Origin of the sequence: Bartonella rattaustraliani AUST/NH4 (genome assembly GCF_000312565.1) — a bacterium.
GTDB classification, from domain to species: domain Bacteria; phylum Pseudomonadota; class Alphaproteobacteria; order Rhizobiales; family Rhizobiaceae; genus Bartonella; species Bartonella rattaustraliani.
Genome location: NZ_CALW02000061.1, coordinates 1 through 57,671, shown reverse-complemented (window position 1 = coordinate 57,671; position 57,671 = coordinate 1). Strand labels below are relative to the sequence as shown.

40 protein-coding genes, 2 tRNA genes and 2 pseudogenes (1 of these 44 running past the window's edge) are annotated in these 57,671 nt (G+C 39.0%); 22 read left to right on the top strand and 22 right to left on the bottom strand.

All coding sequences use genetic code 11. From position 1 onward, the window contains the following. Nucleotides 1–259, bottom strand: the 5' portion of a protein-coding gene (locus BN67_RS08620; protein WP_019223707.1) for a hypothetical protein. It extends 32 nt beyond the left edge of the window; only the first 259 of its 291 coding nucleotides appear in the window; its start codon is at nt 257–259; its stop codon lies off the left edge, out of view. Nucleotides 260–499: 240 nt separating this feature from the next. Between BN67_RS08620 and BN67_RS15000 the strand changes: the two genes are divergently transcribed. The 6 genes from BN67_RS15000 (at nt 500) to BN67_RS12895 (ending at nt 3,927) form a co-directional block, all read left to right on the top strand. Beyond that, entirely contained in the window at nt 500–703 is a 204-nt protein-coding gene (locus tag BN67_RS15000; RefSeq protein WP_026088247.1) for a hypothetical protein, read from the top strand. Further along, a complete protein-coding gene (locus BN67_RS08610; protein WP_026088246.1) occupies nt 687–1,115 on the top strand; it encodes an ABC transporter transmembrane domain-containing protein in 429 nt (142 codons plus the stop codon). The genes BN67_RS15000 and BN67_RS08610 overlap by 17 nt, the downstream gene beginning before the upstream one ends. A 325-nt stretch (nt 1,116–1,440) precedes the next feature. Further along, nucleotides 1,441–2,130: an ATP-binding cassette domain-containing protein gene (locus tag BN67_RS12905; RefSeq protein ID WP_244427051.1), complete on the top strand. Its 690-nt coding sequence runs from the start codon at nt 1,441–1,443 to the stop codon at nt 2,128–2,130. A gap of 24 nt (nt 2,131–2,154) precedes the next feature. Continuing rightward, entirely contained in the window at nt 2,155–3,003 is an 849-nt protein-coding gene (locus tag BN67_RS14995) for a putative HlyD family type I secretion protein (protein ID WP_244427050.1), read from the top strand. Beyond that, entirely contained in the window at nt 2,978–3,166 is a 189-nt protein-coding gene (locus tag BN67_RS14990; RefSeq protein ID WP_244427049.1) for an HlyD family efflux transporter periplasmic adaptor subunit, read from the top strand. Before BN67_RS14995 ends, BN67_RS14990 begins: the two co-directional genes overlap by 26 nt. 401 nt (nt 3,167–3,567) lie before the next feature. Next, nucleotides 3,568–3,927 (top strand): toxin-activating lysine-acyltransferase, encoded by a 360-nt coding sequence (locus BN67_RS12895; RefSeq protein ID WP_341871721.1) that lies wholly within the window; start codon nt 3,568–3,570, stop codon nt 3,925–3,927. A gap of 236 nt (nt 3,928–4,163) precedes the next feature. Here the strand turns inward: BN67_RS12895 and BN67_RS08585 are convergent. Then, nucleotides 4,164–4,238, bottom strand: a tRNA-Gln gene (locus tag BN67_RS08585). A gap of 911 nt (nt 4,239–5,149) precedes the next feature. On the opposite strand from BN67_RS08585, the gene BN67_RS08580 reads away from it, so the two are divergent. The 5 genes from BN67_RS08580 to parE all read left to right on the top strand — a co-directional run bounded on the left by BN67_RS08580 (nt 5,150) and on the right by parE (nt 11,865). Then, nucleotides 5,150–6,130 (top strand): MFS transporter, encoded by a 981-nt coding sequence (locus tag BN67_RS08580; RefSeq protein ID WP_019223706.1) that lies wholly within the window; start codon nt 5,150–5,152, stop codon nt 6,128–6,130. A gap of 1,185 nt (nt 6,131–7,315) precedes the next feature. After that, a complete protein-coding gene (locus BN67_RS08570) occupies nt 7,316–7,963 on the top strand; it encodes a LemA family protein (RefSeq protein WP_019223704.1) in 648 nt (215 codons plus the stop codon). After that, on the top strand, nt 7,963–8,814 hold the full coding sequence (locus BN67_RS08565; RefSeq protein ID WP_026088245.1) for a TPM domain-containing protein: 852 nt from the start codon (nt 7,963–7,965) through the stop codon (nt 8,812–8,814). The genes BN67_RS08570 and BN67_RS08565 overlap by 1 nt, the downstream gene beginning before the upstream one ends. Nucleotides 8,815–8,975: 161 nt before the next feature. Then, nucleotides 8,976–9,701 carry a lipoyl(octanoyl) transferase LipB gene (gene lipB / locus BN67_RS08560; protein WP_026088244.1) on the top strand — a complete coding sequence of 242 codons (726 nt, stop codon included), beginning with the start codon at nt 8,976–8,978 and terminating at the stop codon, nt 9,699–9,701. An 88-nt stretch (nt 9,702–9,789) separates the two neighbouring features. Then, nucleotides 9,790–11,865, top strand: a complete 2,076-nt coding sequence (gene parE, locus BN67_RS08555; RefSeq protein WP_019223701.1) for a DNA topoisomerase IV subunit B — start codon at nt 9,790–9,792, stop codon at nt 11,863–11,865. Between the two features lie 17 nt (nt 11,866–11,882). Here parE and recJ read toward each other — a convergent pair whose 3' ends face one another. Continuing rightward, nucleotides 11,883–13,664 carry a single-stranded-DNA-specific exonuclease RecJ gene (recJ, locus tag BN67_RS08550; RefSeq protein ID WP_019223700.1) on the bottom strand — a complete coding sequence of 594 codons (1,782 nt, stop codon included), beginning with the start codon at nt 13,662–13,664 and terminating at the stop codon, nt 11,883–11,885. Between the two features lie 290 nt (nt 13,665–13,954). Between recJ and rplM the strand changes: the two genes are divergently transcribed. Together rplM and rpsI are read left to right on the top strand one after the other, a co-directional pair. Beyond that, nucleotides 13,955–14,419: a 50S ribosomal protein L13 gene (gene rplM / locus BN67_RS08545; RefSeq protein ID WP_019223699.1), complete on the top strand. Its 465-nt coding sequence runs from the start codon at nt 13,955–13,957 to the stop codon at nt 14,417–14,419. A 2-nt stretch (nt 14,420–14,421) separates the two neighbouring features. Further along, nucleotides 14,422–14,907 carry a 30S ribosomal protein S9 gene (gene rpsI / locus BN67_RS08540; RefSeq protein WP_019223698.1) on the top strand — a complete coding sequence of 162 codons (486 nt, stop codon included), beginning with the start codon at nt 14,422–14,424 and terminating at the stop codon, nt 14,905–14,907. A 370-nt stretch (nt 14,908–15,277) separates the two neighbouring features. On the opposite strand, the gene BN67_RS08535 is transcribed toward rpsI, so the two are convergent. From BN67_RS08535 to BN67_RS08485, 11 genes are all read right to left on the bottom strand, one after another. Further along, complete coding sequence (locus tag BN67_RS08535; protein ID WP_026088243.1) at nt 15,278–15,643, bottom strand: response regulator; 366 nt, start codon at nt 15,641–15,643, stop codon at nt 15,278–15,280. A 283-nt stretch (nt 15,644–15,926) separates the two neighbouring features. After that, nucleotides 15,927–18,665, bottom strand: coding sequence for an autotransporter outer membrane beta-barrel domain-containing protein (locus BN67_RS08530; RefSeq protein ID WP_192813136.1), 2,739 nt, complete (start codon nt 18,663–18,665; stop codon nt 15,927–15,929). 542 nt (nt 18,666–19,207) lie between these two features. Further along, a complete protein-coding gene (locus BN67_RS14280) occupies nt 19,208–19,366 on the bottom strand; it encodes a hypothetical protein (RefSeq protein WP_019223694.1) in 159 nt (52 codons plus the stop codon). A 142-nt stretch (nt 19,367–19,508) separates the two neighbouring features. Further along, nucleotides 19,509–19,973, bottom strand: a complete 465-nt coding sequence (locus BN67_RS08520; protein WP_019223693.1) for a hypothetical protein — start codon at nt 19,971–19,973, stop codon at nt 19,509–19,511. A 174-nt stretch (nt 19,974–20,147) separates the two neighbouring features. Next, nucleotides 20,148–20,552: a hypothetical protein gene (locus BN67_RS08515; protein ID WP_019223692.1), complete on the bottom strand. Its 405-nt coding sequence runs from the start codon at nt 20,550–20,552 to the stop codon at nt 20,148–20,150. After that, nucleotides 20,549–28,624 carry a hemagglutinin repeat-containing protein gene (locus tag BN67_RS08510; protein ID WP_019223691.1) on the bottom strand — a complete coding sequence of 2,692 codons (8,076 nt, stop codon included), beginning with the start codon at nt 28,622–28,624 and terminating at the stop codon, nt 20,549–20,551. Before BN67_RS08510 ends, BN67_RS08515 begins: the two co-directional genes overlap by 4 nt. Nucleotides 28,625–28,648: 24 nt before the next feature. Then, nucleotides 28,649–30,451: a ShlB/FhaC/HecB family hemolysin secretion/activation protein gene (locus tag BN67_RS08505; RefSeq protein ID WP_026088241.1), complete on the bottom strand. Its 1,803-nt coding sequence runs from the start codon at nt 30,449–30,451 to the stop codon at nt 28,649–28,651. A gap of 1,085 nt (nt 30,452–31,536) precedes the next feature. Further along, nucleotides 31,537–32,958, bottom strand: a complete 1,422-nt coding sequence (locus tag BN67_RS08500) for an amino acid permease (protein ID WP_019223689.1) — start codon at nt 32,956–32,958, stop codon at nt 31,537–31,539. 475 nt (nt 32,959–33,433) lie between these two features. Then, on the bottom strand, nt 33,434–33,793 hold the full coding sequence (locus BN67_RS08495) for a hypothetical protein (RefSeq protein ID WP_019223688.1): 360 nt from the start codon (nt 33,791–33,793) through the stop codon (nt 33,434–33,436). A 428-nt stretch (nt 33,794–34,221) separates the two neighbouring features. Next, nucleotides 34,222–35,760 carry a histidine ammonia-lyase gene (hutH, locus tag BN67_RS08490; protein WP_019223687.1) on the bottom strand — a complete coding sequence of 513 codons (1,539 nt, stop codon included), beginning with the start codon at nt 35,758–35,760 and terminating at the stop codon, nt 34,222–34,224. A 1,002-nt stretch (nt 35,761–36,762) separates the two neighbouring features. Then, nucleotides 36,763–36,839, bottom strand: a tRNA-Arg gene (locus BN67_RS08485). A 256-nt stretch (nt 36,840–37,095) separates the two neighbouring features. Between BN67_RS08485 and BN67_RS08480 the strand changes: the two genes are divergently transcribed. Then, nucleotides 37,096–37,869, top strand: a complete 774-nt coding sequence (locus BN67_RS08480) for an NAD kinase (RefSeq protein WP_019223686.1) — start codon at nt 37,096–37,098, stop codon at nt 37,867–37,869. 148 nt (nt 37,870–38,017) lie between these two features. Further along, nucleotides 38,018–39,436: a DEAD/DEAH box helicase gene (locus BN67_RS08475; RefSeq protein WP_026088239.1), complete on the top strand. Its 1,419-nt coding sequence runs from the start codon at nt 38,018–38,020 to the stop codon at nt 39,434–39,436. A gap of 36 nt (nt 39,437–39,472) precedes the next feature. On the opposite strand, the gene gltX (BN67_RS08470) is transcribed toward BN67_RS08475, so the two are convergent. The 7 genes and pseudogenes from gltX (BN67_RS08470) to BN67_RS12890 form a co-directional block, all read right to left on the bottom strand. Then, nucleotides 39,473–40,852, bottom strand: a complete 1,380-nt coding sequence (gene gltX, locus BN67_RS08470) for a glutamate--tRNA ligase (RefSeq protein ID WP_019223684.1) — start codon at nt 40,850–40,852, stop codon at nt 39,473–39,475. A 9-nt stretch (nt 40,853–40,861) separates the two neighbouring features. Further along, nucleotides 40,862–42,523, bottom strand: coding sequence for an NAD+ synthase (locus BN67_RS08465; RefSeq protein WP_019223683.1), 1,662 nt, complete (start codon nt 42,521–42,523; stop codon nt 40,862–40,864). Nucleotides 42,524–42,639: 116 nt separating this feature from the next. Continuing rightward, complete coding sequence (locus tag BN67_RS08460; RefSeq protein ID WP_019223682.1) at nt 42,640–44,019, bottom strand: class II 3-deoxy-7-phosphoheptulonate synthase; 1,380 nt, start codon at nt 44,017–44,019, stop codon at nt 42,640–42,642. 72 nt (nt 44,020–44,091) lie between these two features. Further along, on the bottom strand, nt 44,092–45,483 hold the full coding sequence (gor, locus tag BN67_RS08455; RefSeq protein ID WP_019223681.1) for a glutathione-disulfide reductase: 1,392 nt from the start codon (nt 45,481–45,483) through the stop codon (nt 44,092–44,094). A 188-nt stretch (nt 45,484–45,671) separates the two neighbouring features. Next, on the bottom strand, nt 45,672–46,229 hold the full coding sequence (locus BN67_RS08450; RefSeq protein ID WP_019223680.1) for a DUF2059 domain-containing protein: 558 nt from the start codon (nt 46,227–46,229) through the stop codon (nt 45,672–45,674). Between the two features lie 127 nt (nt 46,230–46,356). Next, nucleotides 46,357–47,055: a ribose-5-phosphate isomerase RpiA gene (gene rpiA, locus BN67_RS08445; RefSeq protein ID WP_019223679.1), complete on the bottom strand. Its 699-nt coding sequence runs from the start codon at nt 47,053–47,055 to the stop codon at nt 46,357–46,359. Between the two features lie 459 nt (nt 47,056–47,514). Continuing rightward, a pseudogene (locus BN67_RS12890) lies at nt 47,515–49,783 on the bottom strand (ComEC/Rec2 family competence protein). A gap of 114 nt (nt 49,784–49,897) precedes the next feature. Between BN67_RS12890 and gltX (BN67_RS08430) the strand changes: the two are divergent. The 3 genes from gltX (BN67_RS08430) to BN67_RS08420 all read left to right on the top strand — a co-directional run bounded on the left by gltX (BN67_RS08430) (nt 49,898) and on the right by BN67_RS08420 (nt 53,366). Beyond that, nucleotides 49,898–51,325 carry a glutamate--tRNA ligase gene (gene gltX / locus BN67_RS08430; protein WP_019223676.1) on the top strand — a complete coding sequence of 476 codons (1,428 nt, stop codon included), beginning with the start codon at nt 49,898–49,900 and terminating at the stop codon, nt 51,323–51,325. A 254-nt stretch (nt 51,326–51,579) separates the two neighbouring features. Beyond that, nucleotides 51,580–52,875 carry a citrate synthase gene (gene gltA / locus BN67_RS08425; RefSeq protein ID WP_019223675.1) on the top strand — a complete coding sequence of 432 codons (1,296 nt, stop codon included), beginning with the start codon at nt 51,580–51,582 and terminating at the stop codon, nt 52,873–52,875. Nucleotides 52,876–53,090: 215 nt separating this feature from the next. After that, a complete protein-coding gene (locus BN67_RS08420) occupies nt 53,091–53,366 on the top strand; it encodes a hypothetical protein (RefSeq protein ID WP_019223674.1) in 276 nt (91 codons plus the stop codon). A gap of 711 nt (nt 53,367–54,077) precedes the next feature. Here BN67_RS08420 and BN67_RS08405 read toward each other — a convergent pair. After that, a complete protein-coding gene (locus BN67_RS08405; RefSeq protein WP_026088238.1) occupies nt 54,078–54,572 on the bottom strand; it encodes a hypothetical protein in 495 nt (164 codons plus the stop codon). Between the two features lie 253 nt (nt 54,573–54,825). Here BN67_RS08405 and BN67_RS08400 point away from each other — a divergent pair, with 253 nt between their 5' ends. The 4 genes and pseudogenes from BN67_RS08400 to BN67_RS11990 form a co-directional block, all read left to right on the top strand. After that, nucleotides 54,826–55,992, top strand: coding sequence for a tyrosine-type recombinase/integrase (locus tag BN67_RS08400; RefSeq protein WP_019223670.1), 1,167 nt, complete (start codon nt 54,826–54,828; stop codon nt 55,990–55,992). A 209-nt stretch (nt 55,993–56,201) separates the two neighbouring features. Next, nucleotides 56,202–56,402: a helix-turn-helix transcriptional regulator gene (locus BN67_RS08395; protein WP_019223669.1), complete on the top strand. Its 201-nt coding sequence runs from the start codon at nt 56,202–56,204 to the stop codon at nt 56,400–56,402. Nucleotides 56,403–56,502: 100 nt separating this feature from the next. Further along, the gene (locus BN67_RS08390) at nt 56,503–57,411 is read left to right on the top strand and encodes a DUF7146 domain-containing protein (protein ID WP_019223668.1); all 909 of its coding nucleotides are present in this window, start codon (nt 56,503–56,505) and stop codon (nt 57,409–57,411) included. Further along, nucleotides 57,398–57,671 (top strand): annotated as a pseudogene (locus BN67_RS11990) (YfjI family protein); the annotation flags it as partial. The gene BN67_RS08390 and the pseudogene BN67_RS11990, both read left to right, overlap by 14 nt.

Below are 57,671 nucleotides of genomic sequence, written 5' to 3'. Positions count from 1 at the left end.
TACCTGTAGCAAATCCTACTGCAGAACCAACTCCTCCTCCTAATGATATACCTCCCACAGCGCCTGCTGGTCCTCTAGTTGACCACCCCATAAGTCCACCAATTACCACTCCCATATCATGTCCCCTATGTCCCATTGAAAATCCTGCAGAGAGATAATCTCCAACAGTACACCCAGATCGCGATCCACTGTTTGAAAAATTCATTGATGTAAAATTAGACCAACTATTAGATATGCTAGACCCAAATGAACCAAACATATAATCTTCTTTAAAAAAAACGTATCAGATCGATACAGTTAAAATAGTTAGCATGCTGTTTAGACAAGCGTAAAATATAATTTTAAAAATAACAATAAAAATACTCCATAAATAATAAATACATTTTTTATATTATTAATATTAAAATGTATATTTAAATTAAAGCATAATGCTATTTACAATATTGTTAAAATATGAGATACAAAGTCCTCTTTCTTTTAAACAAAATCATAAATTCATATGAATCATTCACAAGAAAAACCAGTATCCTTCTCTTGGTTTACAAGTACAACAAAGAAATATATTTATTATCTTCTTGAACTCAGTTGTGTTGCTATTGTTTTGCGTTTACTGGGCTTGGTAACCCTTTTTATTTTTCAAGCAATTATTGATCGTATTCTCCCTTTCCAGCGCATTGAAAGTCTCTATGCTACGTTGTCTTGATGGTTGCTATCATGTGTTTAGTACAGCTCTTAGCACTCTATCGGGTTACCTAGGCGCTTATTTAGCCAATCGGCTTACATTAGAATTTGGGCAGCGCATTTACAACCATCTCTTAAGTCTCTCTTTGCCTGTGTTACGTCATTGGCAAATGGGGGAATTGTTTTCACATATTATAGAGGTTGATACAATTCGCGGTTTTTTAACGGGAACCATTGCAAAAACCGTCCTAAACGTTCTCTTTGCCATTATTTATCTTGCTGCACTCTTTTCCATTAATCCGAAACTTACCTTTATTGTCCTTATCATTTTACCTTTGCAAATGGGCTCTTTGGCGTCGGTTGGTCCCTTTTTGCGCCGCCAATTACGCCGTGCTTTTCACCCTGCAAGCCGCCCATCAATCACGCCTTATTGAAAGTTTTACCAATCTTGAAGCCATCAAGACACATGTAAAAGAACCAGCGCATACGATACGTATGCAAGAAACTTTAGCCCGTAGTCTAGATCAGAGCCTCACAACCAGTAAATTTCATCTCTTAAATGAAGCTTTAAACCATATTTTTGGTGACCTTTTCACCATTTTTATCATTTTTTTTGGTGCTCAAGCAGCGCTGCAAAACTAAATTACGCTAGGGCAACTTATTGCCTTTCATCTTCTTGCTGGCAATGTTTCTGGCCCTATCTTAAGCCTTACTTCTTTATGGGAAGAATGGCAGCACCTCAAAATCTCTCGTCTTCGTTTGGGTGATATTCTTAACGCACTTTCAGAATGGGAAAAGGAAAAGCCACCCCTTCATCTCACCACCACGCCCCATCTTGAAGCTAAAGATATCTGTTTTTCTTATGGAGAAACACCTATTATCAATCATCTTGATGTCTGTTTACAACCTGGTAAGCCTATTATATTGCTTGGTCCTTCAGGATGTGAAAAATCAACCTTTGCCAAGCTTCTCTGTGCTCTCTATCACCCATCAAGCGGGCAAATATTGCTTAACAATCAATCTTTACAAAATTTTGATATCCGTAGTGTGCGTAAAACAATCGCATATTTTCCCCAAAGCCCTTGCCTTTTTTCCGGAACCATTCTTGAGAATATGCTTCTTGCCAAACCAGATGCTACAGAGGATGAAATCAACGCTGCCCTTCATGCGAGTGCTTGTCATGATTTGATCTCTCAATTGCCTCAAGGGCTTCATACCCAAGTAGGTGAACAAGAAAGCTTTTTATCAGGTGATCAACGCCAACGCTTAGCATTGGCTTGTTTTTTTCTCATCGAACCACAACTTCTTATCTTGGATGAACCTACTTCCGCATTGGATGATACAATCAGTACTCAAATTGTCGAACATTTATATAAACTTTTGCAAAATCGTATTGTTCTCGTTATTACTCTAAACGCAATCTTTTTCCCAAGCATGCAACCGTATTAAATTTCTCTGACCTGGAGGCAAAAAATGGCAGATAAGGCTCCTCATTTGCGCCCTTTATCGCCAACCCTTCATATGGTGCTTGCTGTTTTTGTCGCCTTATTTCTCTTTATTGTTATTGGTAGCTTTATCTCAAAAACGGAGATTGTTGCACGAGGACAAGAGGCGGTTATTCCCACCTCCTATGTTCAACTCGTCCAAGCGCAAAATACAGGACGCATTGAAAAAATTCTTGTAAAAGAAGGACAGTTCGTTCATCAAGGTGATCTCCTTATCCAATTAGATCCCCGTGAAGCCTTAAATGAGCGTGCACGCGTCCAAGCCGATATCGCACAGCAAAACCTTCAAGCGCAAATTGCCGCTGCTATTTTAGCTGCCTTGAGCGCACGAGATCCTTTGGATAAAGATTTTGTAACCAAAGGACTGGCATATCTGAAAATCTCTTCCTCCAGCAACAAAACAACGAAAATGGAGGGGGAAAAACTCATCCGCGCACCTCTTCAATCGTTACAAGATAAAATAAAAACACTGAAAGCTCAAGCCGACCGCGTTGCACGCAGCGGTGCTGTTCTATATGCGCAATTGGACAAATTACAAGATGATCAACAATTAAGCCAAGAAAAACTCAAAGCTGCCAAAAGCCTGATGGAAACAAAAGTCATCAGCAACTCTCTTTATTTAGAACGTCTCCATGACTTTAAAAATGTAGAACATGAAATTTTAGTCAATAAAAAACGCTTGGAAGAAAATAATGCTGAAATAGAAGCACTCCACCAACAAAGACAAAGTCTCATTTCCGATGAAATCGCCCACTATCGGCAACTTTCTCTGCAAGGCTTAAAAGCTAAACTTGACACCAGGCCAATATCGTCTTGACCACTTATCACTTTATGCACCTATTGATGGACGCATCGACGATTTAAGTATCCACACTTTGGGTGGCTTCGTAGAAGCAGGTAAAACACTCATGCGTATTGTCCCAGGCTCAGGGGGGCTCATTGTTGAAGCGTTTTTTGATAATCGAGATATTGGTTTTTAGAAAAAGGCCAACGTGCTTACATAAAATTTTCTGCCTTTCCACCTGAACGTTACGGTGTTGTCTACTGTACAGTTATGAATGTAGGTGCAACCGCTCGCCATAAGCAAGAAATTAATGGTGCTTATGCTGTTTTAATCAAAATCGACTAAGATCACATTACTTTTAATCATCAAAAGCTTAAATTTATCCCTGGTATGACCGTGACAGCTGATGTCATTACTTCAAAACGGCACCTCATTTCTTATTTCTTTGAACCTATCACAAAAATTTTAGAACAATCTTTAAAGGAAAGATAATGTCTGTGAATGAAAATCCAGCAACATCTCTCATAGATCCAATGGCAGCTTTGGGAGCTATGGTCGTTTTAATGCTTCAATCCCCCCCTACATCGCCGCTGGAGAATCTGGGATATTGAACGAAACTTAGGACCAGCTTTACAGACAGGACAATACAAGCTCTATAAAAATGAGCGTGGAGAATTTTGCGCTTTTACCACTTGGGCTTTTTTAGATGAAAAAAATCATCAATCTATGTTTGAAAAGGGAGAACTTTTGTCCAATGCTAATTGGCAGGGGGGAAAGTACATGTGGTTCATTGATTATGTAGCACCCTATGGTCATGCTTCTCGTATTGTACGCGATATGCAACGAAATACATTTCCTGATCAGCGTTATTGTTATGCTGTACACCGTAATGAAGACGGTGGAATACGAAAAATCACCCGTTGGTGTTGCTATAGAGCACAAAAACCATCTGAATAACTTTTATACACTAAGTGAGCATCAATCATTCACCCCCCCTCTTATAAAGAGAAATCTCTAAAAATGACTATTCTCTACTATAGCTATGATAAAAAAAATCCCCAGGACATTTAGAGCTAACCTGCTACAAATGGATATTTCTCAGCTTACCAAATTTGATATGAATAGCAACAGATCGTTTCAACCTACTCTCCAGTTACTTTGATTGCTCCACCTTACATTGGTTTCACCAGAGTTGGCTGGGGTACCTGGATTCGAACCAGGGAATGCCGGTACCAAAAACCGGTGCCTTACCGCTTGGCTATACCCCAAAAGAAAAACGTCTCACGTTCGCTTTTGCACCTTATAGCGATTCCTACGATTGTACGCAACATCTGAAAATTAAAGCTTTTACTTTTTTATCATAAATTTTGAAACCTTATTCGCGTTGCCCCCATAAAAAGTTTATCATAAAAGTGCGCATTTGCTTACAGCTTTCACATAACAAAAGCTCTTCACCCATTAGTTTACATTTATCTCTAGCTGTTGACCTTTCAAAAATTGATCCCAAATTTTGGCATCAAAATTGACCTTATTTCTTCTCAAGATGTTCATAAACAATATCCATGCAAAGCCTCTCTGGGCTTTTTAAATAACCTAGGAAAAGAAAAAGACTTTATGTGTTGAGAGTTTTGATCTTCTGAACCACACATTCTTTATTTTTGGTTCTTCAGAGTATAATAAATTATCTTCCTGCCACTTACAAACTGAGCTGATAGTACTCAACAAATATCATAAGACTATCAGAGGAGAATTCCACTTTTAGCCAATATGTGCACTCTCTATCAGAATGAGATCATAGGATGTGTTGCTCCTCGGCGCCTAAAAAATCACATTATGATCGAAGCTTATGAGTAGGATAAAGATTTTGGCTTTTCCATCATTGAACATCTCCAACCCATTTTACAAAACTGGGGTGAGCTGCTGATTTCTTTTAAATAAATGATTTTTCCTGAAAGTTACTAAAGATGAATGATGAACGCGTTTCTTACCACTTACTCCTTATGCAACGCGGTTTTTTGGACTTATTTTTGTCGATATCCATAAGCCGACACGCCTCAGGTCTTTTGCCCTTTGCTTTAATCTCCCTCTTCATGTAAGAGAATCATTATCTATCTGCGGGAATTATTTCTTTTTGCTTCATGATTACGGTATCTGCAACGGCACCACGGCGTGGGGTCTGATGGACCAATATGGGGCACAGCGCATTTTAACCCTTTCCTCTTTTCTCTCCGTAAGTTTCCTTGTGACTGCCTTCACGATCATTCATTATGGGCAGTTGATCGGAGCCTTATATGTCATTATCGGCTCAGGGCTGTCAGCACTTAATAATATTATTTTACGTTCTATTTGGTCAAAAATAACAAAAGACGAAACCACCCGTAAAGCACTACACAATTTAGATTCAACCCTAGAAGAACTTATTTACATCTTTACGCCACTAATTGTTTCAAGCCTTTGGGCTTTTTTAGGACCTGACTCGGCAATTTTACTTGCCGCTTCTTCAATAGCGCTTGGAACATTTCTTCATATTTTTTACTTTGCTCATTATGCTGGAGAGCATGTTAATTCTATCTTGGATGAAAAAGTTGGTCCAAACACAACAAAGAGAGATAAAGCTACGAGCAAAAGACGCTCAATTATTTTCACGAAGTCAGGCATAGGTTTAATACTACCGATGTTTGGCTTTGCTCTCGCTATGGGTATGAGCAAAATTATCTATGTCGCTTGGTCAAGCACTTATTATACCAGCTCTTTGGTTGGACTACTCTCAGCGTTAACTTCTATGGGCGGATTAATTGGTGGGCTTCTTTATGGAAAAATTAAACTTTCTGATCAAATAACAACAAAGCTTTACTTTATCCTGCCAATGTTTTTTGGTGTCTGCATGATACCCATGGCGCTAACAAGCTCACTCATCATTGTATTGATTGTCTCTCTCATGGTTGGTTTAGCAATTACCCCTCTCTTTGTCGCAGCCTATATGCGCGTGCCGCATAGTTTTCATAAAAAGTATTATAATGAAGCTAATGCTTTAATTGGATCAACATATAATATAGGTTCAGGAATTGGCTCGATTCTTGTGAGCTGTCTTGCAGAATATGGTACAATTGCCCTTCTCTTCATTTGTGCAAGCCTATCGACCTTCATCATTCCAATGTGACCTGAAGACAACATTTTTGAGCTTGAATAGACAACACTTTCACGCAAGCATCACCTTACCGATCCAAAACAGAACGTAAATTATTGACACACGCCAGCATATACCTCGCATTTTCGGAAAAAGCCGCGCAGACAGATTAGAAAATTTGGACAAAAACCGCTCATCGCTGCGTGAGAGCAATTTGATTTGATATATCTGGTGCCGAGCATGATTTGAGCATGCAGCTTTCAGATTATGAACTTGGCGTATTACCGGAATTCTCTATTCCGTAGCACAAAATAAACATGCCACCTCACCTCTTTTAAGCCAATAGCTCCTTATCAAAATTACCAGAACAAAAAATAGTGCTTTATAATAACATGATTGCATCGTCCTGATATAAAGCTAAAAAGAGAACAGTTTTTTCTACTGAACAAATGCTTACAAATTTATATTCTATGTACAATACAAAAAAATAAATCTACAATGCCACGCAATAATTTTTCATTTATATATCTTTTTTAATTGCACTAAATTAAATGTCTTCATTGTAAACTTAAGGCATACCGGTGATTATTATGATTAAAGATTATTATTAATTTTCTCACCAAAATACCCCAGTGAAAAAACAACTAAACAATCATAATGATCACAAACATAGCACTGAAAAACAGATAGGCACACGCATTCCCATATTTGTAATTTTCCTACAAGCACTTTTCCAAAATCATCATAATCTATAATGATATTAAACGGTATACTTTTTAAAGGGTAAAATCTCCCTTTTTCATTACAAACTTTACTGTAGATGTATCTCTTAAAAAATGATGTATGTCCGTTCCACGAAGTAACGAAATAATAAACCTCTTGGCTCACAGCTAGAGCCCTAAGCGATAAAATCACCTGCCCATATTATGAGCGCTTTAGCCAGCTTATCAAGATGCAGCTTAATATTGTTTAGACCTCTATCATTGTGATTAATATTATTCATCTCTTTTATTAATATTGTTTATATTTCATAAGTTAGCATTTATAATATCATTATTATTATTTTAATATTAAACAATTATTTTAAATAAAATAAACACTCTAAAACAAACAAAAATATCAATTTTTTTATAAAATGTTTGTTTACAAAATTGAAAATACTTTTCACTGAAAAGATAAATCCTATATAGTACATAAAAATTCTATGGAGATATCTTTATGTTAAATATGCGAACTGCTTCCGTTACACTTACCTATCATCCTATGACTCAGATATTAAAGCGATTATCTGTCGCTCTCTTTTTAGCATTTTTAGTACCATTTTTAAGTGGCTGTGGGTTTAATACAATACCAACGAGTGAAGAAAAAGCACATGCCTCATGGAGTGAAGTGCTCAATCAATATCAACGCCGTGCGGATCTCATTCCTAATCTCGTAGAAATTGTTAAAGCCTATGCATCCCATGAACAAGATGTTTTTACAAATGTTATTGAAGCACGAGCCAAAGCAACACAAATTAACATCAACGCTGATATCTTAAATAACCCACAAATGATGCAGCAATATCTTAACAATCAAGCCAATTTATCCAGCGCACTTTCGCGTCTTATGGCTGTTGTTGAAAATTACCCTGATCTTAAAGCAAACCAGAATTTTCTTGCCCTTCAATCACAATTAGAAGGAACAGAAAACCGTATCTCTGTTGCGCGTCGCGATTATATTGAGGCAGTGCGTGTCTATAATACTGCACTCAAAACAATACCAACAATGATTTGGGCAAAGTTATGGTTCCGTGATGCTAAACCTATGCCAACATTTACGATAGATAGCGAAAAACAACAAACACCAAAAGTCAATTTTAATTAATGAATCCATGTCGATATTTTATGCAACGCTTTGTTTTTCCATACTTAAGAGCTTTTTTAAGCGCTCTATTTTTTCTCATCGTCTTGGAAAATATCGCTTGCTCTCAGACCCAATTTCCGCCCTTAACTGGCTATGTTAACGATATAGCGCATTTACTTGATAATGCCACAAAAGAGCATCTAACAGAAAAGCTAGCTGGACTTGACGAAAAAACTGGAGATCAAATTGTTATTGTAACTCTCCCTACTCTTGCAGGAAATGATATAGAAACATACAGCAATTCTCTTTTCCGCACATGGAAATTGGGGCAAGAAAAAATCAATAACGGTGTCTTACTTGTTATTGCACCAAATGAGCGCGAAGTTCGCATTGAAGTGGGTTATGGCTTGGAAGGAGTGTTAACAGACGCTCTTTCCGCCGTTATTATTAATAGCTTTATTCTTCCCAATTTTCGTGAAGGAAATTACCAAAAAGGGATTGTTGAAGCAATTCATGCCATTACCAAAGTCATAACGGAAAACGATTCCGATTTTTCTTTTCGAATCAAAGAGAAAGCTAAAGCTATTGAAAAACAACGTAAACTGGCTGAAAAAGAAGAAATGATCATTAATACAATAATGTTTTTCATTCTTTTTATCATGTTTGGTTTACCTATTTTTGCAATGATTTTTGGTAAAAAAATTGCTCCACAAAAATACCTCTGGATGGGTATCATCTTCACACCTTGGTTTTTAAATTTAAATGCTGTCGGCAGACGCTCCGGTGGAATCTTTGGTAACCATTCAAGAGGTGGAGGCTTTAGAGGTGGTGGAGGTTCATCAGGAGGTGGTGGGGCAACAGGAAGATGGTGAATAAATGCAGATTGTTGCGTATAGTAGACTTTTTTGAAATAAAATTCTTTGTCGTATTATTTCAATCTTAATAAACAACTTTGTATCTTACTCTGAAATTCTTTTACACATGACAACATAAATTCAAACACCAACATAAATATTTTTAATGGCCATTTAAATTGAAACATATAGATCGAAATCATTTAGCCAATCAATTTAAAACAATTCCTGGGGACCCACCAGTTGAATGGAAAGTAAGTGATAACTTAGTCGAATATCCTGAGGCACTCTGTTACATGCAAGAGCGTGTAGAAAGCATTCTTGCAAAAACTGCAAATGAACAAGTTTGGCTCCTTGAACACCCTCCCCTTTATACAGCTGGAACAAGTGCGAATAAAAAAGATCTTTTAGCGCCTCACTTATTTCCTGTTTATGAAGCAGGCCGTGGTGGTGAATTTACATATCATGGTCCAGGGCAACGCATTGCCTATATTATGCTCGATCTTAAACGCAGAACACAAGACATTCGTGCTTTTATTAGTGCATTAGAAGAATGGATTATACAGATGCTTGCAAAGTTTAATATTAAAGGAGAGCGTCGAGAAGATCGTGTTGGCGTCTGGGTTAAAAGATTTGATGACCAATCGAGACAAAACACTCTCTCTTTAGAAGATAAAATCGCAGCAATTGGCATTCGTGTGCGAAAATGGGTAAGTTTTCATGGAGTTGCCATCAATGTTTCTCCTAATTTGGCACATTATGCAGGGATTGTTCCTTGTGGTATTGCAAATCACGGTGTAACGAGCTTGCTTGATCTAGGTTTTCCCATAACAATGCATGATGTGGATATCGCTTTGAAACAAGCATTTGAACAAATTTTTGGTCCAACAATTGATGTTTCCTAAGGAACATTGATTTTTAAATAAAAAACAGGCATAAAATCCATTCTTATTTTAAGAGTTTGTTTTCAATGAGGGTAGATAATTAAACGCTATGAGCGATAATGATAAAGACCTTTTGAGTATTTTAAATAATGCCCAATCTCGGGTGAATATACAGTCTCGGATAAATATAAAAGAAAAAAAAACACCACTCCCAATAAAATCAGAAAGTGCCGATTCGAAAAAAGATACACAAGAAGATAATTATAGCGCCCTATCCATTCGAGTCCTTGAAGGCTTAGAGCCCGTACGTTTGCGTCCTGGAATGTATATCGGTGGAACGGATAGTAAAGCACTTCATCACCTTTTTGCCGAAATTATTGACAATGCGATGGATGAAGCTGTCGCTGGTTATGCAGATTTCATTGATGTATCATTGGATGAAAACGGTTATTTAACAGTGACAGATAATGGACGCGGTATCCCTGTCGAAAATCATCCTCAGATGCCTGACAAATCTACTCTTGAAGTCATTCTGACACAACTCCATTCAGGTGGAAAATTTGATGGAAAAGCTTATCAAACTGCTGGTGGGTTACATGGAGTAGGAATTTCTGTTGTCAACGCCCTTTCTGATGATATGGAAGTCGAAGTAGCACGAGGACGAAAACTATATCGACAACGCTTCTCACGTGGTATTCCTCAGTCTGGATTAGAAGATTTAGGTGATGTTTATAACCGTCGTGGTACACGCGTTCGTTTTCACCCTGATAGTGAAATTTTTGGCGAAAAAGCTGCTTTTGATCCAGAAAAAATTTACCAGATGACACGCTCTAAAGCCTATCTCTTTGGTGGTGTAAAAATTCGCTGGAATTGCGATCCTGTCATCCTTGAGGGCACAAAAAATATTCCCGAAAAAGCTGTTTTTCACTTCCCTGATGGGCTTAAAGATTATTTACTCTCCTCACTCAAAGATGAATATCGAGTAACATCGGAAGTTTTTTCTGGTAAAATAAAACACTATAATGGCCATGGCTCTGTTGAATGGGCCATCGCCTGGCATGGTGGTGATGCCAGTGTACAAACTTACTGTAATACTATCCCCACTGGAGAAGGTGGCACCCATGAAATGGGACTGCGTCAAGCGCTTTTGCGCGGATTAAAATCTTACGCTGAGTTAATAGGAAATAAACGTGCTTCTATCATTACATCCGATGATGTGATGATTTCAACGGCTGCAATACTTTCAGTCTTCATCAAAAATCCTGAATTTGTTGGACAAACAAAAGATCGATTAGCAACAATCGAAGCGCAGCGTATCGTTGAAAATGCAATACGTGATCCTTTTGATCATTGGCTCACCAACTCTCCACAAGAAGCAACAAAACTTCTTGATTGGGTTATTGAACGTGCTGAAGAACGTGTTAAACGACGCCAAGAGAGAGAAATAAACCGAAAAACAGCTGTACGTAAGTTACGTCTGCCTGGAAAACTCGCAGACTGTAGCCAAAACTGTGCTGCTGGTGCTGAATTGTTCATTGTTGAAGGTGACTCTGCTGGTGGTTCTGCTAAACAAGCACGAAACCGAGCAAACCAAGCCATTTTACCTCTTCGTGGAAAAATTTTAAATGTCGCCAGTGCGGCACACGAAAAAATGAACTCAAGCCAAACAATTGCAGATCTTATACTTACGCTTGGATGTGGCACACGTTCTAAATATCGTGAAAAAGATCTTAGATATGAGCGTATTATCATTATGACCGATGCAGACGTTGATGGTGCTCATATCGCCTCACTGCTCATTACCTTCTTCTTTCAAGAAATGCCAGATCTTATTCGTCAAGGACATTTATATCTTGCTGTACCTCCCCTTTATAGGATATCACAAGGAGGAAAAGTTGCTTACGCACGTGATGATGCCCATAAGGATGAATTACTAAAAACTGAATTTACCGGAAAAACGAAAATCGAAATTGGACGTTTTAAAGGGCTTGGTGAAATGCGTGCTGAACAGCTTAAAGAAACGACGATGCATCCTCAAAAACGTACATTGCTACGCGTTTCTATTGAGGCAATGGAAATGCAAGAAACTAAAAATACCGTAGAAAGTCTCATGGGTACAAAACCAGAAGCGCGGTTTCGTTTTATACAAGAAAACTCTGCTTTTGCATCTCACCTCGATATCTAAGTTTTGAAAAATCTCTCTCAGACCACCGCTGCTGCATCGAGCACATGCAACTGCGGATTAATTGTCCCATTCCAATAATTCAAACTAAGATTTCCAGCCAAATGGATCATTTCACCCCTATTTTTAGAAAGAAAATCACCAAGCGATGTCCCCACAGAACGGAACGCTATTCCTTGTAGCTTTTTTCCTTCAAGATTTGATATAACAAGGCGAAGATGCCCTTTTCCAACCTCGCACACATGCGTTAATCGATGAGAGGGAAGAACAAAAACAGGTGTTGTATTCCCTGAGCCAAATGGCCCTGCTTTTTCAATCATATCAAAAAGCGTTTTATTAACACCAGAGGCAGAAAGACAACCATCTATATGCAAAGACTTTTTAGCACGCAACTGTGAAACCATCAAAGAGACTTTTTCCTCCAACCATTCTCGAAAAGTTTCAATTTTTGTTGACTGAATTGTTATTCCTGCTGCCATACTGTGTCCCCCACCCTTTTCTAATAAATTTAATGCAACAGCTTCACGAACAAGTGCTCCTAAATCTATGCCACTTATTGAGCGTCCTGATCCTATGCCACTCCCTTCTTCTTTCAAAGCAATAGCAAAAACCGGACAAAAAAAACGTTCTTTTAAACGCGATGCGAGAATACCAATAATTCCTGGATGCCATTCTTGATGCGCAATCACAAGTGACAGTGGTTTGTCTTGATCCCGATAAAGAAAATCAATAGACGATTCTGCTTGCGCTAATTGAATATTCTCCATTTCTTGGCGCTCTTGGTTAAGTTGATCCAATTGTTGTGCTATTCTGTCAGCTTCATCTTTATCTTCACAGCTGAGCAAACGTGCTCCTAAAGCCTGGTCGCCAATACGTCCTCCCGCATTAATTCTAGGGCCTAATAAAAAACCTAAATGAAAACTATTAAGTGGTTCCCCTATACGCGCCATCTTTGTTAAAGCCATTATGCCAGGATTATGCATAGAACGGGCAACTTGAAGGCCTTTCATCACAAAAGCACGATTCACACCGTGTAATGGTACAACATCACATATGGTCGCCAATGCAACAAGATCGAGCATGCTTAGAAGGTCGGGAAATTCTCTAAACTTCTTTGTTCGCAATAAATGATTAACCCAAGCTAGCGTGACAAAGACAACACCTGCAGCACATAAGTGCCCTTGTCCAGAAAAATCATCAGGGCGATTAGGATTGACAAGAGCAACAGCTTCTTGATGTATCTCAGACATTTGATGATGATCTAAAACAACAGCATCAGCACCTGCAAGTCTCGCGGCTTTTATGGCATCTGGGCTGTTGGCGCCACAATCAACCGTGATAATCAAATGGGCCCCTTCTTGCACGAGCATTCTCATTGCCTGTTCGTTGGGGCCATATCCTTCAATGATACGATCAGGAATATAAATTTTGACTTGAAGACCAAAATAACGCAGAAAACGCGTTACCAGGGCAGATGAACAAGCACCATCCACATCATAATCACCAAAAACAGCCACCTTTTCTTGCTTCAAAATAGCCTCAACAATGCGCTCTGCTGCACATTGCATATCTCTAAAACTTTCTGGATTAGGCATGAGCGCGCGCAATGTTGGATTCATAAAAGCAACAGCTTCAGATTCATCGACATCTCTTGCCGAAAGAACGCGTGCCAAGGGATCTGGAAAACCAAATTTTTGAGAAATAGCACGTGCATTATTCATCCCTTGAGTATCAAGGGCATCTAACCAAGCCTGACCGCAAGCCGAAGATTCAACATTAAGGAAATAACGAGATTGCTGCATGGCTATTTTCTATATTGAAACCTCATAAAATACAATCAAGACTTAAAGAAAAAGCACTCTTTTACAACATTCCTTCTCACTTAAGATATCTGTAAGCTCTCTTTATGCGGTATTATGATACCTCAATTATAAGACACTGTTTTATAAGTTTTTATTTTCTCTTGACGTCAAACAAAAGACATTATATCAGGACAGATAGTACGCGTGAAATATTTCGCTATGATAACAATTTTCAACGCAAAATAACAAAAATGCTCTCCTCTTTGAGGAGCTCAATGAAGGATACTTCTATGGCAACTTTTTCGCAAAAGCCAACTGAAGTGGTGAAAAAATGGGTTATTGTTGACGCAGAAAACCTCGTTTTAGGTCGTCTTGCCACATTTGTTGCTAACCGCTTGCGTGGCAAACATAAAGCTACATTTACTCCCCATGTTGATGATGGTGACAACGTTATTGTGATCAATGCAGATAAAATATCTCTCACCGGCAAAAAATATACAGATAAAAAATATTATTGGCATACCGGATATATTGGTGGGATCAAAGAACGTACAGCACGCCAAATTCTTGAAGGTCGTTTTCCTGAACGCGTTATTGAAAAAGCTGTGGAACGCATGATTCCCCGTGGACCACTTGGGCGCCGTCAGTTGAAGAATCTGCGTGTTTATGCTGGAAGCCAACACCCGCATGAGGCACAACAGCCTGAAGCTCTTGACGTTGGTGCTTTAAACCGCAAAAACAAAAGGATTGCTTGATTATGGCTGAAATTCACTCTCTTTCTGAGCTTACTATTGTAACAAACGTTATAGAAGCTAATGAAACTGTCGCTCCTGTCCATGTGCAAAAGCTTGACTCACAAGGACGGGCCTATGCAACAGGAAAACGTAAAGATGCCGTTGCTCGCGTATGGATCAAACCAGGTTCTGGAAAAATCACCGTTAACAATAAAGAATTCGACAAATATTTTGCACGTCCTGTTTTGAGGATGATTCTTCGTCAGCCGATCGTTGCAACAAACCGAGATACCCAATTTGATATTGTTGCAACCGTTGCAGGAGGTGGACTTTCCGGACAAGCCGGTGCAGTGCGCCATGGTATTTCCAAAGCTTTAACCTATTACGAACCAGAACTGCGTGCAATCTTGAAAAAAGGTGGCTTTCTTACCCGTGATAGTCGTGTTGTTGAACGTAAAAAATACGGTAAAGCAAAAGCGCGTCGTTCTTTCCAATTCTCAAAGCGTTAATTGCAATTTTTGTGCAAGACATGCAGCCCCGTTTTCAACGGGGCTTTTTTATTGGTTCAAAAAACTTTTGAGAAAAATAAAGCAGAGTTTTCTGGAAGATTGCATTATCGCTTTTAATTCATTTTTTGCAAAAATATATGCATTAAATGATAACTATTTTGTATCAACGGGAAAATAAAGAACCAACCTTTTATCTTAGAGAAAAACTCAAGAAAAATCCAAAAAAACTTACATTCTCAACTTTAATTTTTAAAGTCTATACTTTGCTCACCTCGATATACTTAAGCTCTTCCTCACAAAAGATTACAAGATAACTTTAGTTCTCTCTTATGCTTTTCAAGCGCTTTTTTTATGATCATCGAGCACAATGTCAGTCTAAAAAATGTTTCACCATTGTGATAAAATGAGGAACAGAAATAGGCTTTGACATGTATTCTTCACATCCACTTGCACGAATGCGTTCTTCATCCCCTTTCATAGCAAAGGCTGTTACAGCAACAACGGGAACAGATCTCAGCTCTTCATCCTCTTTTAACCGCTTAATAACATCGATCCCTGAAACCTCTGGCAATTGTATATCCACAAGAATAAGAGAAGGCATTGATGAACGGGCTAAATCTAATGCAATAAGACCATTCCGTGTTTCAACGGTTTCATAGCCACTCGCCTCTACAAGGTCACGAAATAATTTCATATTAAGTTCGTTATCCTCAACGATCATGACTTTTTTTGACATTCCTATAACTCCACCCTCTTGAGATAAAAATAGATAAAAAGAAATCAACACATATTATCTCTTCACTAAGATAAAATGATAAAAAAAATTGTAAACCACAAAGAGACTGAATAGCTTCGTTAAAAGTATTTTTTCACAAACATGAGTGGTGCGAACCATTCAGTTACTTCATTTCATAAAAAGGGAATCCCCAATAGCCATAAATTCACGCTATCATCTCTTTCTAAAAGAGATACAATTTATAAATCCTCAAATTAGTGCGTATATTTTTGCAAAAAGTAAATTAAAAATGATAACGCCACCCGCCCGAAAAATGAATTCCAGAAAAACCTGCTTTAGTAAGCTTATGCTGATAATTTAGATCACCATGAAGTGTCATTTTCGAAGACACTTGCGAATTGATCCCCAAACCAGCTTCTAAGGAAGATCCAAAAGAACTTAACTGGAAAGGATCTTTAAAATGCACAAATTGCCTTCCTCCAAAACAATGAGAAAAATGAATTTTACCATAAAAGGAAGTGATACGGTTCTTTTCAGATTCTGGAAATATCTTGGTTAAATACCCCCCAACACGCATCACCCATTGATGAGGTTTTCCTATCTCAATATCAAACCCATCAATATCAAACCCTTTATGAAACTGGAGATTTTGATAAATGAACTGAATTTGTGGATCAAAAACAAAATCTTTATACCTTGTTACAATTTCCTTACCAGAAGACAATGAAATGTTCAGAGGATTTCCTTTTAATGTCGCCACCCTCCCCCGTGCAAGAGTTAAAACATCGCCTTTAAACAGACCATAAGATAAAACACCGTTCAAATAAAAACCAGCCTCATATTCCACATTACCATAAGCTGTCATTGACCATTTATGAAATGCATTATTTTGGCTTTGCGCAACACCCTCCGGTTGTAAAGAAAATTTTCCATAATTTCCCATAATTCCAAAAGACATGACATTGTTTGCACTCTCTATTGTTTTTAGCACCCCCCCCACCTCTACAGCATTATACGCAAGGTCACCTCCATACCCATATTCAAATGCAGAAAGATCTGAAACATAGCGATAACTTCCGCCATAGCCGTTTAGCGATAAAGCAGAAGTATTCTCTATTTTTAAGGATCCACTTGAAATATTTTGTATTTTTTTCAAATGCCTATTTTTATTACTGATATCCATCATTCCAGCATGAAATAAAGCATTTGGTAAGAGAAGATAAGTTGGAACTTGCGGAACAACATCTTTTGCTTTACTCACAATATCAGGCAAAGTAGGTTCATCCAGAATAGGCTGTATATATTTGCTTTCAAGACGAAAATCCCAAAAATCCTCGTTTCCTTCAACCAATCTCTGCTCAAAGTGCGCATGTCCACGAGCAGAATCTGGACCGTATGCACGAAGATAATATTGGTAAGGCAAACCTTCCAGTGCGATATAAGGAACACTCAACTGAAAAGAATCCTCCGCCGCTTTTCCGGAAACCTGAATAATTGAAACAGTTTGGGCATTTTCATCGCCTATTTTTTCTTCCTGATCTCCTACCAAAAACTGCACATGAACTGTTGTTTTTCCAGAAACATCCCCATGAATCAAAATCCTATCCGTTTTTCTCTTGTTAAAGGACCCATCACTATTGAGATGCGTATTTAAATAGAGGTGTGCACTATCCTGAGCGCTATACGCCTCTTCCTTTCCTTTTCCAATATAAAGTGTTTGATATCTTTGGGACATCGGATTTTCAAAAGCAATAGTGCTCTTTGAAAGTTTTACAAACGAGATAGATGAAAATCCACTGTTAAAGACTTGCAAACCTTCCTCTTTTCTTTGTGTCAAAACCCATTTTGATCCTTCTGTCAAATAAAGCTCAGCAATCGCATCCTCAGAAACACGGGTTCCCCCTGAAAGGGAAGAAGAATCAGCTAAAATTGCTACAGAAGTTCCCTTTTCAGCTGTTAATAACAAATCACCAGAGATCTTTGTACCCTCTGTGACTGAAAGATAAGTGCTACTTTTACTGCTATGAATAGCTGTACCAGATGGAGCCTCAAGAACTGAGTTTTTCAAAAAAACCATTTCCGACCCCAATTCCTTATCTTTTTTATTCATATCAAAATGCATACCATATTTGTTGCCTGTCGCTATAATTTTTGAATCTTCAATATGAATTCGCGAAAGTAAAATATTTCCTACGGTATCAGCACCTAACTGCGCACTATTATCTTGTCCGACCCTCAAACCACTCATACCCTCAGCAACAACACTGCTCTTCTTTAAATGAAAAACACTCTGATGATTAACATTTAAAGCTGCATGAACAATATTTTCTTTACCCTTCACTTTTGAACTTTTCGAAGTCATTGTGACTCCATTGAGATTTGCATTTCCCCCTGTTCCTACATGAAGCGTAGCCATATCGATCACATCAATTTCTCCACCATTCATCTTAATGTGCGCACCAGCACCACTAAAAAGAGCAGCCCCTTGATTACTTTCTTGACCTTCCACTTTAACTTTCGCATTGATTAAAATAACAGATGTATCTTGCTTCTCGGCATAAACACCGCTTTGTATCGCTTCAACTAGTCCACCATATACTTCAATCGTTCCATTATCAGCCCGAAAACCTGTTGATACATGCTTAAAGCTTGAATCTCTCAAGACAACTTTTCCTCCTTGCGATACAACAACACCATAAAGACTCTCTATATTATAAGCCCCCTCAACTTGAATATGCTTGGCCTGAATAACCGTATTTGCCATCTGAGCCCCTATGACAGCGGACGATATGAGAGAATTGCTTTCACCATTCTCCTTTTCAAAGGGCTTAGTCAATTTGTACACTTTATTGCTTATGGTATGTTCTTTACCATCATTGCATCGATAATGTGTTTTGTCTTCATTACACGAAAGTAAAACGGATGAATGAGAATGTGCCCCAACATCTATGTTTGATAAAAAAGAAAAAAGAGCTGTTGTAAAAACGCATGAATATAAGCAATTTTTAGATATTCTAACCATAATCCCTCTTCAAACTTTCTTTTTCTCAGAAAAAACAAAAATGCAGACAAAAAAAATAAACCACAAATTAAATTCAATAGATATAAAATAAATGATAATTATTTTCTATACACGCGATAAATTACGGCTTTATAATCTGTATTGTGTTTTATGTAAAGTAAGGAACAAACAGGCAATCACACTTTAAAACTTGTAGTTTTTAAAACAATTTATCCAAAATAGAATTAAGAGTGATAGTGCACTCCACTCAAAATAGATTGTATAAGCTTATATTGATAAAAAGAAATGCTGTAAAATGAGAATTTTCAAAGAAATGAAACAGTAAAACTTAATCTAGCTTCTAAAAAAGATAAAACCGAACTTATTTTTACGACAAATCATACACACTGTTGTTAGTAAAATGTATAAGCAAAACAACCTATGAAAAGTAGAAAAACCCGTATCTTTTTTATAACGGAAAACCTAAGAAAACGCTTAAATATGTCTCAAATAATAAATTAAACTTTGACCTAAAAGCTATCAATCACTAAAAATAAAATATCTCAACGCCCTGCCTCTATGCTACCTGTGACTGCCGTGGTGGCTTGAGAGGAGGCTTCTGCTTTTTCACTTTGAAAGCCCACTGTCATATTGCCAAATGTACCAGCCTCTGTCAAACCGCTTAACGTATCCAGTGGATTGCCCCACGACTTTGGATTCAAAATGCGCGTCCCCCGAAATAGCCCCTTCCGCTACCGTGTTATTAAGTCTCTCAACCACCAAATTATAAGTGCCTGCCGCGTAAATAAAGGAGGAGATGGCTTTGATCCCCTCCTTCATTCGTGATTTTATCCACCTACCTTTTTAACGATGGCTAGGGCGTTTTTGTAAAGCTTTTTGATTTTGCTCACGTTTTCTTTCATTCTCAAAATGCGTTCGTAAAGCACGTTCCTGTTTCGTTTTGTTGGTCACACCAAAGGTATCATTATCCATAAATTGCTGATATCCAGATATCATCAAATTAGCTAAAAATGAATTACTTCTCATAGATTGTGCAAAATAGATCCCTTTTGAATCTTGCAATTTATACTGGAAACCTGCTTTTTTCATGCACTCATAAACTGAGGCAAATTCACTCGCATACGAATTCATATCGTTAGAAGAAGCATAAACTGGTTTCCAACCACATTTTGACAAGGCTTGTTGGATCATAGCTTTATTGGCACCTGGTTTTTCCCATAATGCTAAAGTTGATGGAGGAGGTTGGTTAATACATCCAGCTATACCTAACAAAGTTACAATGCTTAATAGTTTTAAAATTGATTTCATTTTTCCCCTCTTTCAATGGATTTATTTACGATGAAAAGGCTCTAAAGCCTGTTGATATTTTATCTCTGTTTTTTAAGACAATTCTGAACAATGTTGATATAATTGATTGAGGGAACAATCCCGTCATTCCAAGGAAAAGAATGAGGGGTTGTTCATTATCAGCAAAAACAAGGCTTAAGGTTTGCATTCTGGTGCTTTTTTATACTGCTTACAAAAAGGGCTGTTGAGGCGCTTTTTAACACTGCGCTGAGGAATGACAGCTCCAGGACGACAAATCGGGAGGTTTTCTTCTTTAAAAGTATAACACCACCCACCCTCATGTTCATTTTCATAATGGAAACCTGATTGAACCATGCAAGCATGAATTGTTGCCCATGCATTAATACTAAGTTTTCTGCTTTCTGGATCGGTATAATAAGGTGTTGGCATGCCACATTCTAACAAGGCTTTTCCTACCTCTGTAAAATCTGCTCCTGGTTTCTTCCACGCTGCCACTTCTCCTATAGGAGGTTTGTTAAACTGGCACCCAGCTATACTTAACAAAGTTATAGTGCTTAATAATTTTAGAGTTTGTTTCATTTTTTCCTCCATGATTTACTTAAAGGGAATTGTTCTAGATGAGATGAACCATAATTATATCTACATTGTGGACTCGCATCTCCAAGACATGTGTGAACACTGTTGGGATCTGTGAACATTTTCTTCCATTCTTTCCACCTGTTGCTGCCAGTTGGCACTGTTTCGTAAGTATAGCTATTGCCGCCAATCACTCTGCTGACAAAGTCATATCTATGCCCATCAAAACCTACACTGGTTTGTTTGCCATTCTTCATATAGCTTAACAAACCTGCCGCAGCCAAAGCATTAGCCGCTGGTGCATAAAAATTGACCTCTGTTTTGTCAGCTATCCCACGCACACCTTCTTGTTTGAAAGAAGACAGCGCGTTATACAATGTCATGCCACCGCGGCTATGCCCGTAAAGTTTTAGCCCCGTATTCCCATAGCCATACATCAGATCTTTTGCTTCTTGTGTGGAATTGGTCAGACCCCAAAAGTTATTTTCCAGAAACTTCTGATAGCCCGCGACCAGAAGTTCTGAGATGGCCGAGTCTGCTTGCGGGAACACAACAAAATAAAGCGGTTCATTTTTATCCTTCGCATGTTGTTCGGCATAAACAGCTGCCTCTTCCGGCGGCGTAAAGATACCATTGAAGGACACATGCACCCTGCCATCAGAACCTTCTTGTAAATGCTTCTTTTCTTCATCCGTTAAATAATGAAACTGAGGTATTGGTTGTCCACGGGCGTCTCTTATAGGTACCCCATTTTCATCTTTGAGATAGATTATCTGTCCCTTTTCATCACGATCGACCACAGCGAGAGGATGTTCTTTGATAAACATGGTTTTATAGGATTCATCGCTGTATTTAAATCCTTCTTCCAGCAGTTGGGTTGCCATTTCACGGTTTTCATGGACGATTTGTTCCAACTTGGCGACATCGAGCTGTTGTACACCCTGATGGGCAGTAGCAGTATCACGGTTAAGGGAGGCTATGGTTTGTTCCACGCCTTCGCCCGTCAACGCCCTTTGCCCCGCTTCATTTGTCAACACAATGGTGCCCTCGCTAATGGCGGATTTGGTATAGCCTTCCTTTGTATCCTGCTTTGTTGCATGATCTAAGACATTTTTGGCAATGTTTTTGGCAACACCATATTTGCCTTGATACATGGGACCACCCGCAGAAATGCTCAAACCTTTGCTGCTGGCTTGGGCATGGGCACTGTTGGTAATGTCACTTGTGCTGATGCTTCCTGTGCTCAAGCTGTTTTTTTCTGCTGATGCGCTGCTCTCTACAATACCTCCGGTGAGCGTTGTTTTGTCTTTCACGGTGATCTCAAAACCACCCTCCCCCGCTTTGATGCCTGATTGCTCCACAACACTGTGATAATCGCTCGAGGATTTATCTTTATTCACGGAGATATGGCTGCTAACGGCATCATCCTTTCTTCCACCATTAAACCCAACAGAAACAGATTTCTGCTTACTGGAGGTTTGCCCCGTATCACTGCGGCTGGCAATGGCAAGATCCCCTCCCACTTCCATTTTCACACGATCTCCCAAAACCACACCTCCCTCCAAAGTGGTGTTTTTCCCACTTGTGGTATGAACTGCACCGGTACCAACAATATGGCTGTTCTTTTGCTGAACCTGCTCACTGGAACCCTTTCCTTTCCCAAAAGAAGCATTGCCCATCCACCTTGGATCGCCACTCCCATAGCTGTATCCAACATTGACAGAAATATTTTGCGAATGGTTTTGTGTGCTTTGTGTGTTCCTCGCACTTTCCAAGGTGATATCCTGACCGGCTTGGAGGGTGATATTCCCGCTCTGTGCATCATTGTTTTGCATCGGATTTGACCCAGCGACAATATCAACTCCAACACCATGAATGCTGCCTTTGTGGGCTTGCATGTTGACAGAATGCCCGCCCTCTATTGTCCCTGTCACCGCCGTGGAGGCTTGAGAAGAGGCCTCTGCCTTTTCAGCCTTAAAGCCTGCCGTAATGCTGGCTGAAGCATCCGCCATATTAAGAAGATCTCTTTTGGTTGCTCCACCCTTCATTCCGTTATAAAGACCCTTGCCTTTGTTATAGAGATCATAGCCTTTTAAACCAGCAATCAAACCATTGCCAATTTTGTGTTTTGTATCCCCATGACCAAAACGTTTTGCAGCATCTGTTACATCTTTTACAGTACCAAGAATGCCCACATTGACAGAACCTGTCACACCAGCAAAGGATTTTTCATGTGTTTCTTTGCCGTTCAAGATGTCATGGCTTTCTGACAGTGTGATATTGTTGCCGGCTTCAACATTCACATCACGCCCCGCCAAAACATCAGCTGCTTGCATGTTCACATCATTGTCGGCTGTGATCTGCACATCTTTATTGCCCACAATATGCGATTGAACGGATGTTGTGCTCTTTTGAGCGTCTTTATCCTTCTTGCTGGCAACACCAACACCCACAGAGGCACCACTATGATTCTTTTCAAACTGAAAGCCAAAACCTGAGCGCTCTTCCTTAGCGCTTGAGGAAGAGCTATTCTGACCAACACGCACATTAACATCACGCGCGGCACTCAGGCGAACATTTTCCCCAGAAATATCAGAGCCCACAACCGTTATATCTTTTTTCTTGGCGGTAATGTTGATATTGCCCTTGGCACGCAATGAAGAGCCTTGATGTTCAAAACTCTCTTCATTTTGCGCCTTTCCTTCACTGCCATATATCGACACAAAACCATTGCCTGAACCCACGCCAAAACCAGATTTATGTTCTTCTGCATGGCTGCTATGGTGGTCTGTCATGCCATCCATTGTTACATTTTCTGCTGTCACACTCATATCTTGCCCTGAAAGCAGATGAGACGCCGTTATCGTGGCGTTTTTGTCTGCCTCCATAACAATATTGCCTGTCGCCCCAAGAACAGAAGAAACCGCTACTGTATGTGCTTCAGAGCTCTTGGAAGATTTCTCATACAAAAATCCGCTTGTTGAGGATTGCTGTTGCTGATCATAATGTTCTTGGGCACCTTTTATGACAATATCCCCACCAGCATGAAGAGAAATAGCCGCTTTTGCTTGATCTGGCGTTTCCTCTTCTTTTCCAGCTATCACGATCGACCCCGTGATTTTGGTATCATTGCCCGATTCAAGGGTAACACCGTTCCCCCCGGTGAGGCTTGAAGCTGCCACTTGGCCCGCCTCCATCTTGTCATGCATGGACTTACTGCTGCTAAATGCCCCCCCTTCTTTATGGTATGACATCTCATAATGTGTGTGATCTTCTGCATGGGTGATCAGAATATCCTTGCTGGCTTTAAGCCCTACCTTGCCCTCAGCGGCAACAGAACTGCCGGTAATGGTGAGATCATGCCCTTTCCCATCTTGCCCTGCGAGCGCCGTAATATCACCCCCAGATGTTATCGAAGAGCCTAGGGAAGTCGAGGTTTGCCTATCGGCTTTCGTGTTTCTCACCTGAAAATGGCTCTCCGTCTCATCTTTTCTGACCCCTATGGCTATTTCCCCTTGCGCATCAAGGGATACATTGCCCTTTGCCTCCATATCGGAGGCAGCAATATGGATATCTTGCCCCGATATCACGCTCATGTCTTTTCCTGCCTTTACATGTGCGCCATTGTGTAAAACAACATGGGAGGTTTCATAGTTGCTCCTCTTGTTCATATTGCTGCGTGTGGCATCAATCGAAACATTGTCTTTCGCTTGTAAAAGCATATTCTCTTGTGCCTGAACATCAGACCCTAAAATGTTGAGATTCTTCCCCGATGATAGTGTTGTGGAACCACCAGAACTGACTTCCGATTGATGGTGCATGGTGGCGTTGCCATGGTTTATGTGGAGATGGGTTTTGGCTGATCCTATTGTTAAATTGCCCTGTTGTGTGGACATAGTCAGGTCACCCTTTGTGGCAATCCGCACCCCATAGGCTGTGATATCTTGTTTGGCAATCACGCTCGCATTGCCACCAGCAGAAAGGGCATTTGAGTTTAACACAGTCTCCACACCATCAACTGTTGTACGCCCTGCTTCAAGATGAATACTTTTTTCAGCAAGCAAGACGACATCACCCCCCGCGGCAAAATGTCCCCCTTGACCAAGAAGATCCCCGCCATGCACATGCAATTGGTGCGAGGCTGCAATCCGCCCTGAATTGGTGAGCGTTGAATTGCGCGTATTGTTGCTGGTAATATTGACATCCTTCCCCATGATCAAAGCACCAGAAGAAACAAAGGAGCCTCTGTCTTTTTCTGGAATATAGAGCGTGGGTACGTAAACATCCATGCCTTTTACTTTTTGGCGCACATAAACCACCATTGGGGTTTCTAATGCATCCAGCTGTTCTTGTGTTAAAGCCTCACCAAAGGGAAGGTTGTGCGCTTTTGCATAATCTGCCCCTTGATCCAGCAAGTTTTTGACTTGTTCAATGGCATCGCTCCCCGGAATAAAAGAACCTTGCCCCAAACCTTGCCCCACAAGATCACGCATTTGTTTTTCAATCAATTGCTTTTCAAAATAAGCATCCCCTAAGAAAAAAATCTCTCTATCTGGATTATAACCAATTCTGTTTAAATAATAGGCGGAACCATAAAATTTGCCGACATCAAGAAATTTCGCACGCGTTTCATAAAGAAAGTTTTGTTGGGGCAAAGTGCCACCAACACCACCCGATTGCGGTTTTGGTAAAGGAAGTCCCTCCAAAGCACCTGTTGCCCCACCTATATCAATGTTTGGCGTAAATAAAGCATCTGCTGCGGTTAAACCACTCAATGCGCCTAGTGGGTCACCCGAAACTGCCATTGCCTCAAAATACGCATTCCCTCTAATGGAACCTTCCTCTGCCGTGTTATTGATTTCATTAACCACCAAATTCAAGGTGCCCCCTGCTTGCACAAGGCCAGAAACACTATCAAGAGCTTCTGAGCTCACATGGCGAACGCCACCATTGGCTATATTTAAATCCCTATTGCGGCTTCCATCAGCGTTATAGGCATAACAATTATCCGTGTTTGCATAACAATGCATAAAGATTTTTTTATAAGCTGTTACGCCTAAATTGGTCAGCTTATCGGTGTAGATATCCGCGTTTACACCCGCTTTTATTATACTATAGCGGTTCTCAATATTATCAGCGTTAATGATAAGATTACCCGTCGTTTCTATCAACCCCTGAATGGTGGGTTTGTGCGAAAAACCTTGCGTGACAGTTTGTTCTGTCATGTGTGACCAATTCTTGTTTTTCCAGCTCCCGAATATCCCTTCCCATTCCTCATTTCCATTCCATTCATAGCGGTGTACGGACAATTGCTTACCTATAGGTTTATGTTCCCAAGTAAATGCCTTATAGACTGTTCCATTGCTTGAAATTGCCGTACCATACGTTTCTTCTTGGCTATTCCAAAGTGGATAATCCAAGTAAAGTTTTACGTGCCCCTTAATTCCCACAGTATTTGACTGATGCTCATGCCCACTTCCCCAAAGACCAGTATTCTCATCATTATATAACATTCCATCACGGAGCTGATTAGACCCTTTTGGTTTTTGGAATGAAATGTTCCTATCTCTAGTGCTTTCTGTAAGAACAGGTGTGCTATCGGCTTCATTTTGCAACGTTTTGGTTTGGATTGCTAATGTTCCGCCAGCTTGAATGAATCCTGCTTTATTCACAAGAGAAAAGTTTCTGCCTGTGCCTGCCGCATTGGTGAAAAACAAATCATGCCCTGATATAATGGCGCCAAAATCATTTAACACACTACCGTCAACTCTCAGAGCGCCATTCCCCCCTGCATAGATTAAACCCGTCCTGCTATTGGTTACATCAGCTGTCACATTAAAGGTTAAATCCCTGCCCGATGCCAATTGCCCTCTATTTTCTAGCCTGTTTGTTTTAATCACCAAATCTCTTGCGGCTAAAACAGAGGCTTCCTTATCTGCCATAAGGCTTGGAGCAATCAAAAGAATATCACCCGTTCCCCCCTTATCGGCATTCGCTTCAAGCGAGGCATCGCGAATCTCAAGAGCATTTGCGCTTTTAAAATCTAAACCACCATAAATTAAACTGCTACCTGAAACATAAAGATTATCCGCATCGAGAAACAGGGTTTGCGGTGTAATAATATGAGAACGATTATCCCTCAAATCCAAGGTGTTTGCCTTCAATTTCACATCCCCACGCGCCGACAATGCATTCTCTACACTGATCTCTCCAGACACAGAGGTTAACTTTACTGTGCCATAGCTCATAACCTGATCATAATAAATGTCGTTGCCGGCAAAAATATCAATATTTTCACCACTCACAGTCTGCCCTACTTTAACCCCCTCTTGTATAGTCAAAGAAAGAGAGCCTTTATCATGCAAAATAATCTCGCCATTCACATTCGCCCCATTCACACTCGATTGTGCGAAATCAACCCCTGTCATAAGTGTTCCAGCATGAAGACTTCCAACCCTTAAATCAGCATCATCCCCTGTGAGAAGAGAAGCGAAATCAACGCCCCCGCCCTCAATATGGGCCTTGCCATAGGCAATCAGTTGTCCAAAATGAATGTCTGCATTTGTTGCAGATCCTGCGTGAATTGCTACATTTTGATGCGAGAGGAACGTTTGAGAAACAGAAATCCTATCATGAGAAACTAAGGCGATATCCCCTGCTCCATAAACACTTTCAACTTCAATCGTACCCTGACGGCTTTGTAAATCAACACCCCCTTGTGCCCCAAGAACCACAACACCTGCCGCACCGGTTTTCGCCATATCAACCCCACCGGCTAAAAGATGTGCCTGGATAGCACCACCGGCATGTGCCTTTAAACTCCCTCCAGCTAAAACAATCCCATCAATGGTCAGATTGCCCCCTGTTGCAAGCGCCATATCAGCGCCTGAACCAAGCCCTGAAACTTTGATGGCATGGCGGGAAAACAGCTTCATATTGCCTCCAGAAGTTGCTTGCCCCGCAATGGTTAAAAGCCCTTCTTGCGCCTCTGCTGTAACATGACCATCCGCCCCAACCGTCTCTAACATCACATCTTTTTTTGCGGCAATCTCAATATTCTTTTTCGAGGTAATGCGCTTTGCATGAAGGTGATCGCTCTTCGATTTCAGCAAAACCCCACCATGACCAAAAACATTCTTCAAAGAGATTTTTCCATCAGCAGAAAGGCGCAACTGACCCGCATTGGCAGCCATATCATGGCGCATGCGAACCCCAACGCCTTTTTCTGTCGCCACAAGTTTAATCCTATCCGCCTGTAATGCCCCCAAAGCAGAACCATCTATCGCATATTCCGGTTTACCGGTAATATCTGTGAGCTCTTTCATTTCACGAGACACATAGTCAAAGTGCCCCGTTCCAGCATGCACCCCTATCTCCCGACCCGCAACTGGTCCTTCAAAATGCACAGTTCGGGAAACAATATCAAGAATATCAACAGATCCCTTGCCCGTGAAAAAATTCGCCCCGCTTTTGCCAAAGGTGATATCCCCTCCTTTCACCTCAAAACCCTTTAAAAAACCAGTCTCATCAATTTCAGGAACACCTGTTGTCAATGTCGCATGGGGCGTGTTGATAAAGCCACAACCCTCACAACTTATACCATTGGGATTGGCAATAATGACATCCGCTGCATGTCCAAAAACTTCCCCTGGACCCTTCAGAGCACTGCGTTTGCCACTGGTCACTTCATTTAAAATCACCCTTGCCGCACCTGAAAAACGCAAATGCGGATTGCCCGGCATGATGCCCCCCAACTGCGATTTTCCAACTTCCTGCGTATGATTGTTCCAAATAACACCAGGATGATCGATATTAAAATCGTGATATTTATTGTGCGACAATCCCTTGCTATTGGGGGTTACAATATCAATCGAGGGAACCCCATTGGGCGCTGTACCAATATCAGGACGATTTCCTGCCCCCGCATGCGGATCAACAGAAATTTGTGCCTGCACAATTGAAGACTGTAATAAAAAAGAAAAACCTATTCCCCCACTTAAAATATTCTTGAGAACAGTACTGGATACTAAAGCTTTAAACCACCTTGCTCTGCTTCCTTTGTTATCATTTGTCATAATTTTATTCCCCAATAAATAAACTTAAAAATTCATGGTCACTGTTACAAAAGCTGTTCCTGACTTTTTGTGCTTCACTGAGCTCCACAAAATATTAGAATAGCTCGTATCAAGAGAAACAGTACCGCCTACAAGCTTGACCCCCGCCGTCCAACCAGCAAGATGCTCATTTGCAAAACCATAAGAAGGTTGCGAAAAAATACGACCATAGTCCAAACCAATATAAGGGCGAAGCTCACCCAAAAACCTTTTTAAATGCACGTGGTTACTCCACGGCATTGTTCTTAAAAACAAGTCATTGCGGATAAAAAAACCGCTATTCCCAAATATCAAACTCTCGCGCGTTCCACGGACATTAGAAACTCCTCCCAACGCAATCTGCTCAGAACCCAATAAATTGTGAGGCGAACATTGCCCACTCAACAAATTGCTTAATATCAAGTTCCACTCCCCTAACTTAATGGGAGTCATCACACTGAGCGTACCGGTAAATTTCATAAATTGAGGTTCTGCATCCCCTACTCCTAGATCATGCTTTTTGGCAGCATGAAACAAACGAAGCCCTTGCAAATAACTGACATCAAATGTCCATGTTCCACCTAACATTTGACGAGAATGCGAAGCCCCCAAATTGGCAACACTATATTGACGACTGCCAACCTCACTCTTATTCCCAAGAAGATAATTGTTCGTTTTTTTATAAGAAAGACCTAAATTGAGTGTCGTCAATGAAAGGCTATCACGATGAAGAACGGTGCTTGTGCCGGCATGTAATTCACTAGAATTGCCCGTTGTTTCAATATCTGTAAAATTGCCCTCAATGATGCTTTGATAATTATAGGCATAACCATTCAAAGAAAATGTCCAATAACCATAAGGAATACTCACACCGGCTGAAATACTATTGCTATGCCCTTCTTGTTTGCTTCCACCCCAATAGTCAGGTTCAGTGCGTTGATAACTAAAATCCCACGCATCATTGAAACCTAAAATATTTTCTAGCTTTAAGCCTGCACTATAACGCGCATAACCTGTAGAAGATTGTCCTAAATTATCATGGGAAACATGAACTTTGAAAGCTTTACTAGGTTGATTGTTAATATTTACAATCGTGCTGCCATCTTCACGTCCTGGGAGAAGTTCGCTTTGAGCGTGCCCTGAAAAAAGCCTGTTGATTTGATCAAGCCCTTGTTCAATATCGCGCATATTAAGAATATGCCCTTTAAGCCCTGGAAAAGCACTCCACACAACATTATTATGAGAAGAAGCCGGTAAACCATTGTAATAAATATCCGAAAGCTTGCCCTCAACAACAACAAATTTGAGCACTTTGCTGTTTTTGATATCTTGATCGGGTACATAAAAACGCGCTGTGACATACCCTTTATCTAAATAGACCTTGGTTAACTGCTTGATTAAAAGCTGGATATCAGAAAGATCGATACATCTTCCAACATAAGGATCTGTTATGGCTACTATAGAGCGCTTTTTGATATGATAAACCCCATCAACAATAATAGCATGAATTGGAAAGCAGTACTCATTCCTTAAATGCGATCCTTGGGTTCCTTCAGAAGACGTTGTTAGGCCTTGAGGCGTTAAGGTGCGTAAATTCTCAATTCTTTCTAATTGCTGCTTTTCTGAATATCTGCGAGAAAAATTATCTATGGGTGATTGTAAATGTGAAATCATTGATGATTGTGCGTATGCTGTAACGCCATTTAAAAAGCCAAACGACACAAGGATAACGAAAAAAATCCTTAAAAAACAACCTTGACCTAATAATACCAAAAACACTGCAGATTGCCCCCGCATTTTGTCATTCATTGTGCATTCCCCGAAAGACTGCTTCATGAATATTGAATCGTAATAAATGCACACTCAAAAGTGTCATTTTCTTCTTAAGCTTTTTAACAAGAATTCATCTTCCTGCGTCCCAATTAAAATTATAAAAAACCTTCTCCTTTATGACAGGGATTTTGCCATCTCCACCTCATCAACACTGCAAATCAAAAAAGCAAAACAACGAAATATTTAAGCAAAACACCCAACAAAAAAAATGGCTTCTCATATCCCAAACGGCGCTAAAAAAATAACCATAGAAAAAAACTCTCTACGTTCATCTCATATCATATTTACTTTTTCCGAAAATTTTACATGATGATGTCGTCATGTTGCTCTTTAATTAAAGCTTTGTAAACACCACCCTTAAAACTATACCCCGACTATTCTATTACCCCTGCTCTCTATCCATGCAAACCTTGTTCCATAGAAGAAAAGTTGATACTGCAAGACTTTCTCTCTTGCACCGCGTAAACAACAGCCATCTCTCTTTTAAAACAGCCAACCCCTTTTTTAAAAGCAGCAAAAACAGTGACCTTGCATTTTAAAACACTGCAAATCTCTATTTTACTTGCCTAACCTTAAAGGTCTACGACTTTTAAACAACTCAATTCCTAAAATCAAGTTTTTAAAGGATTAGAAAATAATTTTATCCCATTCATCGTTATATATAAGAGGAAAAAAATAATAACTTCAAGACTCTTAAGTATTCTTATAATTTCATATTTTTTAATTTCGTATCTTTGTTTTTAACTTCTTTTAAAAAGAAAAAATATCTGTGTATAAATGAAAATGTATTTTTTATAACGCAATAGTGTTATAAGTATCAAATTATATTTTCGTACTCTCACAAAGAGGGGGTTGTACATTCCGTATTATCCAATAAAACCTGCACCTTCGATTTACACTGTTACCATTTTAATGGTATACTCTTTATAATGGCCTCAATCAGTAGTATTTATTCTTTTCTATTCTCTATTTTATAACATTTGTCTGCCGTTATGAGGAAAAGTTTGCCCAGCGCCTAAATAACATGATGCTTAGCAAGCTTTTCTTCAACAAAAATAGGATTATTGAGTGTCTTCTCTTCTGAAATCATCAGCTGCTTTTTGCACTTTATTTATGTTGCTTTTTTTTAAATGATAAAATTTAAGTGCATAAAAACAAATAACAAGCCAAACAATCCAACTTGCACCGACAATCAAAACTGGCCGTGTATCATCAAAAAACCATAACAAAATAAAAATAAAGATCATAAATAAAATAGAAAAAATTGGTCCTATCGGCCAAAATGGAATTGGAAACTGTAAACCACACTGTGCCTCTTTAGACATTTTAAACCGCATAAAAATTTGCGAAAGTAAAATCATCATCCAAACGAAAACCGTTGCAAATGTCGCCATTGCAGCAATGAGAAAAAAAAGCCCCTCATGGTAAAAATAATTAAGAGCAACCCCCAAAAGGAAAATGGCAAAAATCAATAAAATAACAAAAATTGGTATACCGTTTTTTGACAAATACTGAAACTTCTTTAAAGCATAACCTTCTTGCGATAATCCATGTATCATGCGACACGCACCATACATTCCACTATTCATAGCGGAAATAGCTGCTGTAACAACGACAATGTTTAGAATATTCGCTGCAAATGAAATCCCAAGATTTTCAAAAATTGAAACAAAGGGACTGTCCATCAGACCAATTTTATTCCAAGGATAAAGTGACATCAAAATAGCTAATGTCATGATATAGAATAACAAAATACGAATGGGTGTAGAGTTAATTGCCTTTGAGATCGTCTGATGAGGATTTTGAACTTCCATCACTGCCATCCCTATGATTTCTATGCCCCCAAAAGCAAAAACAACCACACTAAAACAAGCTAGAAAACCAAACCAACCATTGGGGAAGAGACCACCATTTTTCCACAAATTGTGTATCCCCACAGCAGAGGAATTGATGTCGGTATTCCATCCATATAAAATAATTGCTATTCCCAAAACAATCATCGCAACGATAGCGATAACTTTAATAGAAGACAGCCAAAACTCTAACTCACCATACACTTCAACTGCTGCTAAATTAATCCCTGTAATAATCAGCGTAATGCTAAGAGCCCATATCCAAGGCGCAACATCAGGATACCAAAACCCCATATAGGAAGCAAAAGCTGTAATATCAGCCAAACCAACAAGAATCATTTCAAAGACATAGGTCCATCCCGTTAAAAAACCAGCCAACGGTGATATGTAATTTGCAGCATAACGGGCAAAAGAACCAGGCAGTGGATTGTGAATAATCATTTCACCAAGAGCGCGCATAACCATAAAAATAGCTAAACCAGCAATACAATAAGCAAGCAAAACACTCGGACCAGCAAGCTTAATCGCTTGGGCGGATCCATAAAAAAGACCCGTTCCAATAGCAGATCCAAGCGCTAAAAAGATAACTTGACGTTTATTCATACCCCGTTTTAGTTCATTTGTTCCCATTTTTTTCCTTCTCATTGAAATGTTATCTGCCCATAGCACAACACCAACTTTATGATAAATAAAGCCTTTCTCTCCCCTCGTGAATATAACTAAAAAAGTATTGAATACTCGCCAATCAGACACTCAGTCCTTAGCAATAAGAAAATACTTTTATTGCGAATAATGCAATTTTTTATAGCTTAAAATTTTGTATCATTTTATTGAAATCAAGTGGTAACAAAATTTTTTATAATTGACACTTAATTCATTTTTAAAATCTTTAATTTTTTATAGAAAAAATATTGGGGTGAATGTAATATACCCCTTACGCTTTTGTTTTTCAAAAGAAAAGCTTGAAATTTGTATAGCAATATTTAAGGGCAGATGTGTTCAATTTTCACTGTTTTTTTAAGTAAACACCCTATCCTTTCGGATCATGACAATCAAAAATTATACAGATATCACATAAAATAGCTTTTTAACCTCATGCAATAACTTAATCATGATAAAGTGAATTTTGCTTGTTTGTAAGTGCTCGATAAATTGCATCTGCAATCCATTTTCTAATAAATCTCGCTGATTTAAACGCAACTGCTCCAAGGGCAACAACTATTGCAACAAAAACAGTCTTATCAACAATTGAGACGAGAAAAACTCCACCATTCTTTTCCGAAAATTGCCCCGCTATACCAACGAATGTTCTCTTTATTGCTTGAAAATAAGGCCCTTGCTTTTGTAGAACCATAACGCCGAAGCCCCTTTCTTGAGATTTGTCTCTCCCAAGGTTTGCATTAACCTCTCCAATTTGTGAAAAACAAAAAATAATAGTTATTAAAATACGTAATATTCTGTTCATAGACATTTTTCCCCTTTGTTTTTCTTAAAAACGCGAAAAAATACTAAAACTCACAAAACGCCTAAAAAGATAATAATAATGCACAATAAACATTATACTTACTATCCTATATTACAAATAACACTATTTCATACATAAAAGTATAATAATACATATAATATTATAAGTATATATTTTTATATTTAAAGTTTATCACTATATGAATAATTAGCAAAAAACTATTTAATTAAAGTGTTTTTTTAAATTATATTTTCAAATAGTCTCATATTAAATTAAAATAGCACAAAATACTCGTGTTAATATCAATTATATTTATAATAACATAAATGAAAAAACAGTCTGTTTATTCTTTTAAATTGCCATAAATACTCTATGAGGAAGTCCAAGAATTACGCTTCTTCCCTTCCTCACCCCTATTAAAATAAAGATCATTCAGATTCTAGTTTAGGAAAAATTGTTTCTGGTAAAGTGGATAATAAAGATCCCTCACGTACAAGGATATGCGCCTTATGCAAGTCTGGTGCCAGATAGCGGTCTTCTTTAAGAGTATCAATGTTTTTGCGTAAATGATTCATAACAGACTGTAAAAAAGAACTTGTTTTTAAAGGCGCACGATATTCAATTCCTTGTGCCGCAACAAGCGTTTCAATGCCAATAATCGTAAAAAGATTTTCACTCATTGCCAATAACCGACGCGCACCATGGCAAGCCATTGAAACGTGATCTTCCTGATTTGCTGAAGTTGGGGTGGAATCAACCGAAGCAGGATGTGCCATTTGTTTATTTTCAGACATTAAAGCAGCAGCAGTCACTTCAGCAATCATAAAACCTGAATTAAGTCCGGCATTTTGTGCTAAAAAAGCAGGAAGACCATGAGAAACTGCAGGATCAACCATAAGAGCAATACGTCGTTGAGAAATCGAGCCTATTTCACATATAGCAAGAGCGATCTGATCAGCAGCAAACGCTACAGGTTCAGCATGAAAATTTCCACCTGAAACAACATCACCATTCCCTAAAATCAACGGATTATCTGTGACAGCATTTGCTTCAATCATGAGTGTTTTTGCTGCCGCGAGAAGAATATCAAAACATGCCCCCATAACCTGCGGTTGACAACGTATACAATAAGGATCCTGTACACGATTATCACCGCATAAATGTGCAGCCCGAATCTCAGAATCTTTTAAAAGTTGTTCTAATGTTTGTGATACAGCAATCTGCCCATAATGCCCCCGTAAAATATGAATATCAGGATGAAATGGTGCCGTTGACCCCATGATAGCATCTGTTGTTAACGCGCCCGCAAGAAGCCCGCCACACAATGCCCGGTGGCTCTGAAAAAGACCAGCAAGAGCAAGTGCTGTTGATGTTTGGGTGCCATTAATAAGCGCTAAACCTTCTTTTGCTTCTAAAACAATAGGCGTTAACCTTGCTTTCTCTAAAGCCGACGCCCCACTCATGCGAATATTTTTTAAAAATGCTTCCCCCTCTCCCATCATAACAGCCGCCATGTGTGCAAGCGGTGCAAGATCACCTGAGGCCCCAACAGATCCTTTCTCTGGAATGACAGGAATAACACCTTTTGCAAGCATATTTTCTAGTAAAGAGATAAGCTCCAAACGAACACCTGAAGCCCCTCGCCCTAAAGAAAGAAGCTTTAAAGTCATGATCAAACGCACAATATTTTCAGTTAAAGGTTCTCCCACACCACAACAATGGGATAAAATAAGATTTTTTTGTAAAAGAGTGACATCATTCGCAGCAATTTTAATCGAAGCCAATTTGCCAAAACCAGTATTAACACCGTAAACTGGCTCACTTCCAGCAGAAATTTCCGCAATGCGTTCCGCTCCCTTTCTAATAGCTTGGTGCGTATCACTGTGAAGTGCACTGATTTCACCATTGAAATAAATCGTCTCAAGATCGCTAAGTGTTACCTCACCCGGTTTTAGTATAATAGTCATCATTTTCTTTCTTTAATTTAAAGATTCATTTCACTAGAGAAGTCTTTTACACGTCCCTCCTCAACTCACGGTAGAACGCTTCTTTTAAAACTTTAAAGACTCTCTCTTTATAACTTGAAGAATGTGTTGTGTATTTTTGTGCCCCCCTCAAGATAATAAAAAATCAATAGCTCACATTATTTTTAAAGAGAAATTTATTTTTTATTTAAAAATCATAAAAACGATAATCCAATTGTCACTCAAAATAAATTAAAAATAAGAAAATAAATATCCCTCTTTTAATAATAAGACTTATTAAAACGATAACTAAAATTACACTTTTTGATAAAAATTCAATAAATATATAAAAATAATATAAAATATTATTATAATATACATAACTTATTATAAACTTATTTAAGAAAACTCCCCATTCATCATCTCTGATTTTTTAAAGCATTATTATACCATACTAAATGTTTATCGATGCTTTGTAAAATTGTATTAATATATTCACCTTTATCATAATAAGCTATTGTTTTGTACACCGTATTAAAAATCCTGGAGATTATCAGATGGTCTCGCTTCCCCCCTCTTTATGATAAAATCATCAAAATGGTTTTCTTGCACATTACAAGTAAGATTGCGTGTAAGGATACAATTACTCTAAAACTAAAAATATCTCTTTAATGCGCTCAATGCAAAGATATTGTTGTCCTCAATGGTGCATATAAAATGACGGAGATGACTTATAGAAAAATGATAAATTACCAATGCTTTTATCTCATAACTTACAATAGATTTCATATTTGAAAACGGATACAGTTTTTCTCTGTTCTCTCAAGATTTTAAATATTTAACAGAAAAGATTCTAAAAAGTGCAAAGCTTTACATCTCTCAAATCACTTGATGACTCTGTCTATCAATGAATAAGTAATGCTCCTCATCATTTTCAGAAAATAAGCCTCATCCTTTCCAGAGTAATTTGATCACAAAAATCATACGCTGGAGAACTGGAAACTTTGGTGCACCCGACAGAATTCGAATCTGTGACCTCTGCCTTCGGAGGGCAGCGCTCTATCCAGCTGAGCTACGGGTGCTTACAATTAAACAATGCTCTTTTAACTGATCATACTCCCAGCTTCAATGATGAATATCATTCTTTTTTAAAAAGACACGTTTATGGTTTATCTCACTGTAATAATCTTTTATCCCCCCTGATATTATACCTCCCCTTCAACAGATTACTTTTCGCATAGAGTACTTTTTCTCACTAAAAGTGGTTTCTATATATCACTTCAAAATTCTCCTAAAATACGTTAAAAAATAAGTTGTGAATATTCAGGATAATTCTTAATGATGACATTACCAAACCGCTTTCATTTTATTTCCGCTGAAACTGAAGAAGCACTCAAAGCTACTCATAAATTAATTTCTCTTTACGGACATTCTTCCCTAGAAGAATCTGATGTTGTTATTGCAATTGGCGGTGATGGCACAATGTTACAAACGGTGCGAGATGTCATGAATACTAGAAAACCTATTTATGGAATGAATCAAGGCTCGGTAGGCTTCCTTATGAATGAATTCCATGAACAAAAATTGCCCTATCGTATCGCAGCCGCCCATAAAAAAGAAATCCATCCCCTACGCATGATTGCACAAGCGGAATGTCAAGGACATATCGAAGCCCTGGCCATTAATGAAGTCTCTCTCTTTCGTCAGTCCTATCAGGCAGCAAAAATTCGTATTAGCATTGATAACAATGTACGCATGGAACAATTGAGTTGTGATGGTATTCTCGTTGCTACACCGGCAGGATCTACGGCCTATAATTTATCAGCACAAGGACCTATTTTGCCCCTTATGGCCCCCCTTATGGCACTCACTCCTGTGAGCCCTTTTCGTCCTCGGCGCTGGCATGGAGCATTGCTTCCCGATACAGCAACTGTACGCTTTGATATGCTCGAAGCTGAAAAACGCCCCGTCAATGCCGCAGCTGATAATGTTGAAGTGAAATCTGTTCATTCCGTTACGATTTCAACAGCAACAGAAGTGACAGTGTCAATTTTATTTGACTCTAACCATTCATGGGATGAACGTATTTTATCAGAACAATTTCGCTATTAATGATTGTATTATCGTTTCTATGTGTATATCGCCGTTATGGTTGACTTTTTTATAAAAGCCCCTTAACCCTCTGAAAGAGTGTACAATACTTCATTTCATGAAGAGTTCGGGGAGCGAAATTAAAATCGCAGAGCAATTGATAGAAAAAATGATACCACCTTTAAACAGTTTTGATGATTTAGGACTTTCCGCAAAGGTTATTAAAGCCGTAAAATTAGCGGGTTATACAGTTCCAACCCCTATTCAAAGTGGAACGATTCCCCATGTACTTCAAAAAAAAGATGTTTTAGGAATTGCTCAAACGGGAACTGGAAAAACAGCCTCTTTTGTTTTGCCTATGCTCACACTGCTTGAAAAAGGTCGTGCAAGAGCAAGAATGCCCCGTACACTTATATTAGAACCAACACGAGAGCTTGCAGCGCAAGTTGAAGATAATTTTGAAAAATACGGGATCAACCACCGTCTCAATGTTGCGCTTTTAATTGGTGGAGTTTCTTTCGAACATCAAGACCGCAAGCTTGAACGAGGTGCTGATGTTCTTATAGCAACACCAGGACGCCTTCTTGATCATTTCGAACGCGGTAAATTGCTCATGATGGGCGTTGAAATTCTTGTTATTGATGAAGCTGATCGTATGTTGGATATGGGCTTTATTCCTGATATTGAACGTATCTGTAAGCTCACGCCCTTTACACGTCAGACTTTGTTTTTTTCTGCAACGATGACACCAGAAATCACAAAACTTACAAAGCAGTTTTTACATTCTCCTGTATCTGTTGAAGTGACAAAAGCCTCTTCAACAGCGACTACAATTACACAACGGCTCGTAAAATCTGGAAGTAAGTCATGGGATAAAAGAGCCGTTTTGCGAGACCTTATTCACAATGAAGGCGATGAACTTCAAAATGCTATTATTTTTTGTAACCGAAAGAGAGATATCTCTGAACTTTTTAGATCGCTTGTCAGATATAACTTTAGTGTAGGTGCCCTTCATGGGGATATGGATCAACATTCACGCACAAGCACGCTCGCCGATTTTAAGAACAATAAACTTAAACTTCTTGTTGCTTCTGATGTTGCAGCCCGTGGACTTGATATCCCAGCCGTTAGCCATGTTTTCAACTATGACGTTCCTACGCATGCTGAAGACTACATTCATCGAATTGGTCGTACAGGACGTGCAAATCGCAGAGGGAAGGCCTTTACTCTTGTCACAATGGCTGATCAAAAATATATCAGTGCCATTGAAAAAATGAGTAGCGAAAAAATTGAATGGCTTAATGGAGATCTCTCTACTTTGACAATCACTGATCACGAAGAGGACATTACTTTAAAAAGAAAAAATCTCAAATCGCTCAGGAAAACTTCCCAAAAGGAATCTCTTGCGCACACTCAAAAACCCTTAAAAAACGACATATTTAAAAACAACAAGGAAAATGACATCAAAAGTGCAAATAATAACAAAAAACCACTTGAAAAACGTCGTTCTCGAAAAAATAACGCCCCCTCACCCATTGGATTTGGCGCTGATATCCCAGCATTTATGCTCATAAAAACCCGTGAATAGGGCGAATGAAATTCCTTTTTTTAAAAAAAACGACGCTCATTCGCTTTGGAAAGTGAGCCTTTCTATGACTTTATCACGCCCTAAAAGCAGTAAAAGTTTTCCCATTTCAGGTCCATGATCCATTCCTGTAAGTGCTTGACGCAACGGCATAAACAACGCTTTCCCGCTACGTCCTGTCTTTTCTTTCAATGTCATCGTCCAAATTTTCCAAGTTTCATCATTAAATGCACCTTCAGGCAAGAAATGAAGTGATTGGTGCACAAATTCACGATCCTCAAGGGCTACTGTATCAAAATGTTGATCATCATGAATAATTTTCCACCACAAAGCAGCATCATTCACCTTATCAATATTGCCTTTTACCGTGTTCCAAAAACACTCTGTCATTTCTCCTTCAATAGAAAGCTTTTTAAGTCGTATTTTCACTTCCGCATAAGTTAACTCGTGGACAAGATGGCTGTTCAAAGTATACAAATCAGCAGCATCAAATTTCGCAATGGATCTTGACGTATCTTGTAAATTAAAATGCTCCAAAAGAGCTGCTTGATGAGAATAAGGGTGTACATTTTGTGAAGTTCCAATCAAAACAGCAAGACATTGAACGGCCATAGATTCAAATCCGTCCTCCCGCAAAGAGCGAATAGAAAGATCATTATTACGTTTTGAAAGCCCTTTTCCCGAAACTGTAGACAATAAATTGATATGACCAAAAACAGGTAATTTTGTACTCAGCGCTTTAAAAATTGCAATCTGCGCAGCTGTATTTGTAATGTGATCATCTCCACGAATAATATGCGTAATACCCATATCTATATCATCAACCACAGAGGGCAATGTATAGAGGTAGCTTCCATCTTCACGAATTAAAACAGGATCTGAGAGAGAGGATAAATCAATGGTCTGCTTTCCTTTTACCGCATCATCCCAGCAAACTTCTGTCCGCTTTGTTTGTAAAGGATCATTTTCAAAATTAGGAAGAAGAAAACGCCAATGCGGTTTGCGACCTTGTGCTTCCAATGACTTTTTATCTTCTGGTGTCAATTTCAATGCAGCACGATCATAAACAGGAGGTAGTTTGCGAGAAAGCTGAATTTTGCGACGTCGCTCTAATTCTCCTGCAGTCTCATAACAAGGATACAGAAGACCATGTTGTTTGAGAGATTCTGAAACTTCATCATAGCGACTAAACCGTTTAGATTGATAATAAATCTCATCAGGTTGAATACCAAGCCACTCAAGATCAACGACAATAGCATCAATAAACTCCTGTTTAGAGCGCTCAACATCTGTATCATCATAGCGTAAAACAAATTCTCCTTTATGCGCTTGCGCATAAAGCCAATTAAACAAAGCAATACGGATATTACCAATGTGAATATAACCTGTGGGAGAAGGTGCAAAACGGACTTTTACCATAAAATAGCCTCAACCTTTATCGCGAAAACGATTAACTATAGGATAACGACGATCACGCCCAAAGTTCTTATAACTTATTTTTACACCGGGCGCAGATTGTCGTCTTTTATACTCTGCACCATAAAGAAGTTGTTCAATTTTCTCAACTGTTTCCCGTAAATACCCGCGTTTAACAATATCGTGAACACTCATGTCATTTTCTACAAGAGCTTGCAAAATATCATCTAAGATAGGATAAGGAGGGAGAGAATCTTCGTCTTTTTGATTTTCTCGCAGTTCTGCGGAAGGTGCTTTTTCCATAATATTGGATGGGATCACAACGCCTTCTGGTCCCTTAAAATTTTGCAAATGGTTTTCATTGCGCCACTGTGCTAATGCATAAACCTGCATTTTATAGATATCTTTAATAGGATTAAACCCCCCATTCATATCACCATAAAGTGTTGCATACCCTACAGCCATTTCCGACTTATTGCCAGTCGTTAGCACCATTGAACCAAACTTGTTTGAAAGCGCCATTAAAACTGTTCCACGTGTCCGACTTTGAAGATTTTCTTCTGTCATATCAGAGGGAAGATCTAAAAAAACAAACGCCATTGTTTTCAAAAAAGCCTCCACAGGCTGCTCAATAGGGATGACCTCATAATGACAGCCTAAAAGATGTGCACACTCTTTGGCATCCTTCAATGATTCCTGCGAAGTGTAATGATAAGGCATCATGACACTACGAACCCTCTCAGAGCCAAGCGCATCCACCGCCATTGCCGCACAAAGAGCCGAATCTATTCCTCCTGAAAGTCCAAGAATAACATCTTTAAAGCTGTTTTTATTGACGTAATCTCTTAAACCTAAAACACAAGCTTGATAATCCGCAGCCTCCCCTTCGAGAAGATTTTCATTGGGACCAGAAACACACTGCCATCCTATCGTTTTGCGTTGCCAATGGCTAACAGAAATATGGTTTTCAAAATGTTTCATTTGAAACACTGTTTTTCCTTGTTCATTGACGGCAAAAGATCCGCCATCAAAAACAAGCTCATCCTGACCGCCAACTTGATTAGCATAAATAATGGGAATACCAGATTGAAGTGCTTGTTTACGAACAACCTCTATACGTCTTAGTATTTTACGACGATCATAAGGAGAAGCATTAAGAGCAAGAATGATCTCCGCTCCTTTATTGTTAAGCTCTGCACAAAAAGAAAAATCGTTCCAAATATCTTCACAAATCGCTATTCCTAACTTCATGCCATGAAAATCAAGAGGTTCAGGACGTGAACCTGCAGAGAATAACCGCTTTTCGTCAAATTCAGCATAATTGGGTAAATCAAATTTAAAGCTTTCAGAAACGACCCGCCCTTCATCAAGAAGCACAGCACTATTGTAAATATGATTATGACGCCTTAAAGGAAGACCAATGATAATTCCTGGCCCTCCTACCGTTATCTCTGCTAGTTTCTTAACAGCAGTTTCACATGTTTTTGTAAAAGCAGGCTTGAGAACAAGATCTTCCGGTGAATAAGCACTTATAAAAAGCTCTGTGAATAAAACAAGATCAGCACCCTCTTGTTTAGCCTTCTGATGCGCCATCACAGCAAGCGAAAAATTTCCTTCAATATCACCAACAACAGGATTTAATTGGGCCACTGCTACCCGAAAATCATTTTTCATAAGCCTTTATATCATCTCATTCCTTTTATAACTACAGTTCTGTTTTAATCATCAGAAACATATTTCTAAAAAATTCTTTTTTTACAAAGAACTAAAAATATTATGCAAGCTTTTGTTTAGCTATTTGCAATAAAAGTTAAGGAATCCGTATAACGATTTTTTTTAAGAAGTTCAGCAACAAGAAAAGCCAATTCTAATGCTTGATCTGCATTTAATCGCGGATCACATTGCGTATGATAGCGATCAGACAAATCTTCTCCAGAAATAGCATGCGCTCCACCTGTACATTCTGTGACATTACGACCCGTCATTTCGATATGAATGCCTCCTGGATAGGTTCCCTCTCTATAATGCACTGCAAAAAAACTCTCTACTTCTTTTAAAATATAATCAAAGGGGCGCGTTTTATAACCATTGACAGTAACCGTATTGCCATGCATTGGATCACATGACCATATAACCTGACGCTTCTCGCGCTCAACTGCGCGGATCAATTTTGGAAGATAATGTTCGACCTTATCATAGCCAAAGCGTGTAATAAGAGTCAGCCTCCCCGGTTCATTTTCAGGGTTTAGAATATCAATCAATCTCAAAAGCTCGTCAATCTCAAGGGAAGGACCACACTTTAACCCAAGTGGATTTTTAATACCACGACAATATTCAACGTGAGCATGATCAATCTGACGTGTACGATCACCAATCCATAACATATGGCCAGATGTTGCATACCAATCTCCAGAAGTTGAATCAATTCGTGTCAAAGCTTCTTCATAGCCAAGCAAAAGTGCCTCATGACTGGTATAAAAAGATGTCTCACGCAATGAAGCATTCGTTTTAGAGGTAATCCCTATAGAGCGCATAAAATCAATTGCTTCCGAAATACGCTCTGCCAACAATTCGTAACGCTCACCCTGCGGACTGTTAGAAACAAAACTCAACATCCATGCGTGAACATTTTCTAAATCGGCATAGCCCCCTTGCGAAAAAGCACGCAATAAATTGAGTGTTGCCGCTGATTGACGATAAGCCATCGACATCCGCTGTGGATCGGGAATACGAGCAGCTGCCTCAAACGCAATACTATTGATAATATCCCCCCGATAAGAAGGAAGCTCAACTCCTTCTTTGCTTTCCATATCAGAAGAGCGTGGCTTTGCAAACTGACCAGCAATACGACCAATTTTAACAACAGGTTTAGAATTACCAAAAGTTAAAACAATTGCCATTTGCAAAAAAACACGAAAAAAATCACGAATATTATCCGCTTCATGTTCTGCAAAACTTTCTGCACAATCCCCCCCTTGTAACAAAAAAGCCTGCCCTTGTACAACAGCCGCTAATTCACTTTTTAAAGCACGTGCTTCCCCTGCAAAAACGAGAGGAGGATAGCTGCGTAGCTTTTGCTCAACATCCTCTAACATGGATTTATCCGGATAAGCCGGAACCTGTTTAATTGGCCTTGTTCTCCAAGAGTTAGGCATCCATTCTTTTACCATTGCACTCTCTCCAGAGCTTAAGCCAAAGTTTTTGTGCTAAAAACCTTGCTACTTACCATCACACTGACCCGTTCAATGTTCTATTTTCTTTCCATTTTCATAGACATAACTTGGTTTATACATCGTTACCAGCTCTTCTGCTATAGTTGGATGTACTGCCATCGTTTCATCAAAAACATCCTTCGTCAGCCTTCCCTTAAGAGATATGCCTACGATCTGAGCCATTTCAGCAGCATTTTCTCCTAGAATATGTGCTCCTACTACAATACGGCTTTCACTATCAACAATAAGCTTCATAAACATTTTTTCTGAACTTCCGGATAGAACATTGCGCATAGGACGAAAAACTGTACGATACACTTCAACATTCTTATAACGATATACCGCATCTTCTTCGGATAAACCGACCGTTCCAATTTCGGGCTGTGAAAAAACCGCGGTCGTGATTAAATCATGATCAGGTGTTGTTGGTGTATTTTCAAATGCCGTTTTAACGAAACACATTGCATCATGAATCGCAACAGGCGTTAATTGAACATAACCAGTGACATCACCGACAGCCCAAATGTGAGGCACATTTGTTGTCATTCTTTCATCAACCACAATCGCACCACTTTCATCTGCTTTAACACCGGCCCTCTCAAGCCCTAAACCCGTTGTATTTGGCATACGCCCCGTAGCCAACATAATCCGCTCAGTCCTTATCGTTTGCCCATTTGATAAAACAACATCATAACAATTTCCCGTCGCTTGCACCTTGAAAACTGTTACCCCATAAACCATAGAAATTCCCTTTTCAATCATTGCCTCATTCAGCAAATGTCGCAAATCATTATCGAAATTACGAAGAATTAAATCACCACGATGAAGGAGCGTTGTTTTCACGCCTAATTCATGAAAAATATTAGCAAATTCAACGCCAATATACCCGCCACCAACAATAACCATTGATTTGGGGAGTTTTTCAAGATCAAAAATTTCATTGGACGTAAGACACAAATCGCTGCCTACTATTGCAGTATTTGGTGTTGCTTTTGCTCCTGTGGCAATTAAAATTTTTTCTGCGCTTACTCGCTCACCTGTCGTGACAAGTTCTAATGTATGATCATCCACAAAAACAGCACGACTTTCATAAATATGAACATTACTGTCTTGTAGCCCCTTGCGATAAAGCCCTTCTAATCTTGATATCTCTTTATTTTTAGCCGCCACCAATTTTCCCCAACTAAAAATTGGATCAGCATATTCCCACCCAAAACCAACACTCTTCTTAAACTCTTTTGCATATTGTGAAGCATAAACATATAATTTCTTGGGAACACAGCCACGAATGACACAAGTCCCCCCTATACGATATTCTTCTGCTATAGCAACGCGCTTCCCAAGCCCTCCTGCAAGACGTGCTGCACGCACTCCACCAGAACCACTTCCAATAACAAATAAATCAAAGTCAAAAGATCCCACGGACACTTCCTTCCCATATATCTAGAATAACAAGCTATTGCTCTTTGTTATCAAATGAAAGTCTTTTTGTTCTTAAGCGCCATTTTTTCATCATAAAAGACTATTTACTTTCATTAAAAACGGCAAAAGTGCCGTTTTTTTTTTTATAAACGAGAAGTCGTACCAGTGTTTTAATGACGCCAATAAAGCTACTTTTTATCTGCTGAAGAGCTCAATTCTGTAGGGAGTGCAGAGTTGTTCAAATTAAGTGTTTCGGACATCTCCTTTTTTACATTTTTGATAAGATCCTGCATCAACGAAGAACGCCATGCATTAAATGTAGAATAAACATCGTGCCCAATGTTTGGAACTTCTGTTAAAAACTTTTTGCCAGTGTCAGAATTGTAAAATGCTGTGATTGTATCAAGTTCTTCTTGCGTAAAATATTTTGCATAGACATGAGCAACTTCTTTTTCTAAATCGGAGCGCCGTTTTGCCAAAATAAGAGCCTGCTTATCTACAATATCAGAAATAGCAGCTGCCAAATTAGGATCGTCGCTGATCAATTCATTTTTGATATCCTGTGCCGCACTTGGTAAAAAACTATCAAACTGATCCGTTGCATGAATAGCACTAATAGCCTTTCTGGCTGAATTTAAATGCTGATCACTCACACCTTGTGCATAAACCATTCCAGTGTTTATAGCCAACACTGTAACGACACTCACATACGTAACAAAACGCTGAAAAGAAAATATTGTTCTCATTTAATGATTACCCCGATGATTAATTATTTATACTTTAAATTTGTTATTCTATCTAAAACCTTCAACGCCTCTTATTTCCCATTCTTTATTGCCCTAATTATTGTAATATAAGCTCTCTTTTCTCAAATTAAGCCGTTTTAAAAACCTTTATTTCTCCATCAGCCATAGCGACAATTGCATGCGTTGCCAATTCCAAAAAAAGACCATGCTCAACAACACCTGGAATTGCAAGCAGTGCCTCTGACAATCGTTTCGGCTGTAAAATGCATCCCCAAGATGCATCAAAAATGAAATGACCGCCATCCGTTTCAAAAGGGGTTTCTCCATTCATTCGTAACACAATTTCTCCAGAAAATCCTAAACCATCAGCTGTGCTTTCAATGGCTCTGCGTGTAGAAGACATACCAAACGGATTAACTTCAATCGGTAGTGCAAAAGCACCAAGCGTTTTAACGATCTTTGTTTCATCGGCAATGACAAGCATTGCACGAGACGCTGCTGCTACAATTTTTTCATGCAGCAATGCACCACCGCCCCCTTTAATAAGTGTCATCTCTGGACCAATTTCATCAGCTCCATCAATCGTAAGATCCAATTCAGGAATTTGTTCTAAAGTTGTGACAGGCACCCCACATTGACGACAGAGTTGCTCTGAATAGCGTGAGGTAGCAACACCAATCACACGTAAACCACCGGCAACACGCTCACCAAGAAGGCGTATAAATTCATTTACGGTCGAGCCCGTGCCAATACCAAGACGCATATCATTTTCAACAAATTCGAGCGCCTTAACAGCTGCCTTCTTTTTCAACTGCTGAATATCCATAAATTATTTTACCTTTTACCAATCAGCAACATTTATTATCAGTGGGAAATAAATAGCCTATTGCCTCAATCTTCCATAAATTTGCTTGTCACCTTTTGGCTGAAGAAATATCGATGATTACAAAATATATGATAATCGTAATCATAAAATAGAACAATTCATAATTTTGTTTCTTTATACAATTTTTTATGCAATTTACTTTTTCATACAATTTATTGACATTTTCTATGGCGAATGAACATTTTACACTTATCGCTTGCTCCTGATAAGTTATACATAACATGCATCTAAAAATTATTCTAGTATTGAAAGAATCTCTCTTTTTGAAAGCCTCTGAACTGTTGCTCATTTCTCACGAACTTGATAACTCCACAGAAATAAAAAAGCTAAACGACCACTCATTTTTGACTCTGCTGTGAACAAGGCATAAGAAAAAGACAGAGAATGCAATAGATCATATCATTTTTGCGCATACTGCCTATGCATATTCCATGGTCTATGAAATCCCGCCGAAGACCAAATGATCCCTCCCCTTTTGTCCATCATTACGCTCCCTCGCGCTAATAATTGCTGAGGCGTAAATAGAACTTTTATCTTCTTGTCGCATGTGTGATTATTCATTGCAACCATCTGAATCATAATGTCTGCCTCTAAACATTGATCTGTTTTTTTACGTAAGACAACCACTTTTAGTCCATTTTCTAATAAGGATGTACACGTATGTTTACCACAAACGAACTGTTCATGAAATGCAGGACCATATTTTGTTGGTTTTATCATCTCATTCACATGAAATGATTTTTCCCATATGAATGTCGTGAACCTAGAAATATGATAACGGTCAATGTACAATTTCTTTTCATTCATCACACCCACAAGTCTCATATTATCTGCTATAATGAGTTGTATCGGTGGTACCATCAAATAAACACCAATACCGGCAAAAATAAAAAAACTAAAAAAGAACCTGATAAATGTTTTGCAAAAAATGAGTCCAACCAAACCTATGCTCAATAAAATTAAAGAGGATAACGGTATGAATCCAGGATTGAGAGCAGGAGAAATGGCTGTTATAGCGTGAGAAATTTTTATCACCAAATCAACACCAAAACCCATAATTTGAAGCGGTAACCATTCAAGATTCAAAAACATTGCAAGAACTGCGATTAATCCAAAAGGTATAATAAGTATTGAGACTATCGGCAAAGCAAGAGCGTTGCTGATAATGCTCCAAAATGCAACATTGGAAAAATGATATGCAGCGTAAATTCCACTTGCAATCCCAGCCACAAACGAAGACGCACATATCGAAAGAACTGATAATAATACAAAACGGATTACTCTCGCTCCAACATAAAATGGTATTGTTTCCCTTTTACGAAAAAGTGATTTTCCACTCCACCAATCAAAAAACGCGATTAAAGCTGCTGTCGCAGAAAAAGACATCTGAAAGCTAGGGCCCAATATTTCATGCGGTGTCACAGCAAGAGTTATCAAACCCGCAATAGCAAAATTATGCATTGTTAAGGCAGAACGATTATACAATACAGCAACTAACATAACAGCAATCATCACAAAACTTCGCTGTGCTGATACAGCAGCGCCAGACAAGAGCAAGTAAAAGGCTGTCATCATTAATGCCGCAATAGCAGCAAATTTTTTAGTAGAGTAATAGGATGATAAAACTGGAAAAAACGCTAGAAAACTACGAACACTCATCAAAATGAGTCCGCTCAACAAAGCCATATGCAAACCTGATATGGATAAAATATGCGCTAATCCAGCCGTACGTAATGCTTTATTTGTCTCTTCTGCAATACCACCCCGCTGTCCTGTTATAAGAGCAGCCGCAACGCTCCCCTTTTCTCCATTAAGCACTATACGGATTCTTTGTGTCATATTTGTTCGTAATTTTTCAATTTTCTGTAAGATTATGCTCCATATTCTATCGGATTGCGCAACCCATATTTTTCTTGGTTTTCCCAGATAAAATCCCTGAGCACCAATTCCTTTAAAATAGTTATGGAAACTAAAATCATAACTTCCTGGACGAACCGAACCAGACAACGCACGAAGCTTCACTCTCCCATAAAGTCCATCACCAATTGCTAATCCATAGGGTAAATGTCTTGCTGACAAACGAATACGATGCGGACCATAATACAAGATTGGATTTTTTGTATTTAAAACCTCTAAAACTAAATGAAAACCTCCTCTTTGTCTTGTTTCAAGAGAAACAACCCTTCCTGTTAGGGTCGTAAAAATATCGCCACTCAACATTGGTGTTGAGAGACGCCACGTTTCTATTTTTGCAGCCAAAGCGCCCAATAGAATACAAAACAAAAATCCCGCAGTAATCCATATTCCCCGATAAGTACGTAAAATGTAAAATATTCCAAAGAAAAGACTTAATACACCAAACTGCCCCCAACTTGGCTCCTGCTCTAAACTAAAATAAAAAATGATACCTATGGAAAAAAAAACTAAAACCAATGAAAAAAGAATTCCAAAAGAGATTTCTTTGTTTACACAATCCACGAACCATTTCCAGCAAAAAGTGATGGCGTCTTTTAAAGCTATCCATAAAAAAAATATTTTTTTTGTTACAGCTGTCGTTCTTTGCATCATCACACGCAGACAAAATATTCTATCATATCAGATTTGATTTTTTTCTTTTTGACTTACGGCTTATCAATAAAGCATTTTTAATTTTATTTTGGTCAAACATCCGAAAATCCCCACTTTACTTGCAATGTAGCTATTGCACCCTCTACCACCTATGCTAACATAACCTTTTTATAAAATCCTATAAATAACATCTTAATTCTAAAGGAAGAGACCCGTGTCCGTTATTACTCGCTTTGCTCCCTCACCAACAGGTTTCCTTCATATCGGAGGTGCACGTACTGCCCTCTTTAATTGGCTTTATGCCAAACATACTGGTGGTAAAATGCTACTCCGAATTGAGGATACAGATCGAGAACGCTCAACTGACGTAGCTGTAAAAGCCATTATAAATGGCTTGCATTGGATGGGACTGAACTATGATGGTGCCCCTATTTCGCAATTTAGACGAGCAGACCGCCATCGCCAAGTTGCAGAACAGTTAGTAAAAGATGGGAAAGCTTACTATTGTTATGCTTCTCCTGAAGAACTCACTGAAATGCGTGAAAATGCCCGTGCAGAAGGTCGCCCTCCACGTTATGATGGACGTTGGCGTGATCGTGATATTTCTCAAGCGCCTAAAGGTATCAAGCCTGTTATTCGCATCAAAGCACCACAAGATGGAGAAACAGTTGTACACGACCGTGTTCAAGGTGATGTCCACTTCCCTAATAAAGATCTAGATGACTTTATTATTTTGCGTTCCGATGGCTCACCCACCTATATGCATGCTGTTGTCGTTGATGATCACGATATGGGCGTAACACATATCATACGTGGTGATGATCATCTCACAAATGCAGCGCGCCAAACGATCATCTTCAATGCAATGGGATGGGAAATTCCTGTTATGGCACATATTCCACTTATCCATGGTGAAAATGGTGCAAAGTTATCAAAGCGGCATGGTGCACTAGGTGTCGATACCTATCGAACAATGGGATACCTTCCTGCTGCTTTACGAAATTATCTCGTTCGTCTAGGGTGGAGCCATGGTGATGATGAGCTTATGTCAATTGAAGATATGATTTCCTGGTTTGATATTGATGATATCAATAAAGGTGCAGCGCGTTTTGATTTCCAAAAACTTGGTGCTATAAATGGACACTATATACGCATGAGCAATAACCAGTATCTTTTTGAATCTGCTCTTGATATTTTACCAGAAATTGAAGGTGGAGCACAAATCATTGAAAAACTTGATGCACAACGCCGTGATCAATTTCTAAAAGCGATACCACATTTGAAAGAACGTTCAAAAACACTTTGCGAACTCATTGAAAATGCCTCTTTCATTTTTACACAACGACCATTACAACTTGACGAAAAAGCACAGACGCTTCTCAATAAAAATGGAAAAGCCATTTTAGAGGGTCTTTATCTTGTCTTAAAAACATGCCACTCTTGGGATGCAAAAACATTAGATGAAACTCTTCGATCTTATGCACAAACGCACGACCTGAAATTTGGATCGATTGCCCAACCACTTCGTGCAGCTCTCACAGGACGTTCAACATCACCTGGGGTTTTTGATGTGCTTATTTTATTGGGAAAAGATGAAGCTCTGAACCGCATTGATGATCAATTGACCACAACAGGATATTAACATATGTACATAACTTATGAAATCAATGCGCTCTCATCTTTAAAATATTTCCATGCAAACGGAAAATTATTCTTAAGTTTTTGAAAAATATATTAGTACAATTGCAAATAAAAAATATTTTTTAGATTGTATGTGCTAACTTTTAGGATAAAGCTACCCTTTAATATACTAGGAGAAACTTTAATCATGTGTTTCCCTATTCGTTGAATCAGCATATTGATTTTTAGGAGTGAAGGATCTGAAAGGAATATCTCATGTCTGAGCATAAAGCATATATTACAGTGAACGATAAAAAAATAGAACTTCCCACGCGCGAAGGCACAAATGGACCGGACGTCATTGAAATTGCTTCTCTTTATAAAGAAACAAATACTTTTACTTACGATCCTGGTTTTACCTCAACCGCTTCTTGTGAATCAAAAATCACTTATATTGATGGTGATAAAGGCATATTGCTTTACCGCGGTTATCCTATCGATCAACTGGCTGAAAAAGGAAACTTTCTCGAAAGTTGCTACCTTTTACTTTACGGGGAGCTTCCAACAAAACAAGAAAAAAATGACTTTGATCGCTGTATCATGCAGCACACAATGGTACATGAGCAACTCACACGGTTTTTTCATGGATTTCGTCGCGACTCTCATCCTATGGCCGTTATGATCGCATGCCTTGGAGCTATGTCTGCATTTTATCATGACTCTATTGATATTACAGATCCCAAACAGAGAATGATTGCTTCTGTTCGGCTTATCTCAAAGGTTCCAACTCTTGCTGCTATGGCTTATAAATACAGTATCGGACAAGCATTTGTTTATCCTCGTAATGATCTGAGCTATGCTGCAAATTTTCTCCGTATGTGCTTTTGTGTTCCTTGTGAAGAATACAAAGTAAATCCTGTGCTTGCTCGAGCAATGGATCGAATCTTTATCCTCCATGCAGATCATGAACAAAATGCCTCGACATCCACCGTACGTCTTGCAGGATCATCAGGTGCTAATCCGTTTGCGTGCATTGCAGCAGGCTTTGCATGTCTTTGGGGCCCAGCGCATGGTGGTGCAAATGAAGCCTGCTTAAAAATGTTACAAGAAATAGGTTCAGTTGAGAGAATTCCAGAATTCATTGCACGTGCAAAAGATAAAAACGATCCCTTCCGCCTGATGGGATTTGGTCATCGAGTCTATAAAAATTATGACCCACGTGCAAAAATCATGCAACAAACATGCCATGAAGTTTTAAAAGAACTGAATATCCAAGGTGATCCCCTTCTCGATATCGCTGTAGAACTTGAAAAAATTGCTCTCAATGATGAATATTTTGTTGAGAAAAAGCTTTACCCAAATGTTGATTTTTATTCCGGCATTACATTAAAAGCTTTAGGCTTTCCAACCGAAATGTTCACTGTTCTTTTTGCATTAGCACGCAGTGTTGGTTGGGTTGCGCAATGGAAAGAAATGATTGAAGATCCTGCACAAAAAATTGGTCGGCCTCGCCAACTCTATACCGGTTATCCTATGCGTGAATATGTTCCTCTCGATAAACGTATAAGGTAAAGAAGAATAAGTACGGCCAATAAAGCTTCAATTCACCGGAGCTTTATTGTGAGCCGATAAATCACTTACTCATAAACGCAATACGCCTAAATAAAGCAATGTCGTTAAATACGATTTGCGACACTTTATCAACAACAAAATAACACATATTGATATATTGAAACAGAATTGATTATAGGAGGTATTAAATCATTCAAGCAACATGAAAAATAATAATGGCTCTTTCATATTTTAAAAATATTACTTCATTAGGTATAGTAATTATTGGAATGCTACTTTCTGGCTGTGCATATAATTACACACAGGCTGATTTAGAGAAATATCAACAGTCCAATACTCATAAATTTTTTCAATCAGATGCTTATAAAAAACTTGGAGCCCTTCTATATGGTATGTCGCAAACGCCATCTGGTGGTTCTGGATGGGATGCGCTTGCACATGGTACTAAATATCTTCACCATTATCCATATGCTCCACCTGGTTGCGATTGAAATTTATGTATTCAATCACGTTTGCAAAAAATGCTTCTAAACAACGTTTATACTAATCATAATTTAAAGAACTCAAAGTAATGAAATCATTACTTATAACACGCATCATAACATTTATAGCTTTTTTTTCTCTATCAGCACTACCTGCATCAGCATCATTTGGATTTATAGATAAATTGACGCGTATGTTTACAAGTGTAGATACTATAAGAGAAGTATAATCAACTTTACAATAAATACGCGAGTGAAGCATATATTGGCTCTACGCATTCTGAAAAGCGACACAGAGCAGAAGAAGTTGCACTCAGCCATGGATTCAAAAATGACGTAGCTGAGTTTGTGTTGCATCGTCACATATACGTTGTTTTACATAGACGCTATGCGAATTTATTGCGGGATGATTATAATAAGGTGGTGTCATGGGTAGATCTACCCACTATAATAAGGCGTTTACGCCATGACCATAATTGGAGTGAAGAAGATTTTATGTGGGCATACAACGAGTCCAATAACAGCAAAAGTCCAATGATTTATTATGCGAAAGAATTTACTAGAGCTTCGAAGGGCAAAGGCATGAACCAAGCAGAACAAATAGCTGATCTAGTATCTTATGTGAGCGGCGATCATCATAAAGTACTTGAAAAAATACCTAAAATGTGCAGAGACTTACGAAGGGTATACTATAAATGAGCCCGTAGTAGAGATTGTCATTTAACGATCAAAATGTTTCTGAAGCGCATTAAGAGCAGCCTGCAATGTACTCACAAGATATGGCGATGGTTTATCTTCTATAACGAGATATTGTATTGCTGCGTAAATATTATGCTGTCTATAAAGGCTTTGCACTTCTCTTATTGCCTCTTCCATAGCTAAAAACTGTTCTGTAGAAAACGCAATCCACTTATCTCTCGCTCTCTCATCACAAGACAAGGGCATTTCATCATAAATGGCATTAGGTAAACCCTTTGCACAAAGATAATCATTCCTTATCTGTAGATATTTTTGTGCAGCGTCATATTGCTCTCGAGTGAGCACGCCTTGCAAATAAAGCCGTCCTATATAAGTCCCTGATAGTGGATTTTTGGCATCTTGTAAAGTCAAATTAAAGTGCTTTGCACGCATTTCTATTGCCAATTGACAAGCGGGCTCTTTTGGTTGTTTTGCTCTTGAGAGACGACCGTTTGCCTCTCTTAACTGCCCTAATATTTTGGGGCGACCCCTCTTATTTTTTTTTCACAACACCGCCTTCTCATTAAAAAGGAACATTATCGTTGATAGAGATATTCAACGCATTGATTTATAATGATAATTCACTGTTTTTCATGTTGAATGAGAGTCCCGAATAACGTAGGATTCTCTCATTCCAAACCTGTTTATGTTGAATCAATCAAAACTACTCACTTGCACCTCACAAGTGGGATGAGTGTGTGGATAAAATTTGTATAAGAAAGGACTAAAAATGGCTCTTATGAATCGCCTTAATGCAAGGGCTGTCACAACATTGGGTGCTGGTAAAGTGAATGATGGTGCCGGCTTGTACCTTCATAAGCGTAAAGATGGTGGTGCGCAATGGATTTACCGTTATACAATTCACGGTCGACGTCGTGAAATGGGCTTGGGTGCATTAAGAGAAGTCTCTTTAAAACAAGCCCGTGAATTGGCAACTGGGTGGCGTTCTGTTTTACGCGAAGGTCGTGACCCCATTAAAGAACGCAATAAACAAAAACGTGAGGCAATAAGCAATCTTCATTATTTAAAAGATATTGCTCTAGATGCTTTTGAAAGTCGTAAAGCAGAACTCAAGAATGATGGTAAAGATGGAGGCTGGTTTTTACCTTTACGCCTTCATATTCTCCCTAAATTAGGCTGCCTTCCCATTTCAGAGATTACACAAACAGAGATACGCGATATCCTTGCCCCTATTTGGCATACAAAAGCTAGAACTGCTCGAACAGCATTGATGCGCCTTAATCTTTGTCTCAAACATGCGTCTGCCTTAGGATTGGATGTTGATTTACAAGCAACCACCAAAGCACAAGCTTTATTAGGCAAACAACGCCATAAGATCACGAATAGACCAGCTATGGATTGGAAAGATATACCAGCTTTTTATAAAACACTTTGTCAAACAACAACCCTCACACAACTGGCTTTGCGTTTGCTTATTCTTACGGGTGTTCGTAGCAATCCTTTGCGTCATATTCGTGAAGATCAGATTGAAGGAGATATATGGACTATACCTGCTGAAAATATGAAAGGAAGGCGTGATGCAACAACAGAATTTCGTGTGCCTTTATCATCAGAAGCATTAGAAATTCTGAAACAAGCGCGCCTGCTCTCTCGTAATGATTTCTTTTTTTCTGCAACCGGTCGCGGTCCTCTTGCTGAACGCTGTATGTCGCAATATATGCAACAGACTGGACTTAAAGCCTGCCCCCATGGATTTCGCTCTAGTTTACGCGATTGGCTTGCTGAAACAACCGATGCTCCCTATGAGGTCGCTGAAACCATTCTAAGTCATACAGTAGGAGGACAAGTAGAACGTGCCTATCGTCGTACAGACTATCTAGAACAGCGCCGTGTTTATATGGATAAATGGGCAGCTTATGTCACCGGTCAAACTTAAGAGATGGGGTGCAATACCCCATTATCTGTGGATAACTTTAGCTCTCTTTTCTCTCATTCTTTCTCAATAAGATTCATCAAGATTCAATATTAAAAAAACATGATAAAAGACTGTTTTTTATAGATAATATTACTTTTCAATATGACAAAAATATGGTTAATAAATGCTTATGATTTGTTTACATTATTTGAGAATGAAAGGATTTTAGAATGACAGAAAATGACACTCTTCTCACAGACCGTGAAAGTGCAAAATTGCTCCATATGAGTGTTTCAACATTCCGACGTCATGTGACAAACGGTGTTTTACCAAAACCCTTAAAGTTTGGTTTTTTGTCGCGTTGGTTACAATCTGATCTTCAGGGTGTAATCGAAAAAGCAAAAAACAACCGTAGCAATAATGCTGCATAAAAGAAAACCTTGTCACGTAAGGACGGACAAGGCTCTTCATTACTCATCAGATTATGAATAGCAAAATCCGTCCTGTGACGCAAGATCATAGGATAAAAAAATGTATTCTTATACACATGCTGCGGGCATAACACGTGCCTTGCATGGTGTCTGGCATGGGCATTATGGACTTGCCCATTGCCCTGCTCATGATGATAGCACTCCTAGTTTAGCTCTTACTTATGGTTATAATGGTCAATTATTATTTCATTGTCATGCTTGCTGCTCTTTTGAACAGATCATCAAAGCTCTTAAAAACATTGGTCTTGTTGATACACAAGCATGTTTTGAAAATGCTTATGGTCAAAACCTCTCTTTATCGAAAAAATTCTATTCTGAAGATCAACAAGCAAAACAGAAAGCAGAGAAAGCAAGAGAGCTTTGGGAACAAAGCCAAACTATAAAAGATAGCCTAGCAGAAACTTATTTACGCAAGCGTGGTATCACTTGTGCCTTGTCACCCAATTTACGCTTTCATGATAGCTGCCCCCACCCCTTAGGGGGAAAACTGCCCGCGTTGGTAGCATTGGTTGAAGGTGCATGCCCCTTTGCAATTCATAGGACCTTTTTACAAGCCAATGGCTGCAAAACAGATCAGAAACCAGCAAAAGCCATGTTGGGGTCTGTTATAGGCGGTGCTGTGCATTTAAGCCAAGCTAATGAATGCCACCTAGTGATTTGTGAGGGAATAGAAACTGGACTTTCTTTACTGTCTGGTTTGTTACTAGAGCCTGTAAGTTTGTGGGCTGCCCTTTCAACCAGTGGCATGATGCATGTGAATTTACCTAAAACCAAAGCCCGTTTGACCATTGCAATGGACGGTGATGAGGCGGGTTGTAAAGCAGGTTATGCCTTGGCTGCCCGTGCGCATGAACAAGGCTTTGAGGTCTTTATGATGCAAGCCCCCTACAGTCTAGATTTCAATGATTTTCTCTCTTCTCAAAAGGGACTCTCTCATGTCACAAGATAATAAGATTTTAGATAATCAAGATAATAAAACTCTCGTGAATGAGAACGATAATGCCTCTTTACACAACAATGCTTGCTTAAAAGCCATTCCCTATGAAAAAGCATTGCAACAAAGTGGTTGGGGGGAATTACAGCCAATCAAGGCTACTCTTTTACCCGTAGAGCCTTTTGACCCTACACAAGTTCCTTTAAGCTTAGGACGCTATATTTATGACGTCTCAGATCGTCAACAATCCCCTGTCGATTTTGTTGCCGTTGCTG

Bases quoted from the DNA above. Each gene is read 5' to 3' on its own strand.
- BN67_RS08535 (WP_026088243.1), bottom strand. From the start codon at position 15,643: ATGTCAAAAAAAGTCATGATCGTTGAGGATAACGAACTTAATATGAAA.
- BN67_RS14995 (WP_244427050.1), top strand. From the start codon at position 2,155: ATGGCAGATAAGGCTCCTCATTTGCGCCCTTTATCGCCAACCCTTCAT.
- BN67_RS08570 (WP_019223704.1), top strand. From the start codon at position 7,316: ATGTTAAATATGCGAACTGCTTCCGTTACACTTACCTATCATCCTATG.
- BN67_RS15000 (WP_026088247.1), top strand. From the start codon at position 500: ATGAATCATTCACAAGAAAAACCAGTATCCTTCTCTTGGTTTACAAGT.
- BN67_RS08510 (WP_019223691.1), bottom strand. From the start codon at position 28,624: ATGACAAATGATAACAAAGGAAGCAGAGCAAGGTGGTTTAAAGCTTTA.
- BN67_RS08580 (WP_019223706.1), top strand. From the start codon at position 5,150: ATGGACCAATATGGGGCACAGCGCATTTTAACCCTTTCCTCTTTTCTC.
- hutH (WP_019223687.1), bottom strand. From the start codon at position 35,760: ATGACTATTATACTAAAACCGGGTGAGGTAACACTTAGCGATCTTGAG.
- BN67_RS08480 (WP_019223686.1), top strand. From the start codon at position 37,096: ATGATGACATTACCAAACCGCTTTCATTTTATTTCCGCTGAAACTGAA.
- BN67_RS08395 (WP_019223669.1), top strand. From the start codon at position 56,202: ATGACAGAAAATGACACTCTTCTCACAGACCGTGAAAGTGCAAAATTG.
- BN67_RS08505 (WP_026088241.1), bottom strand. From the start codon at position 30,451: ATGAATGACAAAATGCGGGGGCAATCTGCAGTGTTTTTGGTATTATTA.
- parE (WP_019223701.1), top strand. From the start codon at position 9,790: ATGAGCGATAATGATAAAGACCTTTTGAGTATTTTAAATAATGCCCAA.
- gltX (WP_019223684.1), bottom strand. From the start codon at position 40,852: ATGGTAAAAGTCCGTTTTGCACCTTCTCCCACAGGTTATATTCACATT.
- BN67_RS08465 (WP_019223683.1), bottom strand. From the start codon at position 42,523: ATGAAAAATGATTTTCGGGTAGCAGTGGCCCAATTAAATCCTGTTGTT.
- rplM (WP_019223699.1), top strand. From the start codon at position 13,955: ATGGCAACTTTTTCGCAAAAGCCAACTGAAGTGGTGAAAAAATGGGTT.
- BN67_RS08400 (WP_019223670.1), top strand. From the start codon at position 54,826: ATGGCTCTTATGAATCGCCTTAATGCAAGGGCTGTCACAACATTGGGT.
- BN67_RS08420 (WP_019223674.1), top strand. From the start codon at position 53,091: ATGGCTCTTTCATATTTTAAAAATATTACTTCATTAGGTATAGTAATT.
- BN67_RS08565 (WP_026088245.1), top strand. From the start codon at position 7,963: ATGAATCCATGTCGATATTTTATGCAACGCTTTGTTTTTCCATACTTA.
- rpiA (WP_019223679.1), bottom strand. From the start codon at position 47,055: ATGGATATTCAGCAGTTGAAAAAGAAGGCAGCTGTTAAGGCGCTCGAA.
- BN67_RS08450 (WP_019223680.1), bottom strand. From the start codon at position 46,229: ATGAGAACAATATTTTCTTTTCAGCGTTTTGTTACGTATGTGAGTGTC.
- BN67_RS08515 (WP_019223692.1), bottom strand. From the start codon at position 20,552: ATGAAACAAACTCTAAAATTATTAAGCACTATAACTTTGTTAAGTATA.
- BN67_RS08610 (WP_026088246.1), top strand. From the start codon at position 687: ATGCTACGTTGTCTTGATGGTTGCTATCATGTGTTTAGTACAGCTCTT.
- rpsI (WP_019223698.1), top strand. From the start codon at position 14,422: ATGGCTGAAATTCACTCTCTTTCTGAGCTTACTATTGTAACAAACGTT.
- BN67_RS08460 (WP_019223682.1), bottom strand. From the start codon at position 44,019: ATGGTAAAAGAATGGATGCCTAACTCTTGGAGAACAAGGCCAATTAAA.
- BN67_RS08500 (WP_019223689.1), bottom strand. From the start codon at position 32,958: ATGGGAACAAATGAACTAAAACGGGGTATGAATAAACGTCAAGTTATC.
- BN67_RS08495 (WP_019223688.1), bottom strand. From the start codon at position 33,793: ATGAACAGAATATTACGTATTTTAATAACTATTATTTTTTGTTTTTCA.
- BN67_RS08390 (WP_019223668.1), top strand. From the start codon at position 56,503: ATGTATTCTTATACACATGCTGCGGGCATAACACGTGCCTTGCATGGT.
- gltA (WP_019223675.1), top strand. From the start codon at position 51,580: ATGTCTGAGCATAAAGCATATATTACAGTGAACGATAAAAAAATAGAA.
- BN67_RS08475 (WP_026088239.1), top strand. From the start codon at position 38,018: ATGATACCACCTTTAAACAGTTTTGATGATTTAGGACTTTCCGCAAAG.
- BN67_RS08520 (WP_019223693.1), bottom strand. From the start codon at position 19,973: ATGAAATCAATTTTAAAACTATTAAGCATTGTAACTTTGTTAGGTATA.
- recJ (WP_019223700.1), bottom strand. From the start codon at position 13,664: ATGCAGCAATCTCGTTATTTCCTTAATGTTGAATCTTCGGCTTGCGGT.
- BN67_RS08530 (WP_192813136.1), bottom strand. From the start codon at position 18,665: ATGGTTAGAATATCTAAAAATTGCTTATATTCATGCGTTTTTACAACA.